Raw genomic sequence first — 46,670 nt, 5'->3', positions numbered from 1 at the left:
TCGGACGCGGCCGCCACGGTTTCGACGTTGGACGAGGCCTCGGTCGAGGCGGAGGCCACAACCTTCACCTGCGCGTTGCTGCGCTCGGCCGCCTGGGACATGCTGTTCGAGGTATCGAGCATCTGGCGCGAGGAACCGGCCAGGGCATCGAGCGCCGATTTCACATTCTGCTCGAAGCTGCGGATGCTGGTCTCGATCGCCTGCTGACGGCGGCGGTCTTCCTCGAGCTGCACTTTCTGCTTTTCCTCGAAGCGTGCCTTGTCCTCGGCATTCTGCCGGAAGGTCGCGAGCGCACCAGCCAGGGCGCCGATCTCATCGCGGCGAGCGGAGAAGACCGCCTCGCCGGTGAGGTCACCGGACGCCACGCGCAGCATCGCGTCACGGATGACGTTAAGCGGGCGGATGACGCGGCGACCGATCAGCAGCAGCGAACCCAGCGCCAGCGCGACGGCACCCAGCAACAGCACGCTCTGGATGACGAGTGCACGCATGGCCGAGGAATGAGCCTCGGCCGCATGCGCCTTGGCACCCTCGAGCGCACCTTCGGCGACCTTGAGCAGGGCGCCCAGCCGGCCGACGGTGAGGTCGGTCCAGTCGTCGACATTCATCGACGGCGCTTCGCCCTTGACCAGCTGATCCATCAGGCTTTCGCGGGTCGCGGTATAGGTGGGATCGAAATAGTTCTTCTGGGCAAAATCGATGGCGTCGGCCAGCACCGGCGGCAGCGTCACGCCGAAGGCTTGGGACTCAAGTGCCTTCCACGCCGCCTCGGACCCGGCAACGGAATGGTGATACTTGGCGGCCGTCGCTTCGTCCGCCTTGCCGGCGCCCATCGCGTTGGAGACCATGAGCGAGGCATCGCCGCCGATGTTGCGTACCATCCAGGCGAGCTGCCGCATCGCCAGCATCTGATCGATGAAGGCATCCTGATGCTTGACCGAGGCGGTCAAGGCCTGGGATGTGGCATCGAGATTGCTGATGAGATCGGTCGCGACCTTCTTATATTGGGCGGAGAGGTCGGCGGGCCGCTCGGCCTTGGGCTTCTGCGCCGCCTCGCGCGAGACGGGCTGCAGCTTCTCAATCTCGACCGTGAGGGACTGTGTCGCGGCAAAGAGCGCCGCCTTGTCGGGATAGTCGATTTCGGCCAGCAATTGCGTGGCCGAGGCCAGCGCCGGCATTTCGGCGTTGCGATACTTATCGAGCGCCGCGAGCGCCGTGCTGTTGATCGGTGCTTCGGTATCGAGCCCGCGCAGCGTGGTCGAGCGGTCGGTGCGCAAATTGTGCATCGCCTGGAACGCGAAGGTCGCCGCCTCGGACACGCGCTCAATGCGCTCGGAAGCGGCAACGGCGCGCCAGGAAGACCAAGCATCGAGGCCCAGCATCAGGGTCACAAGCGCCGCCAGGGTGACGACGACCGATTTCAGGATCGCATTGACAGAAAGCCGATCGAACAAGGGACTCTCTCCTAATATTCGGGATATCGGCATCCTTTGTCGGTTTAGCGCTATTAAGAATCCGTTAGCGGCCGCACCCTCCCGTGTATGGGAGCGCCATCACCCGTGACGATTTGCGGCGAACCTGTGTCTGGTTCGCCGCACGTCCAAAGCGACAATAACTTTTGATTTAGAGAGAGCCGCAGAAGGCCTTGCCGGAGTTGTGCCGGCAAGGATGCGCGCTTGGCCGTTTCAGGCCGGTCGGCGCTGGCCCTTGCGATGCGGCTTCTTGCCCTTGCCGGCGTCGAACTTCGGCCGGTCGGTCCGATACCCATCAGAGCGCGGACCCTCGAAGCGGGTCTTCTCGAACGGCTTCTTGTCGGGACGTCCCTTGTCATAGGGCTTCTTGTCGAAAGGCTTCTTCTCGAACGAGGCGCGCTCGCCGGATTCGGCCGGCGCGGCGTTGGCGAATTTCGGGTTGTTCGACCGCTTGCCGCGATAGGTGTTGCCACCTTCATCGCCAAAGGGTTTGCGATCCTCGCGCGGCGGGCGGGCATAGCCTTCATTGCGCTTGGCGGCGAAGGGTCGCTTGCCCGGACGATCACCCTCCTCGCGCGGCCGGAAGTCGCGCGGGCGATCTTCACCGGGTCGATCCTCGCGGGGACGATCCGAGCGGGGACGATCTTCACGGGGACGATCTTCACGGGGACGATCTTCACGGGGGCGATCTTCACGGGGGCGATCCGAGCGCGGACGATCCGAACGCGGGCGGTCACCGAAGGAACGCTCACCGCGCGGGCGCTCACTGCGCTCGCCACGGAAAGACTCGCTGCGCTCGGGTTTGAAGCTCTTGCGCGGGCGCTCGAGGCGGCCGGCATTGGCGCTGTCGCCCTTTTCGAACGGTGTCGTCGGTTCGATACGGCCTTCCTCATTGCCGGCCGATTTGGCAATGGCGGCCTGGAAGCGCTCGGCGACCTCGGCCGCGATCTCGAACTTGGTTTCGTTGTCGAGAATCTTGATGAAGCCGATCTCGCGCTTGGTGATATGGCCGCGGCGGCAGATCAGCGGGATGAGCCATTTCGGATCGGCATTGTTGTCGCGGCCGACGTCGAGGCGGAACCAGGCGACGGGGCCGGACTCGCGAGGGCCACGCTCGGGACGCTCGGGGCGATCGGGCCGGTCGAAGCGGCGGTCGGTGAAATCGGGCGCGTCGAAAAGATCTTCCGGCGCCGGCAGGCGGACCCGGTAGAGGCGGATGAGTGCCGCCGCGATATCTTCGGCCGAACGGCTTTCCAACAAGGTCTTGGCAAGCGTCAAATCTTCAGGGCTGGTCTCTTCCTTCAGGAAGGGTTCATCCAGCATGCGCTCCTGGTCGCGGGCGCGGATTTCCTCGGCCTTGGGCGGGTCCTGCCAGATGGCCTTGATGTTGGCGAGCGCCAGCAGGCGCTCCAACTGGCGGCGGCGCGTGTAGGGCACCATCAGGGCGCAAATGCCCTTGCGGCCGGCACGGCCGGTGCGGCCGGAACGGTGCAGCAGCGTCGCCTTTTCGCGCGGAAGATCCGCATGGATGACGAGACTGAGATCGGGCAGATCGAGACCGCGGGCGGCGACATCGGTCGCGACGCAGACGCGGGCGCGGCCGTCACGCAAGGCTTGCAGCGCATGGGTGCGCTCGGCCTGGCTGAGTTCACCCGAAAGCGCCACGGCGGAGAAGCCGCGCTCGGAAAGGCTGGCATGGAGGTGGCGCACGGCTTCGCGCGTGTGGCAGAAGATGATCGCGGCGCGCGCTTCATAGAAGCGCAGCAGGTTGACGATGGCGTGATCCACATCCGTGGGTGCCACGCGGACGGCGCGATATTCGATGTCACCATGCGCCTGATTGCGGACCTGGGTGTCGATGCGCAGCGCGTTTTCCTGATAGGTGCGCGCGAGCGTCGCGATCTCGTTGGCGATGGTGGCCGAGAACAGCAAGGTGCGGCGCGATTTCGGCGTCGCGTCGAGAATGAATTCAAGATCCTCGCGGAAACCGAGATCGAGCATCTCATCCGCTTCGTCGAGCACGACGGCGCGCAGCGCGGAAATGTCGAGGCGGCCGCGCTCGAGATGGTCACGAAGACGGCCCGGCGTGCCGACGACGATATGGGCACCCATCGCCAATTGGCGCTGTTCGGCGCGGGCATCCATGCCGCCGACGCAGGAGATGACGCGGGCGCCGGCTTCGGCGTAGAGCCAGGAAAGCTCGGCATGGACCTGCATCGCCAGTTCGCGCGTCGGCGCGATGATGAGGGCCAGGGGTTCCGCCGCGCGCTCGAAGCGCTCGGCTTCGCCCAGCAGCGTCGCCGCCATCGCAAGACCGAAGGCCACGGTCTTGCCGGAGCCGGTCTGCGCCGAGACGAGAAGGTCGCGGCCAGCGGCATCTTCCGCCAGCACAGCGGATTGCACGGCGGTGGGTTCGTTATAGGCGCGCGCGGTCAAGGCTCGTTCGAGCGCCGGATGGGTCGTGGGGAATGGCATAATAGTCCGATCTGGAAAAATAAGGGCGCCAGCCTGGCGCAGCGCGCGAGGTTGGGTAAGGTGCCGGTTCATACGTGACGGGGCACCTTCTCAACCGGCCCATCCGACGATCACCTGCCCCTTTGGATGGCATGATCGATTTAGCGGATGTCTGACCCGTTCGGCGGCGCGCCTATCGGTTAAGCGCGCTTGATACAGGGTTCGCCCGCAAAGCGCCACTCTTCATCTGCGCCGGGCGGGGGTCCCGGCAACGCATGGCCGGAAAGTCCAAGGATTTCAGAGGCCAGCTTGCCGCACACCGGCGAATCCGGGCAGAGTGGCGGCGCTTAACACGCCAGCGACCAGGAAAGCCCATGCCACGCGAGCCGCGTTTCGATCCCCTCTTCGAGCCGATCCGGATCGGCCCCGTCACGGCCCCCACCCGCTTCTACCAGGTGCCGCATTGTACCGGCATGGGCTTCGCGCTGCCCGAAACGCTGGCGGCGATGCGGTCCGTGAAGGCCGAGGGCGGCTGGGGCACGGTTTCCACCGAATATTGTTCGATCGACCCGTCGGCCGACGATCTTCCCTCGCCCTACGCCACGATCTGGGACCAGGGCGATGTGCGCAATCTTGCCAAGATGGCGCATGGGGTGCACCAGCACGGGGCGCTTGCCGCCATCGAGTTGTGGCATGGTGGTTTCCGGTCCTCGAACCTGCTCTCGCGCGTGACGCCGATGGGACCGATGAGCCAGATGGCCGGCAAGGCACCGGTGCAGAGCCGGCGCATGGACCTCGCCGACATCCGCGACTATCGCCGCGCCCACAAGGCAGCGGCCCTGCGCGCCAAGGAAGCCGGCTTCGATATCGTCTATGTCTATGCCGCGCACGGCTATCTCATCGCGCAATTCCTCAACCGCGCGCAGAACCAGCGGGACGATGCCTATGGCGGATCGCTGGAGAACCGCGCCCGCATCCTCCTTGAATTGCTCGATGAGACCAAGGAGGCCGTCGGCGACACATGCGCGGTCGCCGTGCGTATCGAACTCGACGACGAGGTGGCGCCAGGGAGCGACCCCACCGGCGAGAAGATCGCTCTATTCGAGATGATCAAAGACCTGCCCGATCTGTTCGACGTCACCATCAGCGATTACGGGCAGGAGATGGGCGTCTCGCGCTTTCACGCCCAAGGCTCGCTGGAACCTTTCCTGAAGGATGTGCGGGCGCGGGTGAAGAAGCCGGTTCTCAGCGTCGGGCGCTATACGGCGCCGGAATCGATGCTGTCGCTCATCAAATCGGGGACGCTCGACCTGATCGGTGCCGCGCGCCCCTCGATCGCCGACCCTTTCCTGCCGAAGAAGATCGCCGAAGGGCGGATGGACGATATCCGCGAATGTATCGGCTGCAACATCTGCTATGCCAGCAACATCCAAGGCGTGCCGCTGCGCTGTACGCAGAACCCGACCATGGGTGAAGAATGGCGGCGCGGCTGGCATCCGGAAATCGTGACGCGTGCCGCGACCCCAGAAAAGATGCTGGTCGTCGGTGCCGGACCGGCAGGTCTCGAAGCCGCCCTGACGCTGGGCCGCCAAGGCCATGAAGTGATGCTGGCGGAAGCCGCGCGCGATCTCGGCGGCCGCGTGCTGGCCGAGGCGCAATTGCCCGGCTTGCGCGAATGGATCCGCGTGCGGGATTACCGGGCGCATCAGCTCTCGAAGCTCGGCAATGTGGAGATCTTCCGCGAAAGCCGCATGAACGCAGCCGATGTGCGCGAGATCGGCGCTGCCCACGTCTTCACGGCGACGGGAAGCCATTGGCACAAGAACGGAATCGGCCGCACCCATTCCGCAGTGGTGCCGAGCTTTGCCGATGCGCGCACCCTCAGCCCCGACGAGATCATGGCCGGCACACGGCCCAGCGGTCCCATCGTCATCTTCGACGATGAGGGTTACATCATGGCCAGCGCCCTGGCCGAACTGCTGGCCAAGGAGGGTCTGGATGTGACCTATGTAGCGACGGCTGGCCTCGTTTCCGCCTGGTCGTTCTATACCAACGAGCAGCATCTGGCCCAAGCGCGCCTCATCGAGAGCGGCGTCAAGATCGTCGTCAGCCATGCCGTGACGGCGTTGATGTCCGGCAGCGCCGAGCTCGCTTGCGTCTTCACCGGCCGCAAGCACGAGATCGCCTGCAACGGCTTCGTCCCCGTCACCTCGCGCGAGCCGAACGATGAGCTGTGGCGCTCACTCTGCGCCGATCCGGAGAGTAACACCTCCGCCGGCATCAAGAGCATCACGCGCATCGGCGATTGCAAGGCACCGGCCTTCATTGCGACCGCCGTTCATGACGGGCATCGCGCGGCACGGGAGCTTGCCGGCGAGACCATTTTCAGGCGCGATCGCGCCCTGGTGTCATAGATGGCGACCGAAATCCTTGTCGATGCCGATGCCTGTCCGGTCAAGGCCGAGATCGAGCGCGTGGCGACGCGTCACGAAATGACAGTGTATCTGGTCAGCAACAGCGGGATCCGACCGAGCGGCAATCCGCTTGTCCGCAATGTGGTGGTGAGCGACAAGTTCGATGCCGCCGACGATTGGATCGCCGAACGCGCCGGCCCCAACACCATCGTCGTGACGGCGGATATTCAGTTGGCCGACCGTTGCATCAAGTCCGGCGCGTTGGTGCTGGGACCGACCGGCAAGCCCTTCACCGAGAACAGCATCGGGACGGCGCTGGCCATGCGTGAACTCTCGAGCCAGCTGCGTGACATGGGTGAGATCAAGGGCGGCGGCCCAGCCTTCAGCGCCGCCGACCGTTCACGTTTCCTCAATGCACTGGAAGCGCTGGTGCAGAAGGCGAAACGGGGTTAGCGGCGGTCCAGCGTCACCGGCTGGCCGTGCGGCGTGTGCTCATAGGCCTCGATCCATTGGTTCTTGCGGACACTGAGTTCCTCGGCACTGGCGAAGGCTGCCTGTTTGACCAGGGTCTCGACGGTCGCGAGCACGCATTGGTAATAGGTGGCGGCATTGTCGGGGGCGCCGCCGGAAAGCGCGCGGCGGATCTCGGCACCCAGCGCATTCGACCAATCATTGGCGGAGAAACGCCCCTTCTCGACCATCGCCGCCGCCACGGCGACGATCTGCGCCTGCCAGGGTTCGGCAAAGAGCGCCTCGCCATCGCGGGCCAGCAGCGGGCCGGGCGTACCGGTGGCGGCCAGCAGATCAGGCGCGCTCAAGATAGCTCTCCCACAGGTCGGCGAAGATGTTGTCTTTGCGCCCCAACCCTTCCGGCCACAAATCGGCTGCCGCGAAGGAGACGGTATAGAGATGCTGCGCCACTTCCTGGCCCTTGGCGCCGGCATCGGGGAAGAGATGGTTGCCGCGATAGGCATGAATGGTGCCGACCTTTCCCATCGCATAGGCGGGAAGGCGCGTATGGAAGCCTTCGCTCAAGAAACGCGTGCGCACCTTGTCACCGGGCTTGAAGGTCGGCGCCGTCGCAGCGGGGCGTCGGAAATCGCGCGTCGTCCGCGCCGCTTTCGCCACATCGGCGGCGTGCATCTGGCTTGCTTCGAGCGGTCGCGAGCCATCGCTTTTCCCGCTGGCGATCTCGGCCACCGTGGCGATGCCGGAATCGACCATCATCGCGGCGAACGTCTGCATCCACTGATCGAAATAGGGCCGGTTGAGATAGTCGCCGGGGTCGATGAGTTCGCGCACATAGCGCCACCAATCGAGCGTCCAGCTGTCCGGTCCCCACATCGCCTCGTTGAGGCCCCACATGCGAGCCTCCCACTCGGCATGGAAGGGCTGCTCATCCGCATCCATCACGATGCGGCCGGCGGGCAATTGGCCGCCCATGTCATGAACGCGCGACATGTCAGGCCCCCGCTTTCAGGTGGCGATCTGTGCCGATCATGGAGTTGCGGGTGACGAGCGCCGCAAGCGCCTCCTCGCCCAGCGTCTCGGTGCCGGCAGGTCGCTGCGGCACGACGAGATAGCGAAGTTCCGCCGTCGAATCCCAGACGCGCACCTCGACATCGCCGGCAAGATCGATGCCGAATTCCTTCAGCACGCCGCGCGGGTCGCGCACGGCGCGGGAGCGGTATTCCTGCGACTTGTACCAGCCGGGCGACATGCCAAGGAGCGAGAAGGGATAGCAGGAGCACAGCGTACAGACGACGAGGTTGTGGACCTTGTCGGTGTTCTCGACGGCGACGAGGTGCCCCGTCGCATGGCCCTGATAGCCGAATTCGGAAATGGCCGCCGTGCCGTCGGCCATGAGCCGCGCCTTGAAGGCGGGATCGGTCCAGGCGCGCGCCACCACGCGGGCGCCGCGCTTGGGGCCGATCTCTTCGGCATAGAGATCGATCCAGGCATCGACGGCGGTGCTGTCGACCATGCCCTTTTCGACCAGCAGGCTTTCCAAGGCCTTGACGCGCAACGCCGGATCGCTCGGCAATTCGCTGTGCAGGTGTTGGTGGATCTCGGTGATCTTCTTGGAATCGTAGCTGCTGGTCATCGTCCGTGCCGTCCTTGCGGTTTGCCGCATTATCGGCATGGCAAAGCGGCCGCGTCTAGAGATGATCGCGCAGTTTGAGGAGATCGATCAGAAACCGGTCGCGCTCGGCTTCAAGATCGGCAATCGAGCGGCCGGCAGCTTCAATTTCGATACCGGCGATGAGCATGTTCTTCACATCGGCGGTAAGTTCGACCTTGCCGAGATTGGCCCAGCGCCGTTCCTGGCTGGGACCGAGATGGTCGAGATAGTGCCGGATGCCGCCCGGCCCGCCGCCCAGATGATAGGTAAGATGCGTGCCCTGGATCGCCCAGCGCATGGCCGGCCCATGAATGAGCGCGGCGTCGATATCGCCGACATCGGCAACGCCGCTCGCGACCAGATGCACAGCCTCCTGCCACAGGGCCGCCCCGAGGCGGTTGGCGATATGCCCCGGCATTTCCTTCTTGAGGCGTACCGTCACCTTGCCGAGGGCGCGGAAGAAGATATCAGCCCGGTCGAGCACGCCAGGATCGGTGCCGAACAATTCGACCAGCGGCATGAGATGCGGCGGATTGAACGGATGCGCCACGATGCAGCGCGCCTTGTGCCGCACATCCCGCACCATGTCGCTGAGGAGGAGCGACGAGGTGCTGGTGGCGATGATCGCCTCGGCCGGCGCAGCGACATCAATCGCCCGCAGGAGATCGATCTTGAGATCGAGGCGCTCGGGGGCTGATTCCAGAATATAGTCGGCATTCGTCACGGCGGCCGACAGCGTATCGGCGACGAGCAGCGCACCGCTCTCCGCGGGCGCCAGGGTCGCCAATTGTGCCTTCAGCTTGGCGACACGGGACGGAAGATCGGCGCGGCGGAGCGCGTCCGGATCGAAGGCCTGGACGTTGTGGCCATGATGCTGAAGAAGTGCTGACCATGCCGCCCCGATGAGGCCGCAGCCGATGACGGCGATATCCCCCATGCGCGCCAGCTATCTCAGTTGATCGGCGTTTGGCCGTAGCGGCGCTGGATCGCATCGAAGGTGCCGTCCGCTTTCATCGCGGCGATGGCTTTATTGATCGCCGGAACCAGCGGTGCCATCTCCGGCACGTTCTTGGATAGGCAGATGAAATAGGGCGATGACCGCAGCTCGGTATAAGGGAGATGATCGCCGTCATGATCAGCGATGAACTCGATCGGCGCGCGGAAGGAATAGAGATGGTCGAAGCGATCGTTGCGCAGCATCTCGAGGGCCTGCTGGTCGCCGCTCACGGCGAAGTGCGGGATCTTTGCCTCTTCGAGTTCAGCTTCGAGATTGTAGCCCTTGACCACCGCGACTTTGCCTTGCGCTTCATGCGTCAGATCCGCCAGAGACGCGATCGGATGGATTTCAGCGTGACGTGCATGAAAGATGCCGACCGAGGTCTCCCCGATGGCGTCGGTAAAATGGAACAGCGGGGCGCGGTCCTCGCGGTAGGAGCAGCTGCACAGACCGTCGACGGTGCCGTCCGCTGCCTCGGCATAGCCGCGCTTCCAGGGAGTGAACCGTGTCTCGAACATGATGCCCGTGCGGCGGCCGATCTCCTGGATCGCGTCGACATCGGTCCCCTGCCGGCCGTCTGGCCCCGGATGCTCGATCTTCAATGGTGGGAAGTCGTTGCAGGCCAGCACCACGCGCCGCCCATCGGCCGCACTGGGCGAGACGCACACGGAAACGGCCGCGACCAGCAGCCCCGTGGTCAGTCCTAGCAGGCGGAGCCCATGAAGAGGGGCGCGCATCATTCCCTGTTCCAGCTGAGAGCGGGTCGAAGGACCCGCCAATTGTTACGAACCTAGCGGCGCAGGCATTAAGGAAGAAATAACAAGGCGGCAGAAGGACTTACATCTTATTCGCGTTGTTCCATCTGGACACTCAACCAAGAGTCTCGTGGAGAAAGGCCACAGACCGGGACCAGGCCAAGTCCGCCGCATCCTTGTTGTAGCGCGCCGCATTGGTGTCGTTGTTGAAGGCGTGATTGACGCCGTCATACATGAACAGCTGGTAGGTCTTGCCCTCGGCCTTGAGGGCCGCTTCATAGGCGGGGATGCCGGCGTTGATGCGCTCGTCGAGCCCCGCATAGTGGAGGAGCAACGGCGCCTTGATCTTCGCCACATCCGCGGCATCGGGTTGCATGCCGTAATAGGCAACCGCCGCATCAAGGGTCGGATCGGTGACGGTGAGGCGGTTGACGAGGCCGCCGCCCCAGCAGAAGCCGATGGCGCCGACCTTGCCATTGCCGGACTCATGCGTCCGCAGCGCGGCGGCGATCGCGCGGGCACCTTCCTCGGTCTTGGCCTTGTCGAGGGCGCCGATCATCTCGCGTGCCTTGTCCTCATCCGTCGGTGTGCCGCCGGCGGGCGTCAGGAAATCGGCGCCGGCAGCGAGGAACCCCTCGGCCGCCAGACGGCGGGTCACGTCCTTGATATGCGGGTTGAGGCCGCGATTTTCGTGAATGACAAGCACGGCGGGGAATTTGTCACCCGTCGCCGGCCGCGCGAGATAGACCTGATATCCAGCGAGTTCCGCGGTTTCGGTCTTGATCCGGGAATCGCCTTCAGGGAGAAGATCGGCCTTGGCGTAGTTGTTTTCGAGCACCGGCAGGAGTGCCAGCGCCGCAGCCGACGATCCGGCCAGCTTGGCCAACCGGTCCAGAAAGGCGCGGCGATCCATTTCACCATGAGTGTACCGGTCAAAGAGATCGATCACACGCTGATTCATGGGTGCCTCCCCTGTTCGCGTTTTGACGAGAACCTGGGGATATAGAACGCCGCGCCGGGCAATCCAGTGCCCTTTACTTGATTGGGTCGGTTATTTGGTCAGGATCAGGCGGTGGTTGCGGGTGATACGCAGGCGATAGGCAGCCCCGTTGAAGTCGATGATGGCTTCCCGCGCCCCCTTGAGGATCGCTTGCAGGGGAACGGTCGCCACAGGGGCTTGGGCGCGCCCGGCCACATGGACAAGGCCGTTCTGCTGGCCCTGCTGGATCTGGGGCTGGTGCGCTTGGCGCGCCAGGTTCATCGGACTGGGGCTGGCGCCAAGGCTGCGATATTCGACGATGGGGCGATCGACCGTGCGAATTTGGGCCGCATTAACTTGTGCAGGGCGGTTCATGGGACGCTGACTCCTGAACGATCGGTTACGGATCAGTTGCGAACCATTCGCAACTGGAGTCAGGGATATCAAATCGCCGGATCACCCGCAAGTGATATTGACAATCATTCGCAGAAAGACAAAATAGCAGCAGTCACTTTGGCGCCCGGGCGTAGCCCGGCACGGGATCGAGCAAGCCGATGTATGTGTGCATCTGCAATGGGTACCGCGATAGCGAGATCGAGCGCACCGCCCAGTCGGGCGGCCTGACCTGCGCACGCAAAGTCTATGAAGCGCTGGGCAACGGCCCTTGCTGCGGCCTGTGCCTGCCCACGGCACAGGAGATCGTCGACGGCACAAAGCCAGCCGGCGAAGCCTCCCTGCCGCTCGCAGCCGAGTAGCGGTTCAGGAGCCGCCGCTCTCGCCGGCCTCGTACTGCGACTGGATGTAGTTCTGCAGCCCCATCTTCTCGATGAGTTCGAGGTTCGTCTCGAGGAAGTCGATATGCTCTTCCTCTGACTCGAGAATTTCGGTCAGCAATTCACGGCTGACATAATCCCCCACCTCCTCGCACAGCGCGATGCCGGTCTTGAGGTCAGGGTAGTTCGCCATCTCAAGCTTGAGATCGCAGGTGAGAATTTCCTTCACATTCTCGCCGATCATCAGCTTGCCGAGATCCTGGAGATTGGGAAGGCCGTCGAGGAACAGGATGCGCTCGATCAGCTTGTCGGCGTGTTTCATCTCGTCGATCGATTCGTGATACGTCACCTCGCCGAGCTTCTTCATGCCCCAATGCTTCAAGGTACGGGCATGCAGAAAATACTGATTGATGGCGGTCAGTTCGTTCTTCAGCACCTTATTGAGAAGCTGAATGACCTTTTTGTCACCCTTCATGGCTCGATCTCTCCCTGCCATCGCATTGCAAGCTGTCTGACGTGCAGTTTAACGCGGTCGATCACCAGGCCAAAGCACGAATCGACTGCAATTGCGAAGCATCATCAGCGCCTCCTGCGCGACAAAGAAAAGGCCGGACCTTGCGGTCCGGCCTTCCAGTTTCAGCCAGCGGGAGGGTTCATTCCCGATCAGCGATACCGTGATCCTTACTGCTGGGGCGGCGAGGCCGGCCAGCTCTTGATCAGGGTGTCGTAGTCGATGGTCTCGCCCTTGGGCTTTTCATTGGCGAGTTTCGGGAACGGAGCGCCCGGTGCGTCGAACCATTCCTGGGCCGACTTCTTCGGGTTGAGCTTCGGACCGCATTCCTTCTGAACACCGGACTTCTCGAGACGCTCAAGAACTTTGTCCTGAGCGGCGGCGAGGCTGTCCATGGCCGCCTGCGCGGTCTTGGCGCCCGACGAGGCATCACCAATGTTCTGCCACCAAAGCTGTGCCAGCTTCGGATAGTCAGGAATGTTGGTGCCGGTCGGGGTCCACTGCACGCGGGCCGGCGAGCGATAGAACTCGATCAGACCGCCAAGCTGCGGCGCACGCTCGGTGAAGCTCTTGTCCCAGATGTCGCTCTCGCGGATGAAGGTCAGGCCGACATGGCTCTTCTTCAGGCTGACCGTCTTCGAGGTGACGAACTGGGCATAGAGCCAGGCCGCCTTGCGGCGGTCGACCGGGGTCGACTTCAGAAGCGTCCACGAACCGGCGTCCTGATAGCCGAGTTTCATGCCTTCCTGCCAATAGGCACCGTGCGGCGACGGGGCCATGCGCCATTTCGGCGTACCGTCGGCATTCATGACCGGCAGACCGGGCTTCACCATGTCGGCGGTGAAGGCGGTGTACCAGAACATCTGCTGGGCAATCGCACCCTGCGCCGGGACCGGGCCCGATTCAGAGAAGGTCATGCCGGCAGCATTCGCCGGGGCGTACTTCTTCAGCCACTCGACATACTTCTCGATCGAGTAGACGGCAGCCGGACCGTTGGTGTCGCCACCACGCTCGACCGTCGAACCCGCCGGGTGGCAGCCTTCGACGCGAATGCCCCATTCGTCGACCGGCAGACCGTTCGGAATGCCCTTGTCGCCGGAGCCCGCCATCGAGAGCCAGGCGTCGGTGAAACGCCAACCCAGCGACGGGTCCTTCTTGCCGTAGTCCATGTGGCCATAGACTTTGACGCCGTCGATTTCCTTGATGTCGTTGGTGAAGAAATCGGCGATGTCTTCATAGGCCGACCAGTTGACCGGCACGCCGAGGTCGTAGCCGTACTTGGCTTTGAACTTCGCCTTGTATTCCGGATTGGTGAACCAGTCGTAGCGGAACCAATAGAGGTTCGCGAACTGCTGGTCGGGCAGCTGATAGACCTTGCCATCGGGCGCGGTCGTGAAGGAAAGGCCGATGAAATCCTTCAGGTCGAGATAGGGGTCGGTAACATCCTTGCCCTCGCCCGCCATCCAGTCGGTCAGCGGAATCGCCTGCTTGTAGCGGAAGTGCGTGCCGATGAGATCGGAATCGTTGACCCAGGCATCGTAGATGTTCTTGCCGGACTGCATCTGCGTCTGGATCTTTTCGACGACGTCACCTTCCTGGATGAGGTCGTGCTTCAGCTTGATGCCGGTGATTTCGCTGAAGGCCTTGGCCAGCACTTCGGACTCGTAGGCGTGAGTCGTGATGGTTTCGGAGACGACGTTGATCTCCATGCCCTTGAAGGGTTCAGCGGCCTTGATGAACCACTCCATCTCCTTCATCTGGTCTTCTTTGGACAGGGTCGACGGCTGGAACTCGGAATCGATCCACTTCTTCGCCGCGGCTTCGTCTGCCAGGGCCGGGACCGGACCGAGGACCAGCAGCAGGACCGCTGCCGACACCCCTGAACGGATTTTCATGCCAGTTCCTCCATGCGTGCGATTGACTTGCCGACCTGCCCGAGATGCACGCTAACCCAGGCCGGTCTTCTCGAACCCTGCGGTCAAACCCAGCGAAAGACGGCGCCGGCAAACCCCAGGGAAATCAATGTGGCGATCCAGACACTCGTCACCTCAAAGCCTTCCTCACCGATCGGCAGCGTGGTGATCGGCTCGCTGCCCATGAGGTAGACCCAGAAGATGTGAATGAAGGCCGCACTCAGCAGCGAAATGAACAGGCGATCGCCGCGCGTCGTCGGAATGCGCAAGACGCCCACACGCTCGGTCTCCGGTTTGAAGATCGCCAGCAGCGTCATGACGATGAGCACGCTGGCGATGAGGGCGAAGAAGAGACCCGTCTGCCAGGTCCAGGCCATCCATGCTGTTTCCATTGTCTTGGCCCTCCTTCCTTAGACGCGGCCCAGGGCAAAGCCCTTGGCGATGTAGTTGCGGACGAACCAGATGACGAGGGCGCCGGGAATGAGGGTCAGCACGCCGGCCGCCGAGAGAAGTCCCCAATCAACGCCGGAGGCGGAGACCGTGCGCGTCATGATCGACGAGATCGCCTGGTTGTTGGTGAGCGTGCGGGCCAAGAGCAGCTCAACCCACGAGAACATGAAGCAGAAGAACGCGGCGACACCGATGCCGGAGGCAATGAGCGGCACGAAGATCTTCACGAAGAAGCGCGGGAAGGAATAGCCGTCGAGATAGGCCGTCTCATCGATTTCACGCGGGACGCCCGACATAAAGCCTTCCAGGATCCAGACCGCCAGCGGCACGTTGAAGATGCAATGCGCCAACGCCACGGCCCAGGGCGTGTCGAAGAGGCCGACCGCCGAATAGAGATTGAAGAAAGGCAGCGCGAACACGGCCGGCGGCGCCATGCGGTTGGTGAGCAGCCAGAAGAAAAGATGCTTGTCGCCCATGAAGCGGTAGCGCGAGAAGGCATAGGCTGCGGGCAGCGCCACCAGGATCGAGATCACGGTGTTGATCGCGACATAGGTCAGCGAAAAGACGAAACCGTCGAACCAGGCCGGATTGGTGAAGATCTCGTGATAGTTCTGCAGGGTCGGCGCCGTTGGGAACAGGGTCATCGACGTCGTGATCTCGGTCGTCGTCTTGAAGCTCATGTTGATGAGCCAATAGATCGGCAGCATCAGAAAGACGAGATAGGCAGCGAGGATGAGGTGGCGGCTTTTCATCGCGTCACGCCTCCTTGGGAGCAGCTTCGCGGTCTGCATCGACATTGGTCATCACGGTGTAGAAGACCCAGCAGGCAGCGAGGATGATGAGGTTGTAGACGATCGACATGGCGGCAGCGGAGCCGAGGTCGAACTGACCCAAGGCAAGCTTCACCAGATCGATCGACAGGATGGTGGTCGAGTTGCCGGGACCGCCGCCGGTGACGACGAAGGGCTCGGTATAGATCATGAAGCTGTCCATGAAGCGCAGCAGCACGCCGATGAGGAGCACGCGGCGGAGCTTCGGCAGTTCGATCGTCGTGAAAACGGCAAGACGCGACGCACCATCGATCTTCGCCGCCTGATAATAGGCATCGGGGATCGAGCGCAGGCCCGCATAGGACAGAAGCGCGATGAGCGAGGTCCAGTGCCAGACATCCATCGTGACGATGGTGATCCAGGCGGCAAGTGGCCCCAGCGTGTAATTGTATTCGATGCCGAGATGATTGACGACCCACCCCAAGAGACCGATATCCTCGCGGGCGAAGATCTGCCAGATGGTGCCGACCACGTTCCAGGGAACCAGCAGCGGCAGCGCCATGATGACGAGCGTGAAGGCGACGCCCGGCCCCTTCTTGGGCATGCAGAGACCAACGAGCACGCCGAGCGGCACCTCGATCGCCAGGATGATCGCCGAAAAGAGCGCATTGCGGCCGAGGGAGTCGAAGAAGCGGCCGCCAAGGTCGGTCGTCGGATCCAGCAATTCCTGGAACCAGCCGATGCCGTTCCAGAAGAACTCGTTGTTGCCGAACGTGTCCTGGACCGAATAGTTGACCACCGTCATCAGGGGCACGATCGCATTGAAGGCGACGATGAGCACCACCGGCAGGGCCAGGAACCAGGCGCGATTGTCGATTGGCTTGTCCATCCCCGTTACCCTTCCACCAGATGGCCGTCGGCATAGACGTGCAGATGCCTGAGATCGACGCTGAGGCGCGCCACGTCGCCGTCGATGCGCGCATCCTCGGGCATGATGACGGCGAGCGGCACGCCGTCGAGCTCGACGCGGGCGATCTGGAAACGGCCGGTATCCTCGACCCGCTTCACCTTGACCGGGATGCCGGCGCCGTTGTCGCTGAGGCTGACAAATTCCGGCCGGATGCCGAGTTCGATCTTCTTGGCGCCAGCCGGCGCCGTCACTGCGCGGCCGAGTTCGATTTGGTGCTGCCCCACTTGCGCCACGTTGCCGTTGACGCTGGCTGCAATAACGTTCATGCCGGGCGAGCCGATGAAATAGCCGACGAACGTATGCGCAGGCCGCTCGAACAGCTCCTGCGGCGTGCCGATCTGCACCACTTCGCCTTCATACATGACGATGACCTTGTCGGCGATGGTGAGCGCCTCGGTCTGGTCGTGCGTCACATAGACCATCGTCACGTTCGATTGTTCGTGCACGCGCTTCAACTGCGCGCGCAGCTGCCATTTCATATGCGGATCGATAACGGTGAGCGGCTCATCGAACAGGATGGCGCCGACATCGGCGCGTACGAGGCCCCGACCCAGCGAGATCTTCTGCTTCATGTCGGCGGTGAGGCCGCGTGCCTTGCGATTGAGGTCCCGCTCGAGATCCAGCATTTTCGCCACTTCCTTGACGCGCGCGTCGATGGCGTCGGCCGGGACATGGCGGTTCTTCAGCGGGAAAGCGAGATTCTGATAGACGGTCATGGTGTCGTAGATGACCGGGAACTGGAAGACCTGGGCGATATTGAGCTTCTCGGTCGGCAGGTTGGTGACGTCCTGGCCGTCGAAGAAGATCTGGCCCTGGCTCGGTTTCACCAGGCCTGAAACGATGTTGAGCAGCGTGGTCTTGCCGCAGCCAGACGGCCCCAGAAGCGCATAGGCACCGCCCTGCTCCCAGGTCATGTTGAGTTCCTTCAGCGCATAATCCGAGCGGTCCTTCGGATTGGGCTTGTAGGAATGAGCGAGGTTCTTGAGTTCGATTTTTGCCATGTCGCGCCTCCCTCACCCTTCCGATTGCGGCGCGCGCACGAGCCGGCCGGCGCCGTCGAAGACGAAGAAGCGCGCGGGATCGAGATAGATGGTGAGTTCGGTTCCCGGGTTGAGTTCGTAGACGCCGGCCTCAAGCGCGATCCAGCGGAAGCCGCTGACATCGACATGGATGAAGCTCTCGGAGCCGGTGATTTCGCTGACCGCCGTGATCGCCGCGACCGGCACCAAGCCGGGGCGGTTGTTGTTGATGGCCACGTGATTGGGGCGGAAGCCCACGACATAAGAGCCGTTGGCGAGCCCCTTCAGCGTCCCCACCTGCGGGATGTTCTGTCCGTTAGGGAGATGCGCATAAGTGCCGTCAAGCTGCAGGTCGACGAAGTTCATCGGCGGGTCGGAGAAGACCTCGGCCGTGATCCGGTCCCTGGGATGGCGATAGACATCGACCGTGCGGCCATATTGCGTCACATGGCCTTGATAGAGCGTTGCCGTGTTGCCGCCCAGCAGCAGGGCCTCCGACGGTTCGGTCGTCGCATAGACGAAGACCGCGCCAGACTCGCTGAAGATGCGCGGGAGTTCCGCGCGGAGTTCCTCGCGCAGCTTGTAGTCAAGATTGGCGAGCGGTTCGTCGAGGAGGACGAGGTCCGCCCCCTTGACCAGCGCGCGGGCAATCGCCGTGCGCTGCTGCTGGCCGCCGGACAGTTCGAGCGGCGTTCTTTGCAGATAGGGCTCAAGCCGCAGCAGAGCGGCGGCGCGTGCCACCTTCGCTTCGATCTCGGCCTTCGCGACACCTTGCACCCGCAACGGCGAGGCGATGTTTTCATAGACGCTCAAGGCGGGGTAGTTGATGAACTGCTGATAAACCATCGCGACATTGCGCTTCCTGACCGGCACATGGGTCATGTCGCGACCGTCATAGAGCACGCGGCCGCTGCTCGGCGAGTCGAGCCCGGCCAGCAGGCGCATCAAGGTCGTCTTGCCCGAAAGCGTCGCGCCCAGCAGCACATTGATGGTGCCGCGTTCAAGGCGCAGCGTCGTCGGGTGGATATGCACCGCGCCGCGCACCGTCAGGCCAACATTGTCTAGTTCGACCGCCACGAATTCACCTGCCTGTTAATGCCGCTGCCGTTGCGGACGCCCCGTTGCGTCCCGCCATATAGGTCTGCAGCGCGTCGATATCGCTCGCTGTCATATGCAGGCCCAATTTGGAACGGCGCCAGGCGATATCCTCGGCACTGCGCGCCCATTCCTGTTCGATCAGATAGTTAACCTCGGCCTCGGTCAAGCTGGGACCGAAACGACGGCCGAGATCGACAAGATTCCGGGCATTCCCGAGGATCTGTTCGGCGCGCGTGCCATAGGCCCGCACCAGCCGACGTGCTTCCTTGAGTTCAAGGAACGGATATTTCTGCGCCAGCGCGCCCACTTGTGCGGCGAAGGCGTTGACCGGGAAGTCGCCGCCCGGCAGCGTCGCCTGGGCCGTCCAGGGTGCCGTCATCGCCGGGAAGAAGGGCTGCAATTTCTCCAGCGCCGCCTCGGCGAGACGCCGATAGGTGGTGATCTTGCCGCCAAAGACGGACAGCAGCGGCGCCTCGCCGCTCTTCTGGTCGAGTTTCAGCACATAGTCGCGGGTCGCATCCTGGGCCTTGCTGGCGCCGTCGTCATAAAGCGGCCGGATGCCGGCATAGGTCCAGCGGATGTTGGCGCGGGTGACAGCCGCCTGGAAATATTCGTTGGCGGCGGCGAGAAGATAGTCCGTCTCTTCCTCCGAGATCGCGACCTTGCCGGGTTCGCCCTGATAGTCGGCGTCGGTGGTGCCGATGAGGGTGAAGTCCTGTTCATAGGGGATCGCAAAGCAGATGCGGCCGTCCGCGTTCTGGAAGATGTAGGCGCGGTCATGGTCGAACAGCTTCTCGACCACGATGTGGCTGCCCTTCACGGTGCGGATCTTGTCCGGCGCGTTCATGCCGACGGCACCGCCGAGGAAGCTTGAAACCCAGGGCCCGGCCGCATTGACCAGGGCGCGGGCCTTGGCTTCCGTGACCCGTCCCGCGGCATCTTCAAAGCGCAGCTCCCACAGATCGCCCACACGGCGCGCCGAGGTGCAGCGCGTGCGCACGTGAATGTCGGCGCCGCGTTCGGCGGCATCGCGTGCGTTGAGCGCCACCAGGCGCGCATCCTCGACCCAGCAATCCGAATATTCGAAGGCATGGGTGAAACCGGGCTTCAGCGGCGCGCCCGCCGCATCGTGGCGAAGATCCAGGCTGCGCGTGCCGGGCAGAAGCTTGCGGCCGCCGAGATTGTCGTAAAGGAAAAGGCCGATGCGGATGAACCAGCGGGGCCGGAGGCCCTTATGGTGCGGCAGGATGAATCTGAGCGGCCAGATGATATGGGGTGCCGCGTTCAACAGCACTTCGCGCTCGATCAACGCTTCGCGCACCAGGCGGAATTCATAATGTTCGAGATAGCGCAGACCGCCGTGGATAAGCTTGGTCGAGGCGGACGAGGTACCGCTGGCCAGATCGTTCTGTTCGGCAAGCAGGACTTTAAGGCCGCGCCCCACCGCGTCGCGCGCGATGCCGCAGCCATTGATGCCGCCCCCGATGACGGCAAGATCGAAAATACCGGCCGGATTGGCCATGAGCGCGTCTTCCTCCCGACTGCTCCCGCACCGACCCTGCCTTCCTTCGGGAAGACAGGCTTTGGCTCACCAGCAATGCTTGTACCCAAAGCCGGTGGCGTCGTTACGCGGAACCAGTTTCGTTAACTTTCGCAGGGATGGTGAAACGAAACCAAACGAAAGACAAGGGAAAACGTGCGTGCTCTTACCATTCGTTTGCGACAGCAAACGCGGTTCAAACGCCAGATATGAAGGGACGAATTTGCGCTTTTCGCAGATGCGAAAGGACCTAACGCCCTAGCTTGGTTCGGTTTCTTCAAACGGCGCGCCAGGGGCCACCGCAACCACGGTACCACTGTGGCGGCAGATTTCATCGATCTGCTCGGGCGGCGGGCGATCGGTGACGAACATGTTGATCTCGGACAGATGGCCGATGCGCACGGGTGCCGTGCGCGTGAACTTCATCGAATCAGCGACCAGGATGACATTGCGCGCATTGGCGATGATCGCCTGCGCCACACGGACTTCGCGATAGTCGAAATCGAGCAGCGAGCCGTCATCGTCGATCGCGGAAACACCGATCACGGCATAATCGACCTTGAACTGCGAGATGAAATCGACCGCCTGCTCGCCGACGATGCCGCCATCGGCCCGGCGCAGCATGCCGCCCGCCACGATCACATCGATCCGTGGCGAGGGCAGCAGGATGCCGGCCACATGGATATTGTTGGTGATGACGAGGAGCCCTTCGTGGCCACTCAAGGCCCGGGCCACTTCCTCGGTCGTCGTGCCGATATTGATGAAGAGCGAGGAGCCGTTGGAAATGAGCGAAGCGGCGTGTTCGCCGATGCGGCGCTTTTCATTGTCGGCCAGGTGCCGGCGCGCCTCATAGGCGACGTTCTCGACGCCAGAGGCCAGGATGGCACCGCCATGCGTGCGCGTCAGCAGGCGCTGGCCACAGAGGTCGTTGAGATCCTTGCGGATGGTCTGCGGGGTGACGTCGAAACGACCGGCCAATTCCTCGACCGCGACGCGACCGTTCAAACGGGCGATGGCCAGTATCTCGTTCTGTCGCGGCGTCGGGGTGAACATGGGGCTAGGGCGTCCAGGAATGAAGTCGGTGGGTGAGAGATTACTCACGCCCGCGCCCCCTCTACAACCAGATTAGCTTTTGCGGCGCAGCGAACGCAGCTCGGCAAAGCTCACGATACGGAAGGCAAGGACACTGCCCGCAAAGACGATCGCGCCTACCGCGATGATGGCGATGAGGGACAGGGCCTGTACCTGGGTCGCGGCACCCTGCCCCGGCCACAGATAGAGGACGGCGCCCCAGGTGGCGCCCCCTAAGACCAGGCAGCAGAGGAAGAGTCGCGGCAAGGTGCGCTTGATGCGCTGGTCGAGCTGCAGATAGCCGCGGCGATAGAGGATCGTCGCCAGCAGGATCGCATTGACCCAGGCCGATACCATCGCACCGACGGCAACGCCGATATAGCCGAAGGGCAAGGTCAGCGAGAAACTGATCGCGATATTGACGGCAACCGAGATGGCGGCCTGGCGGAAGGGCGTCGTCGTATCCTCGCGGGCGAGGAAGGCGGCGGTCAGCGCCTTGTTGGCGACATAGGCCGGGAGGCCGGCCGACATGATCATGAGGGCGAGCGAAACGGCCTCGGCATCGTCATAGGTGAAGGCGCCGCGATGATAGACGGTGGTGACGATGGGCAGGGCCGCGACGATCAAGCCGACGGTCGATGGCAGCGACAGCACAAGGCCCAACTCGAGCGCACGGTTCTGCATGTGCATCGCGGCTTTGGGATCGTTGCTGCGGAGCGCCCGCGTCAGCGCCGGCAGCAGCACCACACCGATCGCCGAGCCGATGAGCGCCAGCGGCAGCTGATAGAGCCGGTCCGCGTAATAGATGAATGAGACCGAACCGGCATGGAGCGAGGCCAGAATGGTTGAAACGGCAAGATTGATCTGCACCACGCTGGCACCGAAAAGGCCGGGTACCATCAGTTTGAAAAGCTGCACGGCATCGGGGGTAAAGCGCGGCAGCGGCAGACGCAGGCTGAGACCCGCGCGGCGGCAGGCATTGGCGAGCCACAGGAACTGAACCAGGCCCGACAAAGTCACCGACCAGGCCAGCGCCTCGCCGACGAAAAGATCGTCGCCCTTGATGAACCACATGGTGGCGATGAGGATGGCGTTGAGGATGACCGGCGCCACCGCATTCTCGGCAAATTTGTGGAGGCCGTTCAGCATGCCGCCCTGCAGCGCGCAGAGCGACATGAAGACGATGTAGGGAAAGGTGATGCTGGTGAAGAGCACCGCCGCCTGGAACTTCGTCGGATCGGCGTCGAAGCCCGGTGCGAAAATGTGGATGAGCCAGGGCATCGCCAGTTCGGCCGCCACCAGCACGATGAGGAGCGCCACGAGGAGCAGCGCCATCACCTGTTCGGCGAAGATGCGGGCACCCGACATGCCGCGTTCGGTGAGGTGCCGCGTGAAGACGGGCACGAAGGCCGCCGAGAAGGCGCCCTCGGCAAAGACCTGGCGCAACAGATTGGGCAGGCGCATGGCGACGATGAAGGCGTCGGCGATAGGGCCGGTGCCGAAGATCTGCGCGATCAGGACTTCGCGCACGAAGCCCAGGATTCGGCTGAGGAGGGTCATGCCGCCGACGGTGGCGAAGGAGCGCAAGGAAAACATGGGGTGGTCGGAACTCTCGCTGGCCGCCGACAGAATCGCCTGCCGTGCCAATTGTTTAGCATAGGTCCGGCAAGCTGCCTTTCGATTTCACCCTGCACTGGCACCGGGGCCGGCATAAGAAAAACTTGTGGCCTTTTCAAGGGAAGCTCGTTTGTCTACTATACCGATAGAGATTTAGGTTTCTTTCACCAGATGCCCGCTTGGGGTGGTGGGAACCGGCGCGCCAACCGCGCGCTCTTCAAGGAGGCTTAACATGTTGATTTCAAGACGCTCTCTGTCGATCGCCACCGTCCTGGCGGCACTCTTTGCAACCGCGCTGCCGGGCCTCGCCCAGGCCGAGACGCAGCTGCTCAACGTTTCATACGACCCGACACGCGAACTCTATAAGGAGTTCAACACCGCCTTCGCCGCGCATTGGAAGAAGGAGACCGGCGAAGATATCAGCGTCGAGGCGTCGCATGGCGGCTCGGGGAAGCAGGCCCGCGCCGTGATCGACGGGCTCGAAGCGGACGTCGTCACCCTCGCCCTCGCCTATGACATCGACGAGATCGCGGCCAAGGCGAAACTGCTGCCGGCAGATTGGCAGGCCCGCCTGCCGCACAATTCGGCCCCCTATACCTCGACCATCGTGTTCCTCGTCCGCAAGGGCAACCCGAAGGGCATCCAGGATTGGGGCGATCTGACCAAGGACGGCGTCGAAGTTATCACGCCGAACCCGAAGACGTCGGGCGGTGCGCGCTGGAACTATCTGGCGGCCTGGGGCTGGGCGCTGAAGCAGCCGGGCGGTTCGCCCGAGACGGCGAAGGCCTTCGTGCAGCAGCTCTATCAGCATGTGCCGGTGCTGGATTCGGGCGCGCGCGGCTCGACCACGACTTTCGTCCAGCGCGGCATCGGCGACGTGCTGCTGGCCTGGGAGAACGAAGCCTTCCTCGCCGTGAAGGAACTCGGCCCCGACCAGTTCGACATCGTCGTCCCCAGCATCAGCATTCTCGCCGAACCGCCGGTCGCCGTCGTCGACAAGGTGGTCGACAAGAAGGGCACGCGCAAAGTGGCGGAAGCCTATCTCAACTATCTCTATACGCCGGAAGGCCAGGAGATCGCCGCGAAGAATTTCTACCGCCCGACCGACCCCAAAGTCGCTGCCGAGCATGAGAAGGACTTCCCCAAGGTCAATCTGATCACCATCGACGATGTGTTCGGCGGCTGGAAGAAGGCACAGCCCGAGCATTTCGGCGACGGCGGGACCTTCGACCAGATCTATCAGCCGGCCAATTGATCATCGGTTGAGAGAACGACAAAGGAAACGGGGCCAGAAATGGCCCCGTTTTCGTTTGCGTTACTTGAACTCGTTGATCAGAGGAGCTTTGCCGCGAGATTGGCGCAGGCGATGCGGAGATCGGGCACGGCGATGATCTCCCAGAAGGTGCCCTTGGTGATGGGCCCGATCGCATGGAGATCCGGCGTCACGTGACCGTATGCATCGATGACATTGCCGGCCGGATCGACATCGATGCCGAGACGCAAGGGATCGGGCCGTACCTGACCCGTCGCCAGCAGCTGGCGGATGAGTTTCTGATCGAGCTGCGTGGCGTCCGAGCGGGGGCCTGAGCAGTCGATGATGCGATCGACCACCAATTCGCGCGTGCCGCTGTCGCCGCGCAGGTTGATGCCGACAATCGACCGGTCATCAAGGCGCGTCGTCTCGCCAAGGCGCCCCTTGATGAGCTCGACCTGGCCGCTTGCCAGTGCAGCCTCGATACGCGCCATGACCTGCGGCGCGGCGCGGTGACGATGAACATCCCACCAGGGTCGCAGGTGGCGCAGGAAGCGCGCGCGTTCGCCCAGCGGCATCTCCTGCCACAAGCGCTGGGTATGTGGGCGCAGGCCGTCGATGGCGGCGCGCCAGCCGGCGCCGGACGCTTCGGCTGCCCGTGCCGCCCGGCGTACCTGCCGCAGCAATGCGACGAGGTTGCCACCCAGCGGATTTTCCGCATAGCGCCAGGGCACCGGCACGGGTGCATGGACCCGTGGCAGTAGGCCGCGCCGCGATAGAGCGTGGATCTTGCCCCGATGCCCACGATCAAGCAGCGACAGCACGGTGTCGATGAAGGTGAGGCCCGTGCCCAGGATCAGCACCGGCGCATCGGCATCGAGATCTGAAAGGCAGGCATCATTCCAAGGATCGCCGAAATAACCCGGTGCAGATTGGGTCGGCGGAAAGTTGCCGACGGCAAGGACGACATGGTCGACCGGATAGCGGCGACCGACAGCCAGTTCCAGCACCAGACCGCCTTGGTCGCGATGCAGCGAAGCGGCCTCGTCGGTGACGAGGAAGAGATTGTGCCCCTGGCCCTCGCGCCAGATCTTGTTGCCGAGCAGGTCCTGGATGTAGTTGCCATAGATGCGGCGCGGCACGAAGGTCGACGGGCCAGCCTCGCCTACGATGTCCCCACCCACAATGCCCCCACCCACAATGCCGGTGCGCTGGTCCGCCGGCAGGTCGGCGAGCCAGCGGACGAAATGATCCGGATCGTCCGGATAGGCGCTCATGTTGCTGGCGCGGACGTTGAGCAGATGATTGGGATTGCCGGTCGCGTAAGCGAGGCCGCGACCGAAATTGTGATTGCGCTCGACCAGATAGATTCGGTCTTCGGGGCGGCAAGCCTTCAGCAGATGGAGGGCCAGCAGCGAACCGCTGAACCCCGCACCCACGATGGCAATGCGCCGACCGTTGCGATCGCCGACCAGCGCCATGATAGGGCCCCGAGTAGATTGTTGTCAGAAGGGCCGATCGCCCAGGATCGTCGCCCGGTGCATGATGCGCCGATGCGGCAGGTAGTCGGCGACGGCATAATGCTGGGTCGAGCGATTGTCCCACATGGCGACATCGTTCACTTTCCAGCGGTGGCGCACCTGGAAATCCGGCTTGCCGATATGTGTGAAGAGGAGATCGAGCACCGCCCGGCTTTCCTTCGGCGAAAGCTCGTTGATATGTGTGGTGAAGCCCTCGTTGACGAAGAGGGCCTTGGCGCCGCTGACCGGATGCGTGCGGATGACAGGATGTTTGACCGGCTTGTTTTTCGCCTTGGCCGCCAGCCACTGCTTCTCCTCGGCAGGTGTGCGCGCATAGCGCTCGGCCGGGAAGGATTTGGTGAAATCATGCGTCGCCGTCAACCGTTCGAGAAACGCGCGGAAGGCCGGCGACAGGGCATTGAAGGCCGCCTCATTGTCGACCCACAGTGTATCGCCACCATTCGGCGGCAAGTGCTTGGCATAGAGCACGGCACCCAAAGGCGGCGTCTCGATGAAGGTGACGTCGGTGTGCCAATTGTCATTGTCGGGCAGATTCTCGGTGCCCGTATCGATGACGATGATCTCGGGCACATCTTCGACCTGGGGATAGATCGGATGGATATGCAGCTTGCCGAAGGCAGCGGCGAAATTGCGCTGCTGCTGCGACGTGATCTGCTGGTTCTCGAAGAAGAGGACCTTGTGCGCGATGAGCGCGTCGCCGAGGCGCGCGCGGCTGGCGGCGTCGAGGGGTTTGCCGAGGTCAATCCCATCCACCCGCGCACCGATGGCGGGGCCGAGCGGTTCGATCTTGATAAGGTCGGCGATCGTGCGGTTGCTCAAGGGGTCCCTCCTGCCACAATGTTCCAAACCCGCTCGTGGAAACGAGCTGCTTGCCGTTGGCAGGAAGAGTAAATCTCTATCAGATTGGTAGACAAACAAGCGTTTCTTGGGCCAAGCACAAGTTTTTCTTGTTACCCCGCCAGATTCATAAGGAATTTCAAATGGCTAATGCCAGAGCATCGCGTCCGACGCTCGCCATCGTCGCCCACGACCAGATGAAGGAACGGATGCGCGATTGGGCGGTGGCCCACGAAAAACACCTCGGCCGCTATCGGCTCTTTGCGACCGGGACGACCGGCGGCATCGTCAGCGCCGCCTGCCCCAGCCTCAAGATCAAGCGGCTGAAGAGCGGCCCCTTGGGCGGCGATCAGCAGATCGGCGCCATGATCGCCGAACGCAAGGTGGAGGCCCTCATCTTCTTCATCGACCCGATGACGGCGCTCCCTCACGATGTCGACGTCAAGGCGCTGATCCGTCTCAGCATCCTTTACGACATTCCCTTCGCCTGCAACGAAGCGACCGCCGATCTCCTGATCCGTGGCATGGCAGGAAACCGGCGGCCGTCGCGTCAGAGATAGGCGACTTCCGTCATCATGCCGGTCGCCATGTGCAGCAGGTTGTGGCAGTGGAACGGCCAGCGACCGCGATTGTCGGCATCGAAGGCGATGCTGACCGACCCGCCGATCGGCACCAGCACGGTGTCGCGCACGGCCCCGGAAAAGGCGGGGCCATCCACGGCCACGACCTGGAAATGATGGCCGTGCAGGTGCATCGGATGCGCCATCATGCTCTGGTTGACCATCTCGATGACGACCCGCTCGCTCTCGGCGACCTCCAGCGGATGATGCTGGCCGAAGGTCTCGTTGTTGATCGACCAGACATAGGGCGACATGGAGCCGGTAAGAATGGCGCGCAACGATCGTGCCGCCTTGCGCTCGGGCAACGGTGACGCTGCCTGCAATTGACGCTCGAAATCGATCGTCACCGGCCCAGCGGGCTTTTCACCCATCTCCGCCACCTTGGCCACTTCGGCACCGGGTGTTGCCAGGATGATGCCGGTACGCTCCGCCCCTCCTTCGCGCTCGGCGAGGATGGGGAAGGCGCCACCTTCCTTCGGCAGGTCGATCACGATGTCCAGGCGCTGCCCCATCGTCATCGGGAAGCGGCGACCGCCGACCGGCTTGATCGCATTGCCATCGACGGCGATGACCTCACCCGTGAGCGCGCCAAGGTCGATATGGAAGGCCGTGCTGGTCGCCCCGTTGATGAGGCGCAGGCGCACACGGCCGGCTCGTTCCGTGCGCACCACCAGCGGATCGCGCAACGTGCGGTCATTGGCGAGATAGGCGTCGTAATTGACGTCATTGAGGTCCATCGCCATGCCCGACATATCGTGACCAGACATGTTCATGCCGCTCATGTCCATGCCGCTCATATCCATCCCAGACATGTTCATTCCCGACATGTCGTGACCCGCATGGGACATGGCCCCGGCGCCGAGTTCGGCGAGGATCTCGGCGGGATCGCGGAAAGTGAAATCGTGCAGCAGGACGACCACCTCCTGCGCATCGGCCTTCAGATCCTCGGCGGTGTGCACGATGAGGGGGGCCGCCATCAGCTTCTGTTCCTGAAGGCCGTGATGCGAATGCATCCAGTGCGTCCCCGTTCGGGGCGCGAAATCATAGGCGACCGTGGCCCCGTCGGCGATCGGCGGGCGATCCTTGTCGGCAACACCGTCCTGCAGGTAAGGCGGCGTCATGCCGTGCCAATGGATGATGGCTTCCTCGCCGGCCTTGTTGGTGAGGTCGAGTTGGAAGCGGGCATCGGGTGCCAGTGTCAGCCCGTGCGTGCCATCGGGCTGCTGGATGCCGAACATGTCGGCGGCCCTGCCGTTCACCTCAAGCGATCGGCGCGTGATGGCGAGTTGCAGGGGCGAGGCAGCGCGACCCTGGCGCGGCATCAGGGAAGTGGCGGCAAGCGCGGTGCCGGCGGCCAGGAAGCCGCGGCGAGAGAAATCGAGGGCAATCATGATAACCTCTGTCGAAAGTCGATCGGTGCCGACACGCGGGTAAACGGCCGGCTCAAACAAAACTTGTCAGAGGTGGATGCGGGGTGGCCTGAAGCCCGGCCCGGAATCGATCCCACCGATATCCTGCTCGGCGGCAGGCAACAGTTTCGGGCGTTGCGGCAGATCAGCCACCAGCATGATCGCGGGCAGCAATCCTTGCCCCAGCATCGGACATTGGCCGGTGATGCAGCAGGAGAGATTGCCCTGCTTGTGGGGCGTCCCAGCCGGCGCCTTTTGATTTGCCCCGTGCTGCGGGCAGTCTACAGGCGCGCTGGCCATCGCCTGATCCATCTTATGTCCAGGCGACGCCATTGCCGCCGCCGGCAAGCTGGTCGCGGCCAGCAATCCGGCCATCAGGCAGAAGGACAGAAATGTGACAAGAAGCTTGCGCAAGGGTCATCCCGGCAGATGGGCAATCCACACCGCCGAATATAGAACGAAAAACGGCCGGGGCAAGGCACCCCGGCCGTTTTCCAAATGTCCGGCCATAGCGGCCGAAACCCGTCAGCCTTCGATCGTCGCCGGATAGACCGGACCACCATGCGGTGCCGCATGATCGTCGCTTTCACCCGGCTTCTTCTTCGCATGGTTGGACGCAAGGAAGGTATAGAAGACCGGCAGCACGAAGAGCGTGAACAGCGTGCCGACGCTCATCCCCGACACGATCACGATGGCGATCGACATGCGGCTCGCCGCACCGGCGCCGCTCGCGAACATCAGCGGGATGAGGCCGGCGACCATGGCGGCCGTCGTCATCAGTACCGGCCGCAACCGCAGGCCCGCCGCTGCTTCGACCGCTTCGAGCTTGGAGAGGCCGAACTTCTCCTGCTGCTCCTTGGCCACTTCGCAGATCAGGATGCCGTGCTTGGTGATGAGACCCACCAGCGTCACCAACCCCACCTGGCTATAGATGTTCATGGTGGAGAAGCCGAGCGCCAGCGGAATGAGCGCGCCGCAGACCGAGAGCGGCACCGAGATCATGATGACGATCGGATCGCGCAGGCTTTCGAACTGCGCCGCCAGCACCAGGTAGATGATGGCGATGGCGAAGGCCAGGGTGAAATAGAAAGCACTGCCTTCCTGGATGTACTGGCGCGACTGGCCGGCATAATCCACCGTGAAGCCTTCCGGCAGCACTTCCTTGGCGATCTCGTCCATTTTGGCCAGCGCATCGCCCAGTGTCGCCATCATCACGGCCTGGATGGTGACCGCGTTCTGCTGGTTGAACTGGTTGAGGGCGATGGGCTGCACCTCCTGGCGCAGCGTCACCAGACTGCCGAGCGGCACCGTCTTGCCGCTGGCCGTCTTCACATAGAATTCGCCGAGCTTGGCGGGATCCAGGCGATCGACGCGCGCCACCTGCGGAATGACCTGATAGCTCTTGTTGTAGAGATTCATCAGGTTGACATAGTTCCCGCCGGTCATGGTGGCCAAGGTCTGCGCGATCTCGGCCATGGTGATGCCATAGGCGGCAGCCTTGTCGCGGTCGATCTCGACGATCGTCTGCGGCTTCTCGAACTTCAGATCGACATCCGAATAGAAGATCACCATGCCGCTCTGCTTCAAACGGTCCATGAAGCGCCCGACCACATCGTTGAGCGTGCGGTAATCCGCCGTGGTGTTGATGACGAACTGGATCGGCACGCCGTCGGCGCCCGGCAGCGAGGGCACGGGGAAGACCGCCGTGTTGAGGCCGGAGATGCCACTGAGGAGCCCCGTGAGCTGCTGCAGGATCTCGGCCTGGCCGCGCGCACGTTCCGCCCAGGTCTTCAGCACGGCAACGCCGAAGCCCTGATTGGTGCCGTCGGTGCCGTTGATCGTGAAGAAGCCGTTGATCTCGGGGATCTGTTGCACGCCCTGCTTCATCGCATCGGCATAGCGGTCCATGTAATCGAGATTGGCGTCGGTCGGGCCTGAATAGGCCATGAAGCCGGCGCCCTGATCCTCGGTCGGCGCCAATTCGCGCTGGATGACCTGGAACAGCATGAACAGCACGCCGGAGACGATGACCGCAAACACGATGGTGGCGGCACGGTCCCGCAAGGACGCGTGAAGAAGGCGCAGATAGAAGCGCCGGATCGCGTCGAAAGTGACGTCGATGCGGTGCGACAGGCCGCGCTTGTCCGGATCATGCTTCAACAATTTCGAGCACATCATCGGCGACAGCGTCAGGGCGATGATCCCGGAGACGATGACCGCGCCGGCCAAGGTCAGCGCGAACTCCTTGAAGAGCGCGCCCGTGAGGCCGGTCATGAAGGCGATCGGTGCATAGACGGCGGCCAGCGTGATGGTCATCGAAATGACCGGCACGGCGATTTCGCGCGTCCCCACCAGGGCCGCCTGGAATGGCGACAGCCCCTCCTCGATGTGCCGGTGCACGTTCTCGACCACGACGATGGCGTCATCGACCACGAGACCGATGGCGAGCACCATCGCCAGCAATGTGAGCAGATTGATCGAGAAGCCGAGGATCAGCAGGAACAGGCACACGCCCACCAGCGACAGCGGCATGGTGACAAGCGGGATCAGCACCGATCGTACCGAGCCCATGAACAGGAAGATGACGACCATGACGATGAGAGCCGCTTCGCCGATCGTCTTCATCACCTCCTCGATCGAGGCCCGAATGAAGATGGTGGAATCGTAGGCGACCTGCAGCTTCATGCCCGCCGGCAGGTTTTCCTCGAGCGACGGGATCATGTTGCGGACATCGGCAACGACGGTGAGCGGGTTCGCATCCGGCGTCGTATTGATGCCGATGAACACCGCCTTGTCGCCGTTGACGAAGACCGAGGTATCGGTGCTTTCCGGGCCGAGCTGGATGGTGGCGATGTCGGAAAGACGCACCAACTGGGCGCCTTCATTGCGGACCACAAGCTGGCGGAATTGTTCCTCGTCCCGCAGGTCTGTCCGCGCCGTCGTGCCGACGACATCGAAATAACCCTTGGCGCTGCCGGCGGCGGCCAGATAGTTGTTGGCCTCGATGGCCGCCTGCACCTGCGGCGCCGAGATATCGTACTGCGCCATCTTCACCGGATCGAGCCAGATGCGCATGGCGAACTTCTGCCCGCCGAGCAGTTCCGGATCAGCGACGCCGGGCACGGTCGAGAGCTTCGGCTGGATCACGCGGCTGACATAGTCGGTGATCTGGCCCGGACTCATCCGGTCGCTGGAAAAGGCGAGATACATCGAGGCGAACTGGTCGCCGGTCGATTTCACGATGACCGGATCGTTGATGCCGCGCGGCAGAAACGAGCGCGTCTGGTTGACCTTGGCGGTCACTGCCGTCATCGCCGCATCCGGATCCTCGTTAAGGCGCACATGCACCGTCACCACGCTGGTGCCGGCGTATGAGCGCGAGGTCAGATAGTCGATGCCGTCCGCGGTCGCGACCGCCTTCTGGATCGGATCGGTAATGAAGCCCTGCATCAGATCGGCGTCGGCGCCCGGGAAGGTCGTCGTCACCGAGATCGTGGTGTTGAAGAGTTCCGGATACTGCCGGATCTGCAGCGAGAAGATCGACTGCAGGCCGAGGAGCAGGATGAGGAGGCTGATGACGGTCGCAAGGACCGGCCGTTTGATGAAGATATCGAACATGTTGCCGCTATCCTTACTCCACCGGTACCTGCTCGGGCACGGCCAGCGTGTCATCCTTCTGGACGGCGACGCGCGTGCCGTTGTCGAGCTTCAGCTGGCCGGAAGTAACGACCGTTTCGCCGGCCTTCAGGCCGTCCTCGACGATAATGACGCCATTGCGCCGTTCGCCCGTCTTCACGATGCGGCGTTCGACGGTGACGATGGCGTCGCCCTGTTCGGACTTCCCTTCCTTGGCGACATAGACATAGTCGCCATAGAGCGAATAGCTGATCGCGGTCTGCGGCACGACGACCACATTCATGCGTGACGGCAGCAGCACGGCGAGCTTGGCGAACATGCCGGGGCGCAGCAGACCCTCGGCATTGTCGAACGTGCCCTGCACCTCGACCATGCCGGTCTGCTGGTTGATCAGCGGTTCGATGGCGGTGATGCTGCCCTCGAAGCTCGCGATCGGATAGGCGTCGGTCGTCATGCGGATCTTGTGACCGACCTTGAGGTCGGAAAGTTCCTTCTGCGAGACGCTGAAATTGATCAGCATCTTCGAAAGGTCCTGGATGTTGACGATGGCAACGCCGGCATCGAGATACTGGCCGACATTGATCTTGCGGATGCCGAGAACGCCGGTGAAGGGCGCCTTGATCACCTTTTTGTCGATCTGGGCGGCCAGGGCCGCCACCTCGGCACCGGCCACTTCATACTCTGACTGGCGCTGTTCCAGGGTCGCCTTCGAGATATTGTCGTTGGAGCGCAGCGATTCACCACGCGCCAAATTGGCCTTGGCGAGCTTCAGCGACGCCTGGGCGCTGGCATAGTTCGCGCGCTCGACATCGGCGTCGAGTTGAACCAGGACTTGGCCGTCGCTGACGCGTTCGCCGGACTCAAAGCGGATCTGCTGCACAAGGCCCGGCACCGACGAATTGATGTCGACGCCGCGATTGGCCTCAAGCACGCCGATCGCCGAGACTTCGACGCCCCATTCCTCGCTGGCAGCGGGCTGCGCCGTCACGTTGACGACCGGGATCGGCATGTTGGCCATCGCCGCCTGCATGGCGGCGAAGCCGGAGAATATCTTGAAGAAGACACCGCCGAAAATCACCGCGCTGCCGATCAGCATGAACAGCATCTTCCAGCTGAAGATGCTACGCAGGGCTTTTTTGGTGCGGGAGGGAGCGTTCATGTCTGTCTCCTGGCTCAATTCTTTCTTATTGTCTCTTGGCAATGCCGACAGCTTTCGGCATGGCGGGCATCACGTCGTTCTGACCGAGCAGCTCCAGCGCCTTTTCGCGGATGGCGAGGCGCCGCGTATCGTCCATGACCGGCGAACCGATCAGCCGGTGCAGCCACAGACCGTCCATGGCGAGCGCCACGAGGAGGGCCATGCTGGGGTCCCGCGAATCTTCGGTGAGGCGGCGGAAGGCCGTATCGATTGTCCCTTCCACCGGCCCCAGCAGGCCCGGATTGGTGGCGACCGCCGCCAGCAGGGCACAGCCTGCCGGATCGGTGGTCGGCGCGGCGGGATCGAACGAGGTCTCGACAAGGGCGCGCGCCCAGCGATTGGGACCGGCCGGCAGTTGGTCGTAATGTGCCTGCTGCAGGCTCTCGCACGCGTTGGCCAGGTGCGTGACCATGCCCTGGATCAGCGCTTCCTTGCTCTTGAAATGATAGAGCACGCCGCCCTTGCTCATGCCGGCGGCCTTGGCAGCCTCCTCCAACGTCAGCGCCGCCATTCCCTGGCTGCGCACGACGCTCAAGGCCGCATCGAGGATCTGATCGCGGGTACTCATGGCTGCTTTTCAGCGACTCTCTAGAATTGGGCAGCAGGCTGTACTGGCCGGTTTAGTTTTCCGGCGGAAACTATACCGACTGGTCGGTACAGTAAAGATGCTTTCGGATCACAATTCGGCGTGCGGAATATGCGCAAAAGCCGGAAATCGACTCTGGATCCGGCACTGGCAAATTACGGCTAATCCTCTGAACGATCGTCGGAATTCCGATCGCGCTCGTAATGATGCTGCAGTGGAAAAGCCGGCAGCCAGGACTCCCGGCGGATCGTCCACAGTTCGTAGGTCGGCCGAAACTGGTCGATTTCATCCAGGGAACCCAGATTGATCTCGACCTCGTCCCCCGAGCGCGCGAACACGGACGAGCCGCAACGTGGGCAGAAATGCCGCCCCCCATAATCGCGTGTTTCGCCCTCGATCGTCACGGCCCCTTGCGGGAAGATCGCCGACGCATGGAAAAGCGCCCCATGATGCTTGCGGCAATCGAGACAGTGACAAACGCCCACACGGTAAGGGTGGCCCGTTGCCTGAAACCGGACACCGCCGCACAGGCAGCCACCCGCGAACCGATCCATGCGGCACCTCATCTGCAAGCAAGCGATGGCGGTTTCTACAACAGACCCTCGGCAGGGTCCACCGAGGCCACCAGTTCTTCCACTATTGTCCGCCGTCAGCGCCGTTGCCGCCGAGTGGTGTGCAGGTCGTTTCCAGCACATCCGGGTAGAAATCGAGCCCCCGCATCATCAGTTTGATGCGCAAGCCATAGGACGTGATCTTGCATTCGCTGATGGAAAGAGGGACCGCCGCTGCCACATAGTCTGGAAAGAAGAAACCGTGCCCATGTGCAAGTGACCAAATCTCATTGAACAGAGTGGCCCGGATTCGAAAGTAGAAGCTGTTGTCATCGGTGCAGGGAAGACTGTGGCAACCTTGCACCGAGTGAATATTGTGTTCGGGTGCAATTTCCTGGGAGTTGGTCAGATAAACAACCTCATCCCGTCTTGCGGTCGCAAGATAAAGGCCCGTATCCCAGAGCAGACCAAGCAACGGCAAAACGACAAACCATGCACAGATCAGGCTGATAGCCAGCATCAGCCCAGCACGAGTCTTTGAAAACCGCCTGACTTGGAATTTGTCCTCGGAATAGACAACACGCGCCCAAAGTCGCCGATATGCGTTGAACAGGACGAGCATCGGCACGGAGAGAAAGCGCCCTGCCGGCGCCAGCAAATGTTCGTAGAGCCAAAGCGCGCCAACAGCGACCTGGGCGAAGAAGCGGGCTAGGCCGGTAATATCCTGTGCCGTGCGGGTCTGCCAGCGACCTGCTTCCGCCTTTTCAGCTTCGTAAGCGTGGGCCTCGATACGCGTCTTCAGCGCATCGACCTGCTTCTTGATATCGTTCTGGTCCATCACTGGGCGGCCTTACGCCGATCGCCGGACTGAGGCGCACCGCCATCGATCTTGAAGAATCTCGTCTCCGGGTCATATGTGAAGACAATTTCGCCGCCCCGCCCCTCGAGGATCATGTTGACCAGGATCGGCTCGACATTCGTCTGAATATATCCAGGTAGACCGCGCGCACCGATCGCCGGGTCATAGTGCCCAGCGCAGAATGCCTTGAGATCGGCATCCGCAATCCTGATCCGCAAGCCTTCCGCAGCGTAGGTGCCATCGATGCTGTCGAATTCGCGCCGCACGATCTTTTGGATCGACGGCAAGTCCAAACGATTGAAGCAGACGATGTTCTGTCGCCCGGCAAAGCGATTGAGAAATTCGGATCGATAGGTCGATGCGATGTCACCCATGGCAGCAGCTGACGCTTCCTCGAAAGTCATCGACTGATCGAGAAAATGCGGCTGGCCGATATTCGTCGTCATGATGATAATCGCTTCCGAGAAAGATACCGTCCGCCCGACATTGTCGGTCAATCGACCGTCGGACAAAATCTGCAGAAAGACGTTGAACACATCCGGGTGGGCCTTTTCGATTTCGTCGAACAGCAGCACACGGATCGGGTTCTTGCGCATGGCGTTGGTCAGAATGCCGCCCGCTTCAAAGCCTTCATAGCCCGGAGGCGCGCCGATCAAACGCGAGACAGCGTGCTTTTCCATATATTCAGACATGTCGAAGCGGGTCAGCGCCTTCTCGTCATCGAGCAATGCCTCGGCAAGTGCTTTGGCAATTTCAGTCTTGCCGACACCCGATGGCCCCATGAACATGAAGGCGGCCTGTGGCTTCTCGTTGTTGCGGCGGCCGACACGCGCTGTCTTCACCGCATTTGCAAGCCGCGCCACGGCATGATCTTGCCCGAAAATTCGCGCCAGCAAACCCACTTCGAGATTGCGCAATTTCTCTCGTTCGTCCTCATTGAGCTTGCTTGCCGAGATGCCGGAAATGTCGGCGAACTCCTGAAGCACAATGTCGCGTGTAAGCTTGAGATGCGAGTTGATCTCGGCAGTCAGAGCTTCGAAAGCCGTTCTGTTCTTGGTGAGCTCCGCTTGGAAGGCCGCGATCTGCCCCTTTATCTCCTGCACCATCTTTGATTCGATCCCAGCACCAGAAGCCAAGCGGGCAAAGGCCGAGATTTTTCCGCCATTGCCGTTCGGCGCTTCAACATCGGCCGCAGTCGCGGCGGCCCTGTTCTTCTCCTCTTCCGCCTGCTGTGCGGCCAGACGCTCCTCCAACTCAAGGATGGCGGTCTCGCCTTCCCGCTGGCGTTTGTAGAGAACGCGAATATCCTCCTGCTTCCGGTGCCATTCGGCGCTTATGCGAGCGATCTCCGCCTCTATCGATGCCTTCTCGGCATCGCTCTTAGCCGCCTTCAGTCGGGCCTGCTGATCAATGAGACCCGGTGCCTTGCCATGCGCCGAAAGGCGATAGGTCGAGAGCGCCCGGTCGATGAGGGCCGTGCTCCGTTCCGGTTGGGCGCGGTTGATGCCACCGTCGCGCGAGCGATACTTCGTCGTCAACTCGATCGCGGTGGTGATGGCGTCGGGTGCAATGTCGATCTTGTGGAAATTGGTCAGCTTCTGGGCGCCATCGCTGACAATTTCCTTGAGATCTGCAGGATTGGGCTCCTCGAGATCGATGAAGGTGAAAAGCTCGCGCACGTCCGAATGGCTCTTCAGGATGATATCGAGATCCTCGTCGCGCGCCTCGACGATAGCCTGGGTCTTATTGCTCTTGATAGCGAGCGTCAGCGCGTTGATGAGATAGGTCGTACCGCTGTTGCGCGTCGCTTCGATCAGGTCGCGCATGTCTTCGATGATGAGCACCGACTCCGGCGTGCGGTACAGCGTCTTGATGATGCGGTCGATCGACTCATTGATCTTGACGGACTCTCCCTGGCTGAACAGGGCATCCGTGTCGAGCCAGAAGAGCCGCTTCGAGACGATGTCAAAGGGCGTGTCGGGATTCTTCTTCGAAGCCTGCAGGCCCATGCATAGGGCAGAACAGCCGACGCCACCCGGGCCGACCAGGAGCACCGAATTGGCCTGGCTGCGGATCAGGATGGAGGACAGGCGCTTGAGTTCTTTGTCGCGTCCGACCAGGCGAAAATGCGGAAACCGCGCCAGGTAATCGTCGCCTCGGATGAGATAGTTCATGGAGTTGTCACGTCCAAATTGATGCTGGTGAAGGCCCCCGGGAGACAGGTCGTCTCCCGGGTTTCAGCCGGTCGGACCCTACTGGCCGAACTTGAAGGGCGACGCCGCATTGGCTTGTGCAGCGGGCGCCGCGGCCGGCGCAGCATTGCCGCCGGCCGTATCGGCATTGACGGCAATGGCCTCGCCGAGATCGTCCTTGACCGTCTCGGAGAGCTTTTTCAGCTCGTCGAGCTTGGCGCGCATTTCGGTCAACCCTTCCTTCGAAATGCTGGTCGCGGTCCGGATCACTTCACCATAGGACCCCAGATCCTCGATCGCCTTTTCAAGGTCGCGATTCTGGTCGGCGATTCCCATCGCCAGCCGGATGCTTTCCTTCTGCGCCACCTTGTTGGTGTTCTCGGCCATCTGCTGCAACGTGTCCTTGGCCATGGCGGACGCCTCGCCAAGCGCTGCCTGGGAAACAGCCTGGAGAACAACGGACAGGCGGTCGGCAACGCCGGATACGCCCTGGCTGTGCATCATGCGGGCGCGGATGGATTGCTGGTCCACAGCATCCTTCATGGTCTTGATGCGGATGGCACCGGAAGTGAGATCGGCAAAGGTCGACATGGTGTCCGTCGCTGACGCATCGAGGAGCGTGATGTGCTGTTCGACGGCCATGCGCTTCTGTTCGCGCGTCATTTTGGCAATCGTATCCTCCTCACCCGTCGGCTCCTGCAGACTGTCGCGCTGCTTCAGATTCTTCTCGCCGGCATCCTTGATGCCCTCGTTGAGGATCGCATAGACCGTCCCCATCGTGCCGTTGGCATCGGCGAGATTTTCCACCTGATCGCCCATCTTGCCGAGATGCTCCCGCACCGAGCCGATGCGGGTCTTGGCCGTCGAGACGAAGTTGATCGCGGAATCGACCAGCTCGCGCTGACGCTGTTTGTGTTCATCGGTGCTGATATCGAGCAGTTCACGCAACTTGGCCTTTTGCGCGGCGAACTCGCCAAGTTCGCTCTTCGTCTCGGCGACCTTTGCGTTGAGCGCCTCCAATTCGCCGGACAGCTTGCCGAGATTGTCCTTGATCTCGGTCAGCTTGCGATCGTTCTGGTCAATCTCGACCTGCGCCGATGCCTTGATGCCGCCCAGCCCGAAGAAGGACTTGTCCTGCCGCAGCAGGTCATTGGAGCGCATCAAGCGTTCCGCCTCGTTGCTGAGATTGGCGGCTTCCGTACGCTTGGCTTCGCGCTCCTTGTTGAGTTCTTCCTCGGCCTTGCGGTCGCGGATGATTTCCTGGAACGCATCGAGCGTCAGACCGTTGGTCCGCAGCGTGTAGATCGCATCGATGATATCGGTGAGCGGCTGCATCTTGTTGTCGAATTCCAGCAGCGCGGTATTGAGATCGTCGTAGACCGTCTTCAACTCGGCGAAGGTTTCGGTATCGGTCAGGCGAATGATCTCCTGCGCCATGGCTTCGCGCTGGCTCTGCAGATATTCCTTGAAGAGCTCAAATTCCTTGATGCGCTCCCGGTTCTCCTCCTTGGTGCCCTCGAAGGTAAGCAGCTTCGCCACTTCCGCCTTCTTCTCTTCCGGCTTGGCCTCGGTCGAGAACATGACCTTGAAGAACGTGTTGGCGGCAATATTGGCAAAGCGCGCGTCTTCGGCCTTCACATCGGCCTTCTTGGCCGGTGTGGCAGTACTGCGCTGGCGCACGGCTTCAGTGAGGACGTCCTGGGTCGAGGTGCTGAGTTTGGCTTTTGCGCCGGCAGTCATCGAAGACAACTCCTAAAGTTGTAAATTCAAACCGGTAAGATGATAGTCCGTCCATCTCTAGGGTGCGAGCGACGGTTGCGTTGCAGGTCACATATTGTAGTTTTCGGCGCCAATTTGAGGGCTGCCTTACGAATTTATTTCGATTTTGCAATGTTATAGCGATATCAATCCAATCACGCCGATGAGTTACGACGCGATCAAAAATCGCCACGCGTGACTATTTTTGCGAAAGAAAGCTATTTTCAACGACTGAATGCCTAGGGCTATGGCCCCTCTCCCGGCCCCATAGCCCCGGTCCATCCCCATGCTATCCAACGAAAATTCGCCCCTTCCCTCAGCTCGTCGCGGCAGGGCGACCGGGGCATCTGACCGGGGGCATTTGATTGGGAGTTGCTTGGGCGAAACTTTTGGCGATCGCCAATGTTGCATCAGGCGAGGCGCCGCCGGATGCACCCCGGCAAAATTACTTGGCGGCTTCGCTGGACCAATTGACGGCAGCGAGTCTCTGATCGGCCATCGGTCGCGCAACCGGCACCCACGTGTCGCGCATCAAGGCCATCAACGGGCGTCTGCGTAGCGCATTGGGATGAGGCGGGCGTTGAGGGTTGAGCGCGGGAGATCAGATATGACCGGTCGACAGGGCGAGCACGAGCACAATCAGCAACACGACGACGAAACCTCCCGGCGCATAGCCCCAATTGCGGCTATAGGGCCAGGCCGGCACGGCGCCGATCAGCATGAGGATGAGCAACACCAGCAGGATCGTCCCAAGCATTTCTTTCTCCTGTCTTCGCACCGCGGCCACCTCGCACCGGCGCCACGCAACATGATGAATCAACCGGTCATTGCCGACAGGGTTCCGGCCATACTCGGACGGAGTGGTCCCCTGGCCTCTACTTGTCGGGGATTTTTACATCCCCGCGCCTTGACGCTCCCCGATCACATGCCCACTATCGTCACGATACTTCGCGCCGCCGACTGCCAGGCATGGTCGTCGGTATCGGTTTACATTTCCCGCCCTTCATGTGACGGAGACGCATCTGCGTGACACCCTGATTGCGGGCGACGCGCCATCTTCATCTTTATGGCAGCGCCTGCGTGCGGTGGCGACCCACCGTACTTTCAGTCAATTGGCTGTGCTCGTCTGCGTTGCTGCCTTCCTGGTGATCGTGGCCGTTGCCGCCACTTTTCTCACCATCGACAATCGCGCCGCGGGCGCCGAGATGTTGCGCAGCCAGCGTTTCACGACGGATCTGGCGCGCCTGTTGCTGCTGGTGCAGCGCGCGGAAACGAGCCAGCGCGGCTATCTCCTTACCGGTAACAAGGATTATGTCGCGTTATACCGCGACAGCATCGGCAAGTTCGATCCGGCGCTTTCGGTCCTGGTCGAGGAAACGCGCGACGATCTCGGCCGCGCGCAGGGCGTTCTCAATCTGCGCAGCTTGGTTGCCGCCAAGCGGAATGAAATGGACCGCGTGCTGACACTCTTCGATTCCGGCCGGCAGGCGGAAGCATTGTCGGTCGTGCGCAGCAACGCCGGCAAAAGCATCATGGACCAGATCCGCGCCAGTATCGCCGAACAATGGACCGCATCGACGCGGACGACCGAGGAACGCATCGCGGCCTGGCGCGCCAACAGCAACTGGCTCCTCATCGTCCAGATCGGGGCCGCCTTCCTCGTCATGGTGGTCTCCGCTCTCGCCGTCATCGCCGGACTGCGGCATATGCGCGGCTTGCAGGCGGCACAGCACGCGCTGGCCCATGCCAACGAATTGCTTGAGGACCGCGTCGCCGCACGCACCGCCGAATTGGTCGAGGCCAATGCCGAGATCCAGAAATTCGCGTATATCATCAGCCACGATCTGCGCTCACCCCTTGTCAATATTATGGGCTTCGCGTCCGAACTGGCAGCCATCCGTGGCGAGATCGCCCCCATGATCGGCCTCTCGCCCACCCCCAACCAATCTGCCGCCAACCAATCCGCCGCACCGCAAGCAGCGGCCCCGGCGCAACGTCCGCCCGGCGCGATCGACCGCGATTTCGGCGAGGCCCTTGGCTTCATCCAGCAATCGACAGCCAAGATGGACCGGTTGATCGGCGCGGTGTTGAAACTTGCCCGGTCCGGCCAACGCCAGTTCCATTTCGAGCGGATTGAGATGAATGCCCTCATCGGTGACATTGCCGCTTCGCTCAAACATCGCACCGATGAAGTTGGCGCCGTCATCGCTGTGACGCCTTTGCCGATGCTGACCAGCGACCGCCTTGCCGTTGAGCAGATTTTTTCGAATCTCCTCGACAATGCGGTGAAGTACCTCGACGACAGCCGGCTCGGCCGTATTGACGTGCGGGCCCGGACATTGCCGCGCGCGGTCTTGTTCGAGGTGGAAGATAACGGGCGGGGCATTTCGGAGGCAGACCTCACCCGCATCTTCGACCTGTTCCGGCGCGGCGGAAAGCAAGACCGGCCCGGCGAGGGCATCGGCCTGGCTCATCTCAAGGTTCTGATCCGCCGCTTGGGCGGCAAGATCACCTGCCGTTCCACTCTGGGCCAAGGCAGCGTCTTCTCGGTTCTGCTGCCGCAGGGCGAACCAAGCGCCACACCAACCGATGGAAATAAGGAAAGATAGAATATGATAAAGGATGCCGTGGTCATCGTGATGGTCGAGGACGATGACGGCCATGCCCGCCTTATTGAAAAGAACATCCGCCGCGCCGGCATCAGCAACGAGATCGTCCCGTTCGCGCAAGGTGGCGAAGCGCTTGCCTATGTCGAACGCATTTGTGCTGAAGGCCGCGAGACCGACGAACGCCGCATGCTCATCCTGCTCGACCTCAATCTTCCCGACATGAGCGGGCTCGACGTGCTGGAACGGCTCAAGCGTGCCGAACGCACCAAGCGGATACCCATCATCGTACTGACGACCACCGACGATCGCGTGGAAATCCAGAAATGCTATGATCTTGGCTGCAGCGCCTATGTAAAGAAGCCGCTGGAATATGACGCCTTTGCCAATTCCGTGCGCCAGCTCGGCCTATTCTTCTCGATCATCGAACTGCCGCCGGCATAGAATATAAGATGTTGAAGGACCCGACGATGATGGGGGAGACCATCTTGCCCGCCAGTTCCACAAGGCCCCGCTTTCTCTATATCGACGACGATTCCGGCACCTGCCGGCTGGTCGCGCGCGAGATGGAACGGCATGACATCGATACGACGGTCGCCTACAGCGGCGCCGACGGCCTCCGTCTGGCGGCAGCGCAGGAATTCGAAGTCGTCGGCCTCGATCACTTCATGCCGGGTGAGGACGGGCTCGACATTCTATCAGCACTGACGGATCTCACCGACCCGCCATCGGTCATCTACGTGACCGGCAGCGAGGATATCAACATCGCCGTCGCCGCGTTGAAGGCGGGGGCGAGTGACTTTGTCGTCAAGGATGTCCAGGGATCGTTTATGGCGCTGCTCAGGAAGGCGATCGGCTCTGCCGTCACCCAGCAGCAGCTGCGCCGTGCCAAGGAGCGCGCCGAAGCCGAGATCCGCGCCGCCAACGAAAGGCTGGAAAAACTCACCGCCACGCAATCCATCCTGCTGCACGAAATGAACCATCGCATCGGCAATTCCCTGCAGCTCATTACCTCGATGATCCGCCTGCAGGCTTCAGCGACGCAGGACGCGCATGCCAAGGATGTGCTGCGCCAGGCCGCCGAACGCGTCATTGCCGTGGCGCAAGTGCATCAGCGTCTCTATACCTCTGACGATATCCGCCATGTCGAGATGCGGGCCTATATCGAGAAGCTCCTCGAAGATCAGCAATTGGCGGCGCGCGATCGCGGCTGCACCCTCGATATCGATATAGCCGACGTGAAAATCGGCACCGATCGGGCGATTTCGGTCGGCATCATCGTCACCGAACTCGTGACCAACGCCTTGAAATATGCCTACCCCGATGCAGGTGGGCCCATTCGCGTTCAGCTGGGGTCCGTGCAAGGCGATGAAGAGACGGACCATCTGCGTCTCGTCGTCGAAGACGAAGGCATCGGGCAAGGATCGCCACACGGCAAGACCGGCACGGGCGTCGGGTCGCGCATCGTCGATGCGATGGCCCGCAGCCTCGGCGCCCAGCTTGAACAAGACGGCAGCAACAAGGGATTTCGCTCCGTCCTGCTGTTTCCGCGAACGCCGGCCGCCGTCAATGGCGGCAGCTGACGGTCCGTTGATTTTGGACGGGAACTAGGCGCGGCGACGGCCCAAGACGATAAGACCGAGCCCCGCCACGACGGCGACGATGCCGGCGACATCCGGAATATGCACGACATGTTCCTCGTCGGCCGTTGCCACCAGCGGTCCGACCTCCAAGACCTTTTCTTCAGTCGTGTAAGAAATGCGGCCAATCGCCAAGGCGACGATTCCCGCAATGACCAGCAACACACCCGCAATCGAAAGTGGCTTCATATTCTCTCCTCGTGAAGATACCAGGGGGCACGCGACATGGGCGGCTTATTTGCCGCTTGTCGGCAGCATCCCGCTCGGCTGTTCCAGGAATTCATCCAATCCGTCTGGCTGTGCTGGCAATGGATCGGAGCGTTGCCCGGGAAGGGCCCCCTGCTCCAGCAGCTGCTTCAATTCGGCACGCGCGCGCGAGACGCGGCTTTTGACCGTACCGACACGGCAATTGCAGACTTCCGCCGCCTCTTCATAGCTGAAGCCACTGGCGCCAACGAGGATCAGAACCTCGCGCTGGTCCGCATTGAGATGCCAGAAAGCACGGCGGAAATCACTGAATTCGAGATTGGCTTCCTGCGACGGTCCGACCGACGGCTCGTCACCGGCCAGATCATCGATGGGCGTGGATTTGATCCAGCGCTTGCGGCATTCGTTGTAGTAGAGATTGCGCAAGATCGTGAACATCCACGCCTTGAAATTCGTGCCCGGCGTGAATTGATCGATGGCCGCCAGCGCGCGGACCACGGCATCATGCGTCAGATCATCCGCCTGATCGCGATTGCGGGTCAATGAGCGCGCGAACGCGCGCAGGTGCGGGATGACGTCCAGCAACATCCGCTCGACATCCGCTCGCGTGTTCTTGGGCACCTGCGCATCCATGCGTTCACTGTCCATCCTGTTTTCAACGCTTGCCTTGGTGGGCAGTTCCGGCACCAGTTTCCTTTGGCTTGCCGGATGGCGGATCGCCTCGCTTGTGGTGATTGTCATGCCTGGCCCTTTTCGCCCTGGGGCTCTCTTATCGGCAGGTTGCGAAATCCGACCCGCCTTGTTTGATCCTGGATGATGATGCGACTTAGCTCTGACCGTTGCCGCCCTTGGCCGGGCCGCCCTGTGCCTTCAGTTCGTTGACGAGGCGCGCAAGGTCGGGTGGCAAGGGTTCGCTGCTGACATCGTTGAACAATCTGTTCAATTGATCGTCGAACCAGCGGTCGAGGCCGTGTTCTGGCGACGCCCGGCGCGTCGGCTGCGCCGTGCTTCGATTTTCTGCGGCCGGAGCAATCGCTGTGGGATCGCCCTTCGCCTTTGCTTGAGCGTTCATCTTTTCATCATTCTCTTCTGGATTCACGGGCGCCAACTGCCTTGTCTTGAGATCCGCCATCATTTGCTCGAAACGTGAGATGTCCACCCCAGATCCACCACCCATCCATTAACCGGACTAAACCTGCGGTTTTGGCAAACGCCTCTCCGTTTCGCCTCTCCGCTGATTTACCTGCCCGCTGAATGGGTTAGTCACGTTCGACAAAATTTGTGTCTGCGAAGGGGAACCCAAGTCGGATCATTCGGTTCCTGCTGTATCGAAAAATTCTCCTGGCCAATGGGACTGCCGGGGTGAAAAGCCAATGAATTCAAACCAGAATGGGTGGCAACGTGCGGGCTAACTCTGACGAAATCGTCCACAATCTCAAATACCTGCGCCGCTATGCGCGCGCTTTGATGGGATCCCAGGAGACCGGCGACCTTTATGTTCGCGTGGCGCTTGAGGCCCTGCTGGCGGAGCCAGACCTGCTCCCTGCCGGCATCGACGTGAAGCTTGGCCTCTTCAAACTTTTCCACGCGGTCTCGAACCGCCATCTGGACCCGGCCGAGGAGCGCGACGACCTGGTCGACCTATCGGTCCAGGCGCGCCTGCGCGCCCTGCCGGCATCCGAGCGACAGATCCTGCTGCTCACCTCGCTTGAAGGCTTCACGATTTCGGATGCCGCGACGATTCTCGACATTTCGCAAGCCGAAGCCGAGGCCCTGCTGGTCGATGCCTGGACGACGGTCAATCAGCAGATCGCAACGTCGATCCTGGTGATCGAGGACGAGCCGGTCATCGCCCTCGATATCTCGAGCCTCGTCACCGATCTCGGTCACAAGGTCGTCGGTGTGGCCGCCAGCCAGACGGAGGCTGTCACCCTATTCAAGAAGATGCAGCCCGGGCTCATCCTTGCCGATATCGATCTCGGCGCCGGCGGATCGGGCATCACCGCAGTCACGGACATCCTGCGCATGTCGTCGGTGCCGGTGATCTTCGTCACCGCCTACCCGGAGCGTCTCTTGACCGGCGAACGGCCCGAGCCGACCTATCTCGTCACCAAACCCTTCGAGCCCGACACGCTCAAGGTGACGATTTCGCAGGCCTTGTCCTTTACCAGCTCAGGCCAAGCCAAGCGGGTCGCCGTCTGATATCGCGTGGCGGCGGTTGGCACCAGCACAACCGCCGCCCGCCACTTCTTCCAGGCGATCGCCACACCGCCGACTTCCAATTTGAGTCTGCCATCATGTGTCCTTCATGGGATCAAAATCGGCGTGGCCGCAGCTGGGAAGGTCGGACCAGATGATCGCTTCTCTCTTCCAGCCGTTGCGGCACCGCCTGATTCTACTGTTTGCAATCGTGCTGATGGTACCGAGCGGTTTCGGCATCTGGGCGGCGATCGGTGAATACCGCAGCCAGATGCGGACCGCGCGCGAGGCGATGCAACAATTCGCCGCGCTTGCTTCCAATTATGAGTCAAATCTGCTGTGGCAATCGCAGCAAATCGTGCAGAGCTTGACCACCGACGAGAACGTGCTCGCGGCCGTTCGCGGTTCAGCAGATCCACGCCTGCAAGATGCCTGCAACGATGCGTTTTACCGCGCCATCAAACCGTTCCCGCCTTACGGTGGCGCCGTACTCTATGACCTGGCCGGCACGCCGCGTTGCCAGTGGGATCCTAAGAGACAGATCATCAATGTTTCGCAGCGCGCTTGGTTTGCGACGGTCAAGAAGACGGGGGCCGCCACCATCAGCGGCTATCTGAGTTCGCCCGCATTGAAGGAGCCGATCATCTCCTTTGC

General features: G+C 62.2%; 43 protein-coding genes and 2 pseudogenes (1 of these 45 only partly in view). 11 read left to right on the top strand and 34 right to left on the bottom strand.

The features are described 5' to 3' along the window. Positions 1-1,454, bottom strand: a 1,454-nt coding sequence (locus ACE3PP_RS04995) for a HAMP domain-containing protein (RefSeq protein ID WP_374378595.1), incomplete at its 3' end; no start/stop codon positions are given. 258 nt (positions 1,455-1,712) lie between these two features. Here ACE3PP_RS04995 and ACE3PP_RS04990 point away from each other — a divergent pair. Further along, positions 1,713-2,126, top strand: a pseudogene (locus tag ACE3PP_RS04990) (hypothetical protein); the annotation flags it as partial. A gap of 60 nt (positions 2,127-2,186) precedes the next feature. Here the strand turns inward: ACE3PP_RS04990 and ACE3PP_RS04985 are convergent. Next, positions 2,187-3,947: pseudogene (locus tag ACE3PP_RS04985) on the bottom strand (DEAD/DEAH box helicase); the annotation flags it as partial. Positions 3,948-4,300: 353 nt separating this feature from the next. Between ACE3PP_RS04985 and ACE3PP_RS04980 the strand changes: the two are divergent. Beyond that, on the top strand, positions 4,301-6,340 hold the full coding sequence (locus ACE3PP_RS04980; RefSeq protein WP_374378593.1) for an FAD-dependent oxidoreductase: 2,040 nt from the start codon (positions 4,301-4,303) through the stop codon (positions 6,338-6,340). After that, on the top strand, positions 6,341-6,793 hold the full coding sequence (locus ACE3PP_RS04975) for a YaiI/YqxD family protein (protein WP_374378590.1): 453 nt from the start codon (positions 6,341-6,343) through the stop codon (positions 6,791-6,793). Here ACE3PP_RS04975 and ACE3PP_RS04970 read toward each other — a convergent pair. The 7 genes from ACE3PP_RS04970 to hemP all read right to left on the bottom strand — a co-directional run bounded on the left by ACE3PP_RS04970 (position 6,790) and on the right by hemP (position 11,568). After that, positions 6,790-7,158 carry a nitrile hydratase accessory protein gene (locus ACE3PP_RS04970; RefSeq protein ID WP_374378587.1) on the bottom strand — a complete coding sequence of 123 codons (369 nt, stop codon included), beginning with the start codon at positions 7,156-7,158 and terminating at the stop codon, positions 6,790-6,792. The genes ACE3PP_RS04975 and ACE3PP_RS04970 overlap by 4 nt on opposite strands. Beyond that, positions 7,145-7,801 carry a nitrile hydratase subunit beta gene (gene nthB, locus ACE3PP_RS04965; RefSeq protein WP_374378585.1) on the bottom strand — a complete coding sequence of 219 codons (657 nt, stop codon included), beginning with the start codon at positions 7,799-7,801 and terminating at the stop codon, positions 7,145-7,147. Before nthB ends, ACE3PP_RS04970 begins: the two co-directional genes overlap by 14 nt. Position 7,802: 1 nt before the next feature. Continuing rightward, positions 7,803-8,444, bottom strand: coding sequence for a nitrile hydratase subunit alpha (gene nthA / locus ACE3PP_RS04960; RefSeq protein WP_374378582.1), 642 nt, complete (start codon positions 8,442-8,444; stop codon positions 7,803-7,805). 55 nt (positions 8,445-8,499) lie between these two features. Continuing rightward, the gene (locus ACE3PP_RS04955; RefSeq protein ID WP_374378579.1) at positions 8,500-9,399 is read right to left on the bottom strand and encodes a 3-hydroxyacyl-CoA dehydrogenase NAD-binding domain-containing protein; all 900 of its coding nucleotides are present in this window, start codon (positions 9,397-9,399) and stop codon (positions 8,500-8,502) included. A 14-nt stretch (positions 9,400-9,413) separates the two neighbouring features. After that, positions 9,414-10,199 carry a substrate-binding periplasmic protein gene (locus tag ACE3PP_RS04950; RefSeq protein ID WP_374378576.1) on the bottom strand — a complete coding sequence of 262 codons (786 nt, stop codon included), beginning with the start codon at positions 10,197-10,199 and terminating at the stop codon, positions 9,414-9,416. A 130-nt stretch (positions 10,200-10,329) separates the two neighbouring features. Beyond that, positions 10,330-11,175, bottom strand: a complete 846-nt coding sequence (locus ACE3PP_RS04945; protein WP_374378574.1) for a dienelactone hydrolase family protein — start codon at positions 11,173-11,175, stop codon at positions 10,330-10,332. A 90-nt stretch (positions 11,176-11,265) separates the two neighbouring features. Further along, positions 11,266-11,568: a hemin uptake protein HemP gene (hemP, locus tag ACE3PP_RS04940; protein ID WP_374378572.1), complete on the bottom strand. Its 303-nt coding sequence runs from the start codon at positions 11,566-11,568 to the stop codon at positions 11,266-11,268. 179 nt (positions 11,569-11,747) lie between these two features. On the opposite strand from hemP, the gene ACE3PP_RS04935 reads away from it, so the two are divergent. Then, a complete protein-coding gene (locus ACE3PP_RS04935; protein ID WP_374378569.1) occupies positions 11,748-11,948 on the top strand; it encodes a bacterioferritin-associated ferredoxin in 201 nt (66 codons plus the stop codon). Between the two features lie 4 nt (positions 11,949-11,952). Here the strand turns inward: ACE3PP_RS04935 and bfr are convergent, their stop codons facing one another. The 10 genes from bfr to murJ form a co-directional block, all read right to left on the bottom strand. Further along, positions 11,953-12,441, bottom strand: a complete 489-nt coding sequence (gene bfr, locus ACE3PP_RS04930; protein ID WP_374378567.1) for a bacterioferritin — start codon at positions 12,439-12,441, stop codon at positions 11,953-11,955. A gap of 206 nt (positions 12,442-12,647) precedes the next feature. After that, entirely contained in the window at positions 12,648-14,372 is a 1,725-nt protein-coding gene (locus tag ACE3PP_RS04925) for an ABC transporter substrate-binding protein (RefSeq protein WP_374378564.1), read from the bottom strand. Between the two features lie 83 nt (positions 14,373-14,455). After that, entirely contained in the window at positions 14,456-14,782 is a 327-nt protein-coding gene (locus ACE3PP_RS04920; protein WP_374378561.1) for a DUF2160 domain-containing protein, read from the bottom strand. An 18-nt stretch (positions 14,783-14,800) separates the two neighbouring features. Beyond that, positions 14,801-15,592 (bottom strand): carbohydrate ABC transporter permease, encoded by a 792-nt coding sequence (locus tag ACE3PP_RS04915; RefSeq protein ID WP_374378558.1) that lies wholly within the window; start codon positions 15,590-15,592, stop codon positions 14,801-14,803. 4 nt (positions 15,593-15,596) lie between these two features. Then, complete coding sequence (locus ACE3PP_RS04910) at positions 15,597-16,499, bottom strand: carbohydrate ABC transporter permease (RefSeq protein WP_374378556.1); 903 nt, start codon at positions 16,497-16,499, stop codon at positions 15,597-15,599. A 5-nt stretch (positions 16,500-16,504) separates the two neighbouring features. Next, a complete protein-coding gene (locus ACE3PP_RS04905) occupies positions 16,505-17,581 on the bottom strand; it encodes an ABC transporter ATP-binding protein (RefSeq protein WP_374378553.1) in 1,077 nt (358 codons plus the stop codon). A 12-nt stretch (positions 17,582-17,593) separates the two neighbouring features. Continuing rightward, positions 17,594-18,676 (bottom strand): ABC transporter ATP-binding protein, encoded by a 1,083-nt coding sequence (locus tag ACE3PP_RS04900; protein ID WP_374378551.1) that lies wholly within the window; start codon positions 18,674-18,676, stop codon positions 17,594-17,596. A 4-nt stretch (positions 18,677-18,680) separates the two neighbouring features. Further along, on the bottom strand, positions 18,681-20,219 hold the full coding sequence (gene glpD / locus ACE3PP_RS04895; protein ID WP_374378548.1) for a glycerol-3-phosphate dehydrogenase: 1,539 nt from the start codon (positions 20,217-20,219) through the stop codon (positions 18,681-18,683). Positions 20,220-20,495: 276 nt separating this feature from the next. After that, entirely contained in the window at positions 20,496-21,290 is a 795-nt protein-coding gene (locus ACE3PP_RS04890) for a DeoR/GlpR family DNA-binding transcription regulator (protein ID WP_374378545.1), read from the bottom strand. Between the two features lie 72 nt (positions 21,291-21,362). Continuing rightward, positions 21,363-22,955 (bottom strand): murein biosynthesis integral membrane protein MurJ, encoded by a 1,593-nt coding sequence (gene murJ, locus ACE3PP_RS04885; RefSeq protein ID WP_374378542.1) that lies wholly within the window; start codon positions 22,953-22,955, stop codon positions 21,363-21,365. Between the two features lie 202 nt (positions 22,956-23,157). Here murJ and ACE3PP_RS04880 point away from each other — a divergent pair, with 202 nt between their 5' ends. Continuing rightward, the gene (locus ACE3PP_RS04880) at positions 23,158-24,180 is read left to right on the top strand and encodes a sulfate ABC transporter substrate-binding protein (protein ID WP_374378539.1); all 1,023 of its coding nucleotides are present in this window, start codon (positions 23,158-23,160) and stop codon (positions 24,178-24,180) included. A gap of 77 nt (positions 24,181-24,257) precedes the next feature. On the opposite strand, the gene ACE3PP_RS04875 is transcribed toward ACE3PP_RS04880, so the two are convergent. Together ACE3PP_RS04875 and tauD are read right to left on the bottom strand one after the other, a co-directional pair. Then, the gene (locus tag ACE3PP_RS04875; RefSeq protein ID WP_374378536.1) at positions 24,258-25,658 is read right to left on the bottom strand and encodes an FAD/NAD(P)-binding protein; all 1,401 of its coding nucleotides are present in this window, start codon (positions 25,656-25,658) and stop codon (positions 24,258-24,260) included. 24 nt (positions 25,659-25,682) lie between these two features. After that, a complete protein-coding gene (tauD, locus tag ACE3PP_RS04870; RefSeq protein WP_374378533.1) occupies positions 25,683-26,537 on the bottom strand; it encodes a taurine dioxygenase in 855 nt (284 codons plus the stop codon). Between the two features lie 161 nt (positions 26,538-26,698). On the opposite strand from tauD, the gene ACE3PP_RS04865 reads away from it, so the two are divergent. Continuing rightward, positions 26,699-27,115, top strand: a complete 417-nt coding sequence (locus ACE3PP_RS04865) for a methylglyoxal synthase (RefSeq protein WP_374378530.1) — start codon at positions 26,699-26,701, stop codon at positions 27,113-27,115. Here ACE3PP_RS04865 and ACE3PP_RS04860 read toward each other — a convergent pair. From ACE3PP_RS04860 to ACE3PP_RS04815, 10 genes are all read right to left on the bottom strand, one after another. Continuing rightward, positions 27,106-28,566, bottom strand: a complete 1,461-nt coding sequence (locus ACE3PP_RS04860; protein ID WP_374378527.1) for a multicopper oxidase family protein — start codon at positions 28,564-28,566, stop codon at positions 27,106-27,108. The genes ACE3PP_RS04865 and ACE3PP_RS04860 overlap by 10 nt on opposite strands. A 66-nt stretch (positions 28,567-28,632) precedes the next feature. Further along, the gene (locus tag ACE3PP_RS04855) at positions 28,633-28,998 is read right to left on the bottom strand and encodes a hypothetical protein (RefSeq protein WP_374378524.1); all 366 of its coding nucleotides are present in this window, start codon (positions 28,996-28,998) and stop codon (positions 28,633-28,635) included. A gap of 111 nt (positions 28,999-29,109) precedes the next feature. Next, positions 29,110-32,202: an efflux RND transporter permease subunit gene (locus ACE3PP_RS04850; protein ID WP_374378521.1), complete on the bottom strand. Its 3,093-nt coding sequence runs from the start codon at positions 32,200-32,202 to the stop codon at positions 29,110-29,112. A gap of 13 nt (positions 32,203-32,215) precedes the next feature. Continuing rightward, positions 32,216-33,379 carry an efflux RND transporter periplasmic adaptor subunit gene (locus tag ACE3PP_RS04845; protein ID WP_374378518.1) on the bottom strand — a complete coding sequence of 388 codons (1,164 nt, stop codon included), beginning with the start codon at positions 33,377-33,379 and terminating at the stop codon, positions 32,216-32,218. A 25-nt stretch (positions 33,380-33,404) separates the two neighbouring features. Then, complete coding sequence (locus ACE3PP_RS04840) at positions 33,405-33,986, bottom strand: TetR/AcrR family transcriptional regulator (RefSeq protein ID WP_374378515.1); 582 nt, start codon at positions 33,984-33,986, stop codon at positions 33,405-33,407. A 179-nt stretch (positions 33,987-34,165) separates the two neighbouring features. Further along, positions 34,166-34,558 carry a GFA family protein gene (locus tag ACE3PP_RS04835; protein ID WP_374378512.1) on the bottom strand — a complete coding sequence of 131 codons (393 nt, stop codon included), beginning with the start codon at positions 34,556-34,558 and terminating at the stop codon, positions 34,166-34,168. An 82-nt stretch (positions 34,559-34,640) separates the two neighbouring features. After that, on the bottom strand, positions 34,641-35,393 hold the full coding sequence (locus ACE3PP_RS04830) for a hypothetical protein (protein ID WP_374378510.1): 753 nt from the start codon (positions 35,391-35,393) through the stop codon (positions 34,641-34,643). Further along, positions 35,393-37,588, bottom strand: a complete 2,196-nt coding sequence (locus ACE3PP_RS04825; RefSeq protein ID WP_374378507.1) for an AAA family ATPase — start codon at positions 37,586-37,588, stop codon at positions 35,393-35,395. Before ACE3PP_RS04825 ends, ACE3PP_RS04830 begins: the two co-directional genes overlap by 1 nt. Positions 37,589-37,666: 78 nt before the next feature. Beyond that, positions 37,667-39,346, bottom strand: a complete 1,680-nt coding sequence (locus tag ACE3PP_RS04820; RefSeq protein WP_374378504.1) for a hypothetical protein — start codon at positions 39,344-39,346, stop codon at positions 37,667-37,669. 619 nt (positions 39,347-39,965) lie between these two features. Next, positions 39,966-40,121: a DUF3309 family protein gene (locus ACE3PP_RS04815; protein WP_374378501.1), complete on the bottom strand. Its 156-nt coding sequence runs from the start codon at positions 40,119-40,121 to the stop codon at positions 39,966-39,968. Between the two features lie 250 nt (positions 40,122-40,371). Here ACE3PP_RS04815 and ACE3PP_RS04810 point away from each other — a divergent pair, with 250 nt between their 5' ends. From ACE3PP_RS04810 to ACE3PP_RS04800, 3 genes are read left to right on the top strand one after another with little or no spacing between them, the layout of a single operon-like run. Continuing rightward, on the top strand, positions 40,372-41,973 hold the full coding sequence (locus ACE3PP_RS04810; protein ID WP_374378498.1) for a CHASE3 domain-containing protein: 1,602 nt from the start codon (positions 40,372-40,374) through the stop codon (positions 41,971-41,973). Positions 41,974-41,976: 3 nt separating this feature from the next. Then, on the top strand, positions 41,977-42,414 hold the full coding sequence (locus ACE3PP_RS04805) for a response regulator (RefSeq protein ID WP_374378495.1): 438 nt from the start codon (positions 41,977-41,979) through the stop codon (positions 42,412-42,414). A 44-nt stretch (positions 42,415-42,458) separates the two neighbouring features. Next, positions 42,459-43,553: a sensor histidine kinase gene (locus ACE3PP_RS04800; protein WP_374378492.1), complete on the top strand. Its 1,095-nt coding sequence runs from the start codon at positions 42,459-42,461 to the stop codon at positions 43,551-43,553. Between the two features lie 24 nt (positions 43,554-43,577). On the opposite strand, the gene ACE3PP_RS04795 is transcribed toward ACE3PP_RS04800, so the two are convergent. The 3 genes from ACE3PP_RS04795 to ACE3PP_RS04785 all read right to left on the bottom strand — a co-directional run bounded on the left by ACE3PP_RS04795 (position 43,578) and on the right by ACE3PP_RS04785 (position 44,952). Then, a complete protein-coding gene (locus tag ACE3PP_RS04795) occupies positions 43,578-43,799 on the bottom strand; it encodes a hypothetical protein (protein WP_374378490.1) in 222 nt (73 codons plus the stop codon). Between the two features lie 45 nt (positions 43,800-43,844). Continuing rightward, positions 43,845-44,558, bottom strand: coding sequence for a sigma-70 family RNA polymerase sigma factor (locus ACE3PP_RS04790; protein ID WP_374378487.1), 714 nt, complete (start codon positions 44,556-44,558; stop codon positions 43,845-43,847). 85 nt (positions 44,559-44,643) lie between these two features. After that, on the bottom strand, positions 44,644-44,952 hold the full coding sequence (locus ACE3PP_RS04785) for a hypothetical protein (RefSeq protein ID WP_374378485.1): 309 nt from the start codon (positions 44,950-44,952) through the stop codon (positions 44,644-44,646). 266 nt (positions 44,953-45,218) lie between these two features. Between ACE3PP_RS04785 and ACE3PP_RS04780 the strand changes: the two genes are divergently transcribed. Then, positions 45,219-46,019: a response regulator gene (locus ACE3PP_RS04780; RefSeq protein WP_374378484.1), complete on the top strand. Its 801-nt coding sequence runs from the start codon at positions 45,219-45,221 to the stop codon at positions 46,017-46,019. A gap of 151 nt (positions 46,020-46,170) precedes the next feature. Continuing rightward, positions 46,171-46,670: the 5' portion of a histidine kinase dimerization/phosphoacceptor domain -containing protein gene (locus tag ACE3PP_RS04775; protein ID WP_374378482.1), read on the top strand. Its footprint extends 1,249 nt past the window's final position; 500 of the gene's 1,749 nt are visible here — the first part of the coding sequence; the start codon lies at positions 46,171-46,173; its stop codon lies beyond the right edge, outside the window.

The organism is Dongia sp. (genome assembly GCF_041910485.1).
Classification (GTDB): domain Bacteria; phylum Pseudomonadota; class Alphaproteobacteria; order Dongiales; family Dongiaceae; genus Dongia.
This window is presented reverse-complemented; position numbering and strand designations above follow the sequence as displayed.

What these genes read in the sequence shown, in the direction of transcription:
- ACE3PP_RS04825 (WP_374378507.1), bottom strand. Translation starts at nt 37,588, where the DNA reads ATGAACTATCTCATCCGAGGCGACGATTACCTGGCGCGGTTTCCGCAT.
- bfr (WP_374378567.1), bottom strand. Translation starts at nt 12,441, where the DNA reads ATGAAGGGTGACAAAAAGGTCATTCAGCTTCTCAATAAGGTGCTGAAG.
- ACE3PP_RS04845 (WP_374378518.1), bottom strand. Translation starts at nt 33,379, where the DNA reads ATGAACGCTCCCTCCCGCACCAAAAAAGCCCTGCGTAGCATCTTCAGC.
- ACE3PP_RS04840 (WP_374378515.1), bottom strand. Translation starts at nt 33,986, where the DNA reads ATGAGTACCCGCGATCAGATCCTCGATGCGGCCTTGAGCGTCGTGCGC.
- ACE3PP_RS04935 (WP_374378569.1), top strand. Translation starts at nt 11,748, where the DNA reads ATGTATGTGTGCATCTGCAATGGGTACCGCGATAGCGAGATCGAGCGC.
- ACE3PP_RS04875 (WP_374378536.1), bottom strand. Translation starts at nt 25,658, where the DNA reads ATGGCGCTGGTCGGCGATCGCAACGGTCGGCGCATTGCCATCGTGGGT.
- ACE3PP_RS04925 (WP_374378564.1), bottom strand. Translation starts at nt 14,372, where the DNA reads ATGAAAATCCGTTCAGGGGTGTCGGCAGCGGTCCTGCTGCTGGTCCTC.
- ACE3PP_RS04920 (WP_374378561.1), bottom strand. Translation starts at nt 14,782, where the DNA reads ATGGAAACAGCATGGATGGCCTGGACCTGGCAGACGGGTCTCTTCTTC.
- ACE3PP_RS04850 (WP_374378521.1), bottom strand. Translation starts at nt 32,202, where the DNA reads ATGTTCGATATCTTCATCAAACGGCCGGTCCTTGCGACCGTCATCAGC.
- ACE3PP_RS04820 (WP_374378504.1), bottom strand. Translation starts at nt 39,346, where the DNA reads ATGACTGCCGGCGCAAAAGCCAAACTCAGCACCTCGACCCAGGACGTC.
- ACE3PP_RS04905 (WP_374378553.1), bottom strand. Translation starts at nt 17,581, where the DNA reads ATGGCAAAAATCGAACTCAAGAACCTCGCTCATTCCTACAAGCCCAAT.
- hemP (WP_374378572.1), bottom strand. Translation starts at nt 11,568, where the DNA reads ATGAACCGCCCTGCACAAGTTAATGCGGCCCAAATTCGCACGGTCGAT.
- ACE3PP_RS04945 (WP_374378574.1), bottom strand. Translation starts at nt 11,175, where the DNA reads ATGAATCAGCGTGTGATCGATCTCTTTGACCGGTACACTCATGGTGAA.
- ACE3PP_RS04880 (WP_374378539.1), top strand. Translation starts at nt 23,158, where the DNA reads ATGTTGATTTCAAGACGCTCTCTGTCGATCGCCACCGTCCTGGCGGCA.
- nthA (WP_374378582.1), bottom strand. Translation starts at nt 8,444, where the DNA reads ATGACCAGCAGCTACGATTCCAAGAAGATCACCGAGATCCACCAACAC.
- ACE3PP_RS04980 (WP_374378593.1), top strand. Translation starts at nt 4,301, where the DNA reads ATGCCACGCGAGCCGCGTTTCGATCCCCTCTTCGAGCCGATCCGGATC.
- ACE3PP_RS04865 (WP_374378530.1), top strand. Translation starts at nt 26,699, where the DNA reads ATGGCTAATGCCAGAGCATCGCGTCCGACGCTCGCCATCGTCGCCCAC.
- ACE3PP_RS04795 (WP_374378490.1), bottom strand. Translation starts at nt 43,799, where the DNA reads ATGAAGCCACTTTCGATTGCGGGTGTGTTGCTGGTCATTGCGGGAATC.
- ACE3PP_RS04815 (WP_374378501.1), bottom strand. Translation starts at nt 40,121, where the DNA reads ATGCTTGGGACGATCCTGCTGGTGTTGCTCATCCTCATGCTGATCGGC.
- glpD (WP_374378548.1), bottom strand. Translation starts at nt 20,219, where the DNA reads ATGGCCAATCCGGCCGGTATTTTCGATCTTGCCGTCATCGGGGGCGGC.
- ACE3PP_RS04790 (WP_374378487.1), bottom strand. Translation starts at nt 44,558, where the DNA reads ATGACAATCACCACAAGCGAGGCGATCCGCCATCCGGCAAGCCAAAGG.
- nthB (WP_374378585.1), bottom strand. Translation starts at nt 7,801, where the DNA reads ATGTCGCGCGTTCATGACATGGGCGGCCAATTGCCCGCCGGCCGCATC.
- ACE3PP_RS04975 (WP_374378590.1), top strand. Translation starts at nt 6,341, where the DNA reads ATGGCGACCGAAATCCTTGTCGATGCCGATGCCTGTCCGGTCAAGGCC.
- ACE3PP_RS04785 (WP_374378485.1), bottom strand. Translation starts at nt 44,952, where the DNA reads ATGATGGCGGATCTCAAGACAAGGCAGTTGGCGCCCGTGAATCCAGAA.
- ACE3PP_RS04835 (WP_374378512.1), bottom strand. Translation starts at nt 34,558, where the DNA reads ATGGATCGGTTCGCGGGTGGCTGCCTGTGCGGCGGTGTCCGGTTTCAG.
- ACE3PP_RS04890 (WP_374378545.1), bottom strand. Translation starts at nt 21,290, where the DNA reads ATGTTCACCCCGACGCCGCGACAGAACGAGATACTGGCCATCGCCCGT.
- ACE3PP_RS04805 (WP_374378495.1), top strand. Translation starts at nt 41,977, where the DNA reads ATGATAAAGGATGCCGTGGTCATCGTGATGGTCGAGGACGATGACGGC.
- ACE3PP_RS04915 (WP_374378558.1), bottom strand. Translation starts at nt 15,592, where the DNA reads ATGAAAAGCCGCCACCTCATCCTCGCTGCCTATCTCGTCTTTCTGATG.
- ACE3PP_RS04955 (WP_374378579.1), bottom strand. Translation starts at nt 9,399, where the DNA reads ATGGGGGATATCGCCGTCATCGGCTGCGGCCTCATCGGGGCGGCATGG.
- ACE3PP_RS04860 (WP_374378527.1), bottom strand. Translation starts at nt 28,566, where the DNA reads ATGATTGCCCTCGATTTCTCTCGCCGCGGCTTCCTGGCCGCCGGCACC.
- ACE3PP_RS04830 (WP_374378510.1), bottom strand. Translation starts at nt 35,393, where the DNA reads ATGGACCAGAACGATATCAAGAAGCAGGTCGATGCGCTGAAGACGCGT.
- ACE3PP_RS04950 (WP_374378576.1), bottom strand. Translation starts at nt 10,199, where the DNA reads ATGATGCGCGCCCCTCTTCATGGGCTCCGCCTGCTAGGACTGACCACG.
- ACE3PP_RS04910 (WP_374378556.1), bottom strand. Translation starts at nt 16,499, where the DNA reads ATGGACAAGCCAATCGACAATCGCGCCTGGTTCCTGGCCCTGCCGGTG.